The 55808-nt window shown below is 54.4% G+C and carries 55 protein-coding genes, 2 pseudogenes and 1 riboswitch (1 of these 58 running past the window's edge); of the genes and pseudogenes, 20 read left to right on the top strand and 37 right to left on the bottom strand.

What is annotated here, in order from left to right; all coding sequences use genetic code 11:
• Positions 1 to 40 precede the first annotated feature (40 nt).
• The 7 genes from PEH01S_RS18305 to PEH01S_RS18335 form a co-directional block, all read right to left on the bottom strand.
• Positions 41 to 427, bottom strand: a complete 387-nt coding sequence (locus PEH01S_RS18305; protein ID WP_025849514.1) for a hypothetical protein — start codon at positions 425 to 427, stop codon at positions 41 to 43.
• A 20-nt stretch (positions 428 to 447) separates the two neighbouring features.
• On the bottom strand, positions 448 to 663 hold the full coding sequence (locus PEH01S_RS18310) for a helix-turn-helix transcriptional regulator (RefSeq protein ID WP_025849513.1): 216 nt from the start codon (positions 661 to 663) through the stop codon (positions 448 to 450).
• Positions 664 to 1356: 693 nt separating this feature from the next.
• Positions 1357 to 1587 (bottom strand): hypothetical protein, encoded by a 231-nt coding sequence (locus tag PEH01S_RS18315; protein WP_127487269.1) that lies wholly within the window; start codon positions 1585 to 1587, stop codon positions 1357 to 1359.
• A gap of 28 nt (positions 1588 to 1615) precedes the next feature.
• Positions 1616 to 2419, bottom strand: coding sequence for a transposase (locus PEH01S_RS18320; RefSeq protein ID WP_127487271.1), 804 nt, complete (start codon positions 2417 to 2419; stop codon positions 1616 to 1618).
• 265 nt (positions 2420 to 2684) lie between these two features.
• Positions 2685 to 4697, bottom strand: coding sequence for a glycosyltransferase family 39 protein (locus tag PEH01S_RS18325; RefSeq protein WP_127487274.1), 2013 nt, complete (start codon positions 4695 to 4697; stop codon positions 2685 to 2687).
• Between the two features lie 449 nt (positions 4698 to 5146).
• Entirely contained in the window at positions 5147 to 5653 is a 507-nt protein-coding gene (locus tag PEH01S_RS18330; protein WP_246062978.1) for a hypothetical protein, read from the bottom strand.
• A complete protein-coding gene (locus PEH01S_RS18335) occupies positions 5653 to 6762 on the bottom strand; it encodes a GGDEF domain-containing protein (RefSeq protein ID WP_127487276.1) in 1110 nt (369 codons plus the stop codon). Before PEH01S_RS18335 ends, PEH01S_RS18330 begins: the two co-directional genes overlap by 1 nt.
• Before the next feature lie 362 nt (positions 6763 to 7124).
• Between PEH01S_RS18335 and tkt the strand changes: the two genes are divergently transcribed.
• Complete coding sequence (gene tkt, locus PEH01S_RS18340; protein ID WP_127487278.1) at positions 7125 to 9128, top strand: transketolase; 2004 nt, start codon at positions 7125 to 7127, stop codon at positions 9126 to 9128.
• Positions 9129 to 9227: 99 nt separating this feature from the next.
• On the top strand, positions 9228 to 9545 hold the full coding sequence (gene ppnP, locus PEH01S_RS18345) for a pyrimidine/purine nucleoside phosphorylase (RefSeq protein WP_127487280.1): 318 nt from the start codon (positions 9228 to 9230) through the stop codon (positions 9543 to 9545).
• 76 nt (positions 9546 to 9621) lie between these two features.
• On the opposite strand, the gene PEH01S_RS18350 is transcribed toward ppnP, so the two are convergent.
• The gene (locus PEH01S_RS18350; protein WP_246062980.1) at positions 9622 to 10899 is read right to left on the bottom strand and encodes an NAD(P)-binding domain-containing protein; all 1278 of its coding nucleotides are present in this window, start codon (positions 10897 to 10899) and stop codon (positions 9622 to 9624) included.
• Between the two features lie 201 nt (positions 10900 to 11100).
• Here PEH01S_RS18350 and PEH01S_RS18355 point away from each other — a divergent pair, with 201 nt between their 5' ends.
• The 3 genes from PEH01S_RS18355 (at position 11101) to PEH01S_RS18365 (ending at position 13854) form a co-directional block, all read left to right on the top strand.
• Complete coding sequence (locus tag PEH01S_RS18355; protein WP_127487282.1) at positions 11101 to 12456, top strand: glucose-6-phosphate isomerase; 1356 nt, start codon at positions 11101 to 11103, stop codon at positions 12454 to 12456.
• Between the two features lie 116 nt (positions 12457 to 12572).
• The gene (locus tag PEH01S_RS18360) at positions 12573 to 13211 is read left to right on the top strand and encodes a YigZ family protein (RefSeq protein ID WP_088834190.1); all 639 of its coding nucleotides are present in this window, start codon (positions 12573 to 12575) and stop codon (positions 13209 to 13211) included.
• A gap of 55 nt (positions 13212 to 13266) precedes the next feature.
• On the top strand, positions 13267 to 13854 hold the full coding sequence (locus PEH01S_RS18365) for a TetR/AcrR family transcriptional regulator (RefSeq protein ID WP_025849505.1): 588 nt from the start codon (positions 13267 to 13269) through the stop codon (positions 13852 to 13854).
• Between the two features lie 71 nt (positions 13855 to 13925).
• Here the strand turns inward: PEH01S_RS18365 and PEH01S_RS18370 are convergent, their stop codons facing one another.
• Positions 13926 to 14327: a secondary thiamine-phosphate synthase enzyme YjbQ gene (locus tag PEH01S_RS18370; RefSeq protein WP_025849504.1), complete on the bottom strand. Its 402-nt coding sequence runs from the start codon at positions 14325 to 14327 to the stop codon at positions 13926 to 13928.
• A 125-nt stretch (positions 14328 to 14452) separates the two neighbouring features.
• On the opposite strand from PEH01S_RS18370, the gene PEH01S_RS18375 reads away from it, so the two are divergent.
• Both PEH01S_RS18375 and PEH01S_RS18380 read left to right on the top strand, forming a co-directional pair.
• A complete protein-coding gene (locus tag PEH01S_RS18375; RefSeq protein ID WP_025849503.1) occupies positions 14453 to 14677 on the top strand; it encodes a DUF1128 domain-containing protein in 225 nt (74 codons plus the stop codon).
• A gap of 162 nt (positions 14678 to 14839) precedes the next feature.
• Entirely contained in the window at positions 14840 to 15118 is a 279-nt protein-coding gene (locus tag PEH01S_RS18380; RefSeq protein WP_025849502.1) for a hypothetical protein, read from the top strand.
• Between the two features lie 88 nt (positions 15119 to 15206).
• On the opposite strand, the gene cydS is transcribed toward PEH01S_RS18380, so the two are convergent.
• From cydS to PEH01S_RS18390, 3 genes are read right to left on the bottom strand one after another with little or no spacing between them, the layout of a single operon-like run.
• Entirely contained in the window at positions 15207 to 15311 is a 105-nt protein-coding gene (gene cydS, locus PEH01S_RS36165) for a cytochrome bd oxidase small subunit CydS (protein WP_407669445.1), read from the bottom strand.
• Positions 15312 to 15317: 6 nt separating this feature from the next.
• Entirely contained in the window at positions 15318 to 16337 is a 1020-nt protein-coding gene (locus PEH01S_RS18385; RefSeq protein WP_025849501.1) for a cytochrome d ubiquinol oxidase subunit II, read from the bottom strand.
• Positions 16334 to 17680 carry a cytochrome ubiquinol oxidase subunit I gene (locus tag PEH01S_RS18390; protein WP_174807147.1) on the bottom strand — a complete coding sequence of 449 codons (1347 nt, stop codon included), beginning with the start codon at positions 17678 to 17680 and terminating at the stop codon, positions 16334 to 16336. The genes PEH01S_RS18385 and PEH01S_RS18390 overlap by 4 nt, the downstream gene beginning before the upstream one ends.
• Before the next feature lie 374 nt (positions 17681 to 18054).
• Between PEH01S_RS18390 and PEH01S_RS18395 the strand changes: the two genes are divergently transcribed.
• Positions 18055 to 19695: a sensor domain-containing diguanylate cyclase gene (locus PEH01S_RS18395; RefSeq protein WP_246062981.1), complete on the top strand. Its 1641-nt coding sequence runs from the start codon at positions 18055 to 18057 to the stop codon at positions 19693 to 19695.
• Positions 19696 to 19766: 71 nt separating this feature from the next.
• Here PEH01S_RS18395 and PEH01S_RS18400 read toward each other — a convergent pair whose 3' ends face one another.
• From PEH01S_RS18400 to PEH01S_RS18440, 9 genes and pseudogenes are all read right to left on the bottom strand, one after another.
• Positions 19767 to 20330, bottom strand: coding sequence for a GNAT family N-acetyltransferase (locus PEH01S_RS18400; RefSeq protein ID WP_127487287.1), 564 nt, complete (start codon positions 20328 to 20330; stop codon positions 19767 to 19769).
• A gap of 33 nt (positions 20331 to 20363) precedes the next feature.
• Complete coding sequence (gene msrA, locus PEH01S_RS18405) at positions 20364 to 21335, bottom strand: peptide-methionine (S)-S-oxide reductase MsrA (RefSeq protein WP_127487289.1); 972 nt, start codon at positions 21333 to 21335, stop codon at positions 20364 to 20366.
• 559 nt (positions 21336 to 21894) lie between these two features.
• Positions 21895 to 22977 carry a tartrate dehydrogenase gene (locus PEH01S_RS18410; RefSeq protein WP_127487291.1) on the bottom strand — a complete coding sequence of 361 codons (1083 nt, stop codon included), beginning with the start codon at positions 22975 to 22977 and terminating at the stop codon, positions 21895 to 21897.
• A gap of 34 nt (positions 22978 to 23011) precedes the next feature.
• Positions 23012 to 24448, bottom strand: a complete 1437-nt coding sequence (locus PEH01S_RS18415) for an aldehyde dehydrogenase family protein (RefSeq protein ID WP_025849495.1) — start codon at positions 24446 to 24448, stop codon at positions 23012 to 23014.
• Positions 24449 to 24464: 16 nt separating this feature from the next.
• On the bottom strand, positions 24465 to 25121 hold the full coding sequence (locus tag PEH01S_RS18420; protein ID WP_127487293.1) for an ABC transporter permease: 657 nt from the start codon (positions 25119 to 25121) through the stop codon (positions 24465 to 24467).
• Positions 25122 to 25136: 15 nt separating this feature from the next.
• Positions 25137 to 26030: an osmoprotectant ABC transporter substrate-binding protein gene (locus tag PEH01S_RS18425; protein WP_127487295.1), complete on the bottom strand. Its 894-nt coding sequence runs from the start codon at positions 26028 to 26030 to the stop codon at positions 25137 to 25139.
• A 22-nt stretch (positions 26031 to 26052) separates the two neighbouring features.
• On the bottom strand, positions 26053 to 26694 hold the full coding sequence (locus tag PEH01S_RS18430) for an ABC transporter permease (RefSeq protein ID WP_025849492.1): 642 nt from the start codon (positions 26692 to 26694) through the stop codon (positions 26053 to 26055).
• Between the two features lie 70 nt (positions 26695 to 26764).
• Positions 26765 to 27517 (bottom strand): annotated as a pseudogene (locus PEH01S_RS18435) (ABC transporter ATP-binding protein); the annotation flags it as partial.
• A gap of 76 nt (positions 27518 to 27593) precedes the next feature.
• Positions 27594 to 28661, bottom strand: coding sequence for an aromatic ring-hydroxylating oxygenase subunit alpha (locus PEH01S_RS18440; RefSeq protein WP_025850173.1), 1068 nt, complete (start codon positions 28659 to 28661; stop codon positions 27594 to 27596).
• A 331-nt stretch (positions 28662 to 28992) separates the two neighbouring features.
• Between PEH01S_RS18440 and PEH01S_RS18445 the strand changes: the two genes are divergently transcribed.
• Complete coding sequence (locus PEH01S_RS18445; RefSeq protein WP_127487297.1) at positions 28993 to 30375, top strand: sigma-54 interaction domain-containing protein; 1383 nt, start codon at positions 28993 to 28995, stop codon at positions 30373 to 30375.
• Positions 30376 to 30396: 21 nt separating this feature from the next.
• Here PEH01S_RS18445 and rpoN read toward each other — a convergent pair whose 3' ends face one another.
• From rpoN to PEH01S_RS18460, 3 genes are all read right to left on the bottom strand, one after another.
• The gene (gene rpoN, locus PEH01S_RS18450; protein ID WP_127487299.1) at positions 30397 to 31698 is read right to left on the bottom strand and encodes an RNA polymerase factor sigma-54; all 1302 of its coding nucleotides are present in this window, start codon (positions 31696 to 31698) and stop codon (positions 30397 to 30399) included.
• Between the two features lie 92 nt (positions 31699 to 31790).
• Entirely contained in the window at positions 31791 to 32294 is a 504-nt protein-coding gene (locus PEH01S_RS18455; RefSeq protein ID WP_084159616.1) for a DUF2179 domain-containing protein, read from the bottom strand.
• A 215-nt stretch (positions 32295 to 32509) separates the two neighbouring features.
• Positions 32510 to 33709, bottom strand: a complete 1200-nt coding sequence (locus PEH01S_RS18460) for a DUF418 domain-containing protein (RefSeq protein WP_407669446.1) — start codon at positions 33707 to 33709, stop codon at positions 32510 to 32512.
• A 135-nt stretch (positions 33710 to 33844) separates the two neighbouring features.
• On the opposite strand from PEH01S_RS18460, the gene PEH01S_RS18465 reads away from it, so the two are divergent.
• From PEH01S_RS18465 to PEH01S_RS18475, 3 genes are read left to right on the top strand one after another with little or no spacing between them, the layout of a single operon-like run.
• A complete protein-coding gene (locus PEH01S_RS18465; protein WP_127487301.1) occupies positions 33845 to 34561 on the top strand; it encodes a response regulator transcription factor in 717 nt (238 codons plus the stop codon).
• Positions 34558 to 36309, top strand: coding sequence for a sensor histidine kinase (locus PEH01S_RS18470; protein WP_127487303.1), 1752 nt, complete (start codon positions 34558 to 34560; stop codon positions 36307 to 36309). The genes PEH01S_RS18465 and PEH01S_RS18470 overlap by 4 nt, the downstream gene beginning before the upstream one ends.
• 21 nt (positions 36310 to 36330) lie before the next feature.
• Positions 36331 to 37296, top strand: a complete 966-nt coding sequence (locus tag PEH01S_RS18475; protein ID WP_127487305.1) for a DMT family transporter — start codon at positions 36331 to 36333, stop codon at positions 37294 to 37296.
• A 62-nt stretch (positions 37297 to 37358) separates the two neighbouring features.
• Here the strand turns inward: PEH01S_RS18475 and PEH01S_RS18480 are convergent, their stop codons facing one another.
• From PEH01S_RS18480 to PEH01S_RS18490, 3 genes are all read right to left on the bottom strand, one after another.
• Positions 37359 to 39473: a methyl-accepting chemotaxis protein gene (locus PEH01S_RS18480; protein ID WP_025850181.1), complete on the bottom strand. Its 2115-nt coding sequence runs from the start codon at positions 39471 to 39473 to the stop codon at positions 37359 to 37361.
• A 23-nt stretch (positions 39474 to 39496) separates the two neighbouring features.
• A complete protein-coding gene (gene ggt / locus PEH01S_RS18485; protein ID WP_127487307.1) occupies positions 39497 to 41212 on the bottom strand; it encodes a gamma-glutamyltransferase in 1716 nt (571 codons plus the stop codon).
• 109 nt (positions 41213 to 41321) lie between these two features.
• Positions 41322 to 41416: riboswitch (cyclic di-GMP riboswitch) on the bottom strand.
• A 271-nt stretch (positions 41417 to 41687) separates the two neighbouring features.
• Entirely contained in the window at positions 41688 to 42356 is a 669-nt protein-coding gene (locus PEH01S_RS18490) for a helix-turn-helix transcriptional regulator (protein ID WP_127487309.1), read from the bottom strand.
• Between the two features lie 239 nt (positions 42357 to 42595).
• On the opposite strand from PEH01S_RS18490, the gene PEH01S_RS18495 reads away from it, so the two are divergent.
• Positions 42596 to 43213, top strand: a complete 618-nt coding sequence (locus PEH01S_RS18495; RefSeq protein WP_127487311.1) for an NUDIX hydrolase — start codon at positions 42596 to 42598, stop codon at positions 43211 to 43213.
• Positions 43214 to 43345: 132 nt separating this feature from the next.
• On the opposite strand, the pseudogene PEH01S_RS18500 reads toward PEH01S_RS18495, so the two are convergent.
• The 3 genes and pseudogenes from PEH01S_RS18500 to PEH01S_RS18510 form a co-directional block, all read right to left on the bottom strand.
• Positions 43346 to 43717 (bottom strand): annotated as a pseudogene (locus tag PEH01S_RS18500) (helix-turn-helix transcriptional regulator); the annotation flags it as partial.
• 34 nt (positions 43718 to 43751) lie between these two features.
• The gene (locus tag PEH01S_RS18505; RefSeq protein ID WP_025850185.1) at positions 43752 to 44378 is read right to left on the bottom strand and encodes an HAD family hydrolase; all 627 of its coding nucleotides are present in this window, start codon (positions 44376 to 44378) and stop codon (positions 43752 to 43754) included.
• 467 nt (positions 44379 to 44845) lie between these two features.
• On the bottom strand, positions 44846 to 45343 hold the full coding sequence (locus tag PEH01S_RS18510) for a hypothetical protein (protein ID WP_246062982.1): 498 nt from the start codon (positions 45341 to 45343) through the stop codon (positions 44846 to 44848).
• 170 nt (positions 45344 to 45513) lie between these two features.
• On the opposite strand from PEH01S_RS18510, the gene PEH01S_RS18515 reads away from it, so the two are divergent.
• Positions 45514 to 45807 (top strand): DUF3817 domain-containing protein, encoded by a 294-nt coding sequence (locus PEH01S_RS18515; protein ID WP_025850186.1) that lies wholly within the window; start codon positions 45514 to 45516, stop codon positions 45805 to 45807.
• A gap of 170 nt (positions 45808 to 45977) precedes the next feature.
• Here the strand turns inward: PEH01S_RS18515 and PEH01S_RS18520 are convergent, their stop codons facing one another.
• On the bottom strand, positions 45978 to 46583 hold the full coding sequence (locus PEH01S_RS18520; protein WP_025850187.1) for a DUF2087 domain-containing protein: 606 nt from the start codon (positions 46581 to 46583) through the stop codon (positions 45978 to 45980).
• Positions 46584 to 46774: 191 nt separating this feature from the next.
• Here PEH01S_RS18520 and pdxR point away from each other — a divergent pair, with 191 nt between their 5' ends.
• The gene (gene pdxR, locus PEH01S_RS18525; RefSeq protein WP_127487313.1) at positions 46775 to 48181 is read left to right on the top strand and encodes a MocR-like pyridoxine biosynthesis transcription factor PdxR; all 1407 of its coding nucleotides are present in this window, start codon (positions 46775 to 46777) and stop codon (positions 48179 to 48181) included.
• A 75-nt stretch (positions 48182 to 48256) separates the two neighbouring features.
• Here the strand turns inward: pdxR and PEH01S_RS18530 are convergent, their stop codons facing one another.
• Positions 48257 to 48841, bottom strand: coding sequence for a MarR family winged helix-turn-helix transcriptional regulator (locus PEH01S_RS18530; RefSeq protein WP_127487315.1), 585 nt, complete (start codon positions 48839 to 48841; stop codon positions 48257 to 48259).
• Positions 48842 to 49106: 265 nt separating this feature from the next.
• Between PEH01S_RS18530 and PEH01S_RS18535 the strand changes: the two genes are divergently transcribed.
• Positions 49107 to 50087, top strand: coding sequence for a zinc-binding dehydrogenase (locus PEH01S_RS18535; protein WP_036714209.1), 981 nt, complete (start codon positions 49107 to 49109; stop codon positions 50085 to 50087).
• A gap of 83 nt (positions 50088 to 50170) precedes the next feature.
• On the opposite strand, the gene PEH01S_RS18540 is transcribed toward PEH01S_RS18535, so the two are convergent.
• On the bottom strand, positions 50171 to 51148 hold the full coding sequence (locus tag PEH01S_RS18540; RefSeq protein WP_127487317.1) for a phosphotransferase enzyme family protein: 978 nt from the start codon (positions 51146 to 51148) through the stop codon (positions 50171 to 50173).
• Positions 51149 to 51449: 301 nt separating this feature from the next.
• On the opposite strand from PEH01S_RS18540, the gene PEH01S_RS18545 reads away from it, so the two are divergent.
• Positions 51450 to 52070, top strand: coding sequence for a CmcI family methyltransferase (locus PEH01S_RS18545; RefSeq protein WP_025850192.1), 621 nt, complete (start codon positions 51450 to 51452; stop codon positions 52068 to 52070).
• 40 nt (positions 52071 to 52110) lie between these two features.
• Here PEH01S_RS18545 and PEH01S_RS18550 read toward each other — a convergent pair whose 3' ends face one another.
• The 4 genes from PEH01S_RS18550 to PEH01S_RS18565 form a co-directional block, all read right to left on the bottom strand.
• Positions 52111 to 52527 carry an e9imm peptide gene (locus PEH01S_RS18550; RefSeq protein WP_127487319.1) on the bottom strand — a complete coding sequence of 139 codons (417 nt, stop codon included), beginning with the start codon at positions 52525 to 52527 and terminating at the stop codon, positions 52111 to 52113.
• A 21-nt stretch (positions 52528 to 52548) separates the two neighbouring features.
• Complete coding sequence (locus tag PEH01S_RS18555) at positions 52549 to 53175, bottom strand: DUF3267 domain-containing protein (protein WP_127487321.1); 627 nt, start codon at positions 53173 to 53175, stop codon at positions 52549 to 52551.
• Between the two features lie 14 nt (positions 53176 to 53189).
• On the bottom strand, positions 53190 to 53576 hold the full coding sequence (imm48, locus tag PEH01S_RS18560; protein ID WP_127487323.1) for an Imm48 family immunity protein: 387 nt from the start codon (positions 53574 to 53576) through the stop codon (positions 53190 to 53192).
• 234 nt (positions 53577 to 53810) lie between these two features.
• Complete coding sequence (locus PEH01S_RS18565) at positions 53811 to 54446, bottom strand: SMI1/KNR4 family protein (protein ID WP_246062984.1); 636 nt, start codon at positions 54444 to 54446, stop codon at positions 53811 to 53813.
• Positions 54447 to 54679: 233 nt separating this feature from the next.
• Here PEH01S_RS18565 and PEH01S_RS18570 point away from each other — a divergent pair, with 233 nt between their 5' ends.
• From PEH01S_RS18570 to PEH01S_RS18580, 3 genes are all read left to right on the top strand, one after another.
• Positions 54680 to 54871 carry a hypothetical protein gene (locus tag PEH01S_RS18570; protein WP_407669447.1) on the top strand — a complete coding sequence of 64 codons (192 nt, stop codon included), beginning with the start codon at positions 54680 to 54682 and terminating at the stop codon, positions 54869 to 54871.
• 137 nt (positions 54872 to 55008) lie between these two features.
• Positions 55009 to 55437, top strand: a complete 429-nt coding sequence (locus tag PEH01S_RS18575; protein WP_127487325.1) for a universal stress protein — start codon at positions 55009 to 55011, stop codon at positions 55435 to 55437.
• Between the two features lie 153 nt (positions 55438 to 55590).
• Positions 55591 to 55808 carry the 5' end (the start) of a HEAT repeat domain-containing protein gene (locus tag PEH01S_RS18580; protein ID WP_025847391.1) on the top strand. 571 nt of this gene lie beyond the right edge of the window, so 218 of the gene's 789 nt are visible here — the first part of the coding sequence; the start codon lies at positions 55591 to 55593; its stop codon lies beyond the right edge, outside the window.

The raw sequence follows: 55808 nt of genomic DNA on the forward strand, positions 1-55808 counted from the left end.
CCATGGCGCAATTCCGGTTTTTTTGTGCGTGTCCTCGGAGTTATTTGAACCGGCGGACGTAAAACAATTGAACAACCGGATACAGCACCAGGCAAAAGCATAGAGCGAGGAACAGCGAAAGGTTGCCGAAATCGTCCTTGCGGACAAATACGATCCGGTCGGCGATCCAAAACACGAACAAAGCCACCGTTAAAATGTGATAGCTGATTTTGGCGCTTTTCGCGGCGATAATTTTCCCCATCTCGTCCTGCTGCGCCTTGCGGTCCGTGCCCCAGGTCAGAGATTGAAGGCAGATGGCCAGAACCATGACGACCGACGTTACGCTCGACGTGCCGATCGTTCCGTTCCTATAATCCTTAATGGCCATCGCTGCAAGAAATACGAGCGTCGCCGCTAAAAAGACAGATATCCCTAAACGTACTTTCATTGTAACATTCCTCCAGTAAATTAGTCTTGTTGTGCTTCCGGATTGTCTTGATATATAAACAGCTCATCCACTCGGCAACGAAGCTGCTCCGCCAGACGGAAAGCCAAGAGCAAGCTCGGATCGTACTTGTTGTTTTCAATCGCGTTGATCGTCTGTCTGGAAACGTCGCAGCCGGAGGCCAAGTCTTCCTGAGACAGCCCTATGGCTTTTCGCATTTCTCGGATACGGTTTTTCATAGCCACACCCTTTAGCATCAAAATGTAAAACATGTTTTACAAAACCAATGTACCAGCCAGCGAAAGATATGTCAAATACTTTTGACATTTTGTTGGGAAGAAATTAAAAATAGCATACTGGTACAGAATGGTTCTACATTTAAATTACCTGAGGAGATGCCCTTAGACTGCCGAACAAAGTAAATATTACAGCCTAATCAGCCAATGGTGTAGGTACCTTGGTCTAAAAAATTCACTCTGCAATTTATCCGAATATGGAGTGAGGATTATCATTTTCTACTCATCCAGTTCATAAAAATCCGCGGGACGGCTTCATTAATCTGTATTGTCAGACTATAATACGATCTTTTTTCTCATCCGGTATGGGATGTAAATATCCATTATTGGCTATGGTAGAGAAGGAAAAAGGAACTGAATCGAGTTCCAAATCTCGAACAGTTCCTTTTGTTCTTCGTTCAACAAACAAGTTTTTGTTCCGTTGCAAAGCTTTTGCGGTAACGTAAATTTTGTTGTACTTTAAACATTGCACACTTCCACATATCCCCTATGAAAGTGATTAACTTGAGTCTTGCGAATTTCGGTACAGTGTGCCCCAAAGGGCAGACCTGTAGTGTGAACGGTGGAGTAGCGGTTTAGGCCGAGAGCTTTAAATGGCGAAAAATGTCGAGAAGAGGCTTTTTCTCCAAGGCTTGCTCATAAACATATACAACAATTGAACTCTTCTCGGATGCGACGTACGACATCGCCAAGCGTCAAATCTGCCTCATCGCTCATCCACTCCTGCCGCTGAAACTCAAGGAAGTTCTGCGTCAGGAATTGAACGGCCCAAAATCGCTGAATCCCCTTAAACGAAAGCAATTGGTATTGGTCAAAACCCAGCATTTCCTTGAAATAGCGATACCCCGTCTCGATGTTCCAGCGCACATGATAATACCGCTGAATCGTAACGAGATTAAGCGATGGGTCCGTGCACAGGAGACAAACCTGCGGTTTGCTCGATACGGTGTAATTCGTCTTTCCAGGATAGCAGCAGCCTGACGTTTTCGATTTCGCTGACCGGTCCCTCGTAAGCATAAACCCAGTACACGCCCTGACCTTCCACCGTAACGGAGTGGAGATCGGATTTGCGAGTGTACTGCTCAGCGAAATCGTTTATCTTGATCGGGATGCCGGACGGACAGATGAGCCGGTTTGTCTTGATGGTAGCGATGACATGGAATCCCTTGCGGTTGCAAGCATTCACAACCTTTTCGCTGGTATACCAACTGTCCATCAAGACGTAAACGCGCTCATCATCATTTGCCGGAAAGGCTTCGATCATTTCGACAGCCAAATCCTTCTTGCTCTTGAAGGTGATCTGGTGGGCTTCGCAATATTCGCTTTGGTAATAGGGTCGAAAATCAAAGGCATACGACCGACCGCTACTTACGACATGTGTCGTGACCAGATTATGGCACCAGACGGATTTGCCGTCTACGTGCGAATATTGAAAGCTAAGTGCCTCCATCTTCTTAGTCGTTCGGTCTTTCTTGCAACACGTGTCATCTACGATGAGGAACACGATTCTTCGAGCATCACCATCTTTGAGCTGTCTTTTCCGAATCCGGGCCATGATGGCTTGCATCCGTCTGCGCTGCATCCGATTCATACACCATGGAGCATGATTCAAGAAATTCGTGACACTGCTTAGATGACGGTGGTCTCTGGCAGCATGCTGTGTAGATATTCTTGCGTCCGACGCAGAGAATGATGCCATGGACCAGAGTAAACGGATGTCAGAGCTGTGGTTTGGAAAATTCCAATTTCAGTACCAAAATGAACTTGACGATCGGCATGTAGAGGGATACCATAAGAATGGGACATCTCCTTTATATGGAAAATTGTTGGTGTGGTAACCGACCATTTCTCCACAAAGAGACGATGTCCTTTTTTTCTTTTCCCAGTTCGACGAAGATTCTAACATATCTACTTTTGTAGCGTTAAATCGACAGCGCAGTTTTTGCAACACTCAAGTGATTAACTTATTTTACTTGATACTTCTGAATTTCTATTGAATCTAATTTAAATTTTCCTCCTCGAAAAACAGCCGGCACAATCATTAATGACTTTATGTCATCATCGATATATATTTTATGGGATCGTTGAAATGGATTTATCGGGAATTTGTAAAAATTATTTTCTGAGATCTCAGGAGTTTTCCTTCCCGTCCAATACACTGTCATTAAATCAAAAACATAACCGCCTTGGATATTAAGAGTTACCTCCGAAGCGATGTTTTTGTTTGGACCTTCCATTAGTTTATCGTTAACTCTAATTATTATAGGAGCATTTACATCATTTTTGTAAATTTTTTGTTCTTTATTCATAAGTCTTGCATTTTCAATCAATATATTGGACTCATCGTATTTATTTGCCGATATACGCTTGTCATCCTGCAATATCTGAGGTGTAATTCCCATGTACCTGCTCAAACGGTATTCTGACATTTCTCCATTTATACCATAAGCAAAAAAATAAACACTATAGATTAGTACAAGTGAAAATAAAATTGAAAATGGTATATACAATCTTCTCAGCCATAAATCCGCAAGCTTTTGCCAATTGAATAAAAACTTTTCCGTCGAATTCTCCGTTTTCTTTCGGACGATACCTTTTACTTGCCCCAAGAAAACACCAAACAGAATCAGGACAAAAGGGACGGATGGATAGACATAACGCGGCAATCCGTGAAACGGCATGTTCATTAAAGTAAATGCAATCGGAATGCATGAGATGAAGATAACCTCTTTTCGGCATTTCATAATGAGAAGAGGAATTGCAATCATACAAGGTACAATGATTATCTGTTGAATGATGAGGAACGGACGTAATCCATTGAAAGGGTGTACAAGATACTCATCCCAAATATCTCCCCACATATACTGAAAAAATCCAAAAATACGCCACTTGTAGAACACCAAAGGATTCGGTGCGGTGTTTTCTTGCAATACCATATTTAAGCTCTTATTGGCTACTGACCCCATATCGAGGAAATACGGTACAGCTCCCCATATTTTCGGATTTTCACCAGCTTCAGAGAAAAGCATGAATGTATGGAAGGTCATAAGGTTTCGAATCCACCACGGGAACATGCACAATAAAACGACTCCAACAAACATACCGATCTTTTTCATCATTTGCTTAATGTCTTTTCGTTCGTAAACAATTAAGTAGAACAGTACTAATACAACAAATGGGAATGCCAAAGCCCGGACATGAGTCGCACAACCAAGTAATGCTGCAGATATACCAATGAAATAATGGTTTTCCTTCTGTAACCCCCTCAAAAACAAGTAAACGAATCCCATTAACAAAGTTGTGAACAGGGTTTCTGTTAACATTCGGTCAACATTATAATAAAATCCTGGATAAAACAGGGAGAAAACTAATACGACGATGATATAAGGCTTTCCTACGTTTAACGTTTTTAAAATTTTGTAAATAAGCCAAAATGAAATCAAACTTAAAATAAGCTGTGAAACGATTACTGCTTTTATAGAATGCTCGAACATTGCATAGACTAAGGCAATATACATGGGATACCCTGGTGACAATACTTTGGTAGATTGGACTGTTTGAGTACCTTTAAACATATCACCCGTTCTGTCGTAGGTAAGCATTCCATATTTAAGTAGATTTTCTGCGGCGTAGTGATAAACCTGCTCATCACTTCCGGGAACAAGTTCTCTTGTTGTATTCACAGCATCAAGACGCATAATAAAGGCAAATATAAAAATTAATATAATCGAAGTTTGATATATTCCTGGGATTTTGATCAGTTTTCGAATGCTTCTCTTGTGTAAACTTTGTTTTTTCGGTCCATCCGGAGCTAAGTCATCCATACATTTTTTTTTATTCCATTTTAAATGGATGATTAACATTGCAATTATATATATCAATATCATCCCGATCGTTGGAACCATAAAGATATTATCCCAAAACAAAACAACACTAAGATAGGCGATTATACCAACTATTAAAAGAAGCTGGATCATTTCTTTTCCCCTTTGCCAATATGTCTCATATATCTTACATTTGACAAAGAAAAAAAACAACTGTAATTTAGTTTCCTGTAAGTGCTCGTAACGGTAAACAGTCAGCTCTTAATACGTTTTTATTTCCAAAAGTCAAACGTATATATCCAAACATCAAATAGTTGTTTCGAGAAGCTCCTTTTTTTTATTGGATTTAAACATAAACGACTTTTCCAACATCTGCTGTTGCCAATTTGTTGTTTGCACTCCTAAAAAGGCTTAAAGTTTTTTTTGGTATAGGGAAATAGTTCTTTGCATGTTACATATTCATCGTAGTGACATTAAGCCAATATTATAGATGCAAACATCTTTAAGTTTGGATCAAACAAGAGAGTGCTCAAAGAAACCTCAGCAATAATTTTACTCTGTCCCTGAGCATAGTTGCCATATTCGAACGGCACCGGTCCATGCTAAACCGATTTGGCGTGTAGCGCCTCGCCTCGTTTTTTAAAGCAGATTCCCCAGCAGGCCAGCAGCACGCCGTACAGCAGATGGCCGGCCAGCCACCAGGCCAGCGCTACGGGATCGTCAAGGCGGGGCGTCCGCTCGGACAGCAGCGTCAGCGGGACGAACAGCGGCGCAGGCAGCAGGCCGAGCAGAAGTCCGGTCCGTACCGGACGCCAGCCGCGCCGGATCAGCCGCACGCAGGCGACGCCGAGCGCAAGCGACACGGTCAGATGAAGCGCGAATTCGAGCCATTCGGGAAGCCGTTCGAGGCGGAGCAGCCGGGCGAACGGGAGGAAATCGACGTTGAGCAGCAGCGTATAGACGAGGCTTCCGGTCGAAGCTTGAACGAGCTTGAAAAACAAGCCGAGAGCCATTCCGGACCAAAGTCCAAGCCACACCCCTTCGAACAGCGGGGAATTCCGGCGCTGAGGAGATGCTTTCTTGTTACGCGCCTTTCCTGTCATACCCATCACACGCCCACCGGGTCGACAAATGCAGAATGCACGACCGTTTTGTTTTTGCCCGTCCGCTTGGCGGCATAGAGGGAAGCGTCCGCGCCTTTGAACAGCCCTTCCTTGCCGTGGCCCTTCGTGTAGGTATGCAGACCGATGCTAATGGTCGCAGCTTGCGAATCCAATTCGGGGTGGAGGGTGACCGACAGCTTGTGGCGGATCTGCTCGGCCAAATCGTAAGCATCCTCCAGCGTCTTGTCGGTAAAAATGACGGCAAACTCTTCGCCGCCGTAGCGGGCGACAAAATCGTTGGGAGATACCGTTTCTTTAATAATACCGGCCACGCGCATCAAAATAATATCGCCGACCCAGTGGCCGAACGTATCGTTGATTTTTTTGAAATTGTCGATATCGATGATCGCCAACTGCAGCGGCAGCTCGTTGCGCTCGTGCTGATCGATCAGCTTTTCGAGATATTCATGGAATGTCTTATGGTTGTACAGGCTCGTAAGCGCATCCAGCTTGGACAGCTTGTCCATAATAATGTTTTTGACCAGCAGCTCTTGCTTGGCTTCGGTTGCATGCTTCAGGTTGTCGAGCAGCTCGATTCCGCTGCTGGTGATGGATAGCGCGATGACGGTCGTGCCGGTGTACAGGAACAGGATGCCGATCGTATGCACGGGCTGCATAGTGAGCCGAAGCTCGGGGCTGATGAGGTACAAGGCGGCGAAGGACAGCAGCACGAGGGCGAAGGCGGCGACAATGCGTTTTTTGTTAAAGGACAGAACGGACGTTAGGATCGGAAAAATGTAAATGGCGGGCACGATGCCGATCGACGGGTTCATCAGGATAATGGAGGTTGCGTAGAAAATGCCGGTTAAGATGAGCAGCCAATCGCTCTGTAGTTTTCGGTAGCGGTAGAGGATTTCTACGGCTCCGGTGACGACCGTTAAACAAAAGGCCTGAGACAGCAAGGCTTGAAAAAAGGCGGAGGGCGAAGTACCCGCTTCCATAAGAAATATGGCATATTCGAGAATGGCTGTCAGCACGATGGTGATCCAGTACAGATTGAGCATTTTTCTGTACGTTTGTCGGGTATTGGCCAGTTCCAGCAAAAGATGGTTCATACATCTGCTCCCGTGTCACATAATACATCCACGCTTACCCATGGTTCATCCAACAAGAGTGAAACACTCCAAAAAATGTGTGATACTTTAATTTGTTTCGACGTAACTTTTGTAAATCCTTCGGCAGAACTAATTTTTTTGTGTGAAACGAGTTTTCAAAGCATGTTCACCTGTTGGATATGGCAAACTGAAACGGAGAGTGGTACAATAAGGCAAGCACTCCAAGCGAACAGGTAGTAATGCACACGTGAACATTCCTTTTGTTTACTGGGTTCACGTGAAGTCTGGCGCTTTCGCGCGAAGGCGGACCAGAGCTTTACCACACTGCTGATCAAAAGAAGATCGATAATAGGAGGATCACAATGACGGTATCTAACAAAACGATCGAACAACTTTCCGTGGACACGATCCGCACGCTTTCCATCGACGCGATTGAAAAAGCCAAGTCCGGACATCCCGGGATGCCGATGGGAGCTGCGCCGATGGGCTATGAGCTCTACGCGAAGCTGATGAAGCACAACCCGGATCAGCCGACGTGGATAAACCGCGACCGTTTCGTGCTGTCGGCGGGACACGGCTCGATGCTGCTGTACAGCCTGCTCCACCTCTGCGGCTACGACCTGCCGATGGAAGAGCTGAAGCAGTTCCGCCAATGGGGCAGCATGACGCCGGGCCATCCGGAAGTAGGCCACACGCCGGGGGTTGACGCGACGACGGGACCGCTCGGTCAAGGCCTTGGCATGGCGGTGGGGATGGCGATGGCGGAAGCGCATCTCGCAGCCGTTTACAATCGTGAACAATACCGTGTCATCGATCACTATACATATGCCATTTGCGGCGACGGCGACCTGATGGAAGGCATCTCGTCGGAGTCCGCTTCGCTGGCGGGCCATTTGAAGCTCGGCAAGCTGATCGTGCTGTACGATTCGAACGATATTTCGCTGGACGGCGAGCTGAATCTGTCGTTCTCCGAGAACGTCGCCAAGCGCTTTGAAGGCTACGGCTGGCAGGTGCTGCGCGTCGAGGACGGCAACGATCTGGAGGCGATCCACAAAGCGGTGCTGGAGGCGCAGGCGGACGACCGTCCGACACTGATCGAAGTGAAGACGGTCATCGGCTACGGCAGCCCGAACAAAGCGGGCAAAGGCGGCCATGCGGGCCCGCACGGTTCTCCGCTCGGCGTGGACGAAGTCGCGCTGACCAAGAAGGCGTACGGCTGGGACGAAGCGCAGCACTTCCATGTGCCGGACGAAGTGCGCCAGCATTTCGCCGAAGTGAAGAGCAAGGGAATTCAAGCGTACGAGGCTTGGAAGCAGTTGGTTGCCGACTACGCCAAGGCGTATCCGGAACTGGCGAAGCAGTTCGAGGCGGCTGCAAGCGACGCGCTGCCGGCCGGTTGGGACAAGGACATTCCGTCCGACGTTTCGGCGGACAAGGGTACCCGTACGGCTTCCGGTACGGTGCTGAACGCGATTGCCCAAAACGTGCCTTGGCTCGTCGGCGGCTCCGCCGACCTGGAGTCTTCGACCATGACGCATATGAAGGGCCTCGGCGTGCTGACGTCTAAAGATTACAGCGGCCGCAACATTTACTTCGGCGTGCGCGAGTTCGGCATGGGCGCGGCTACGAACGGCATGCTGCTGCACGGCGGCGTGAAGGTATTCTGCGGGACGTTCTTCGTCTTCTCCGACTACTTGCGTCCGGCGATCCGTCTGGCGTCGATCATGAACGTGCCGGCGATCTACGTGTTCACGCACGACAGCATCGGCGTCGGCGAAGACGGCCCGACGCACGAGCCGATCGAACAGCTTGCCGCGCTGCGCGTCATTCCGGGCGTGACGGTGCTTCGTCCGGCGGACGGTCCGGAAACGGCAGCCGCTTGGCGTTATGCCGTAGAGAACAAGAAAGGCCCTGTCGCCTTGATCTTCTCCCGTCAAGCGGCTCCGACGCTGGAAGGCACGGCGAACGGCGCTGTCGACCGCGGCGCGTACGTCTTGTCCGACGCGGCCGGCGGCAAGCCGCAGGCGCAAATTATCGCAACGGGGACGGAAGTGCAGCTTGCGCTGGGCGCACAAAAGCAGCTGGCGGAGGAAGGCATCGCGGTTCGCGTCATCAGTATGCCGAGCTGGGAGCTGTTCGACAAGCAGCCGCAGGAGTACAAGGATTCCGTCATCTTGCCGGAGGTGAAAGCGCGTCTGGCGGTCGAAATGGGTCATCCGTTCGGCTGGGAGCGCTACGTCGGCGAGCAAGGCGACGTGCTCGGCATCAACAAATTCGGCGCATCCGCTCCGGGTCCGGTTGTGATCCGCGAGTACGGCTTCACGGTGGACAATGTGGTAGCCCGCGTGAAGGCTTTGCTGAAATAAGAATCGGGCATTGAGCAATAGACGACGAACGGTAGCGGGCGGTGGCGGATGAACGCCCCGCCCGCCGTTTGATTCAGATGAGAAGAGGGAGAATGGTCCATGTCGCAATTTGAGAACGTAACCGCAGTGAAGAAAGCGAACATCTATTTCGACGGCAAAGTGACCAGCCGCACGGTGATTTTTGCGGACGGAACGAAAAAAACGCTCGGCATTATGCTGCCCGGCGAGTATGAGTTCGGTACGGATACGAAGGAAATTATGGAGATTCAAGCAGGGGAGCTGAAGGTACTGCTGCCTGGCGCCAGCGAATGGCTGGAAATTAAAGGAACAGGCGAATTTACGGTGCCGGCCGGCGCCAAGTTCAAGCTGGACGTCCGCACGGTGACGGACTACTGCTGCTCTTACATTAGCGAATAACGGAAAATAAACCCCGCACCACCGATCCGGTATAACGAACCAGATAGGCCGATGCGGGGTTTTTGCAAAAGCGGAATCAGGCTTGCGAAGCTTTCTCCTGCTCTTCCGATTGGACGCGGATGTATTCCTCCAGCTTGAGCCGCACGTACGGCGGCAGTCCCGACAGCATGCAGCCGTAGCGGAACAGCCCGTTGTCCGGATCGATGCGGATGATGCGCGCCGTGATCGGCGGCAGGTCCGCTTCCTTCGGGAAGTGAAGCACGATGAACATATCGCGGGCGAGCGGGAACGACGAGACGATGCGTATGCCGCCCTCCGACAGGTCAACCAGCGAGCCTTCGATCAGCTGTCCGGAGAAGGAGCCTTCCTGCTCCCATTGATAGACGGATAAGTGCAGCTTGATGTCAAGCTGAATGCGCGCGTTGCGGCGGCGTTCGGTCGTGACTTCGGGAGGCTTCTGCCGGCCGTTGACCTGCATGTGCATCCAATCCTCATAGCATTGGATGACCGCGCACAAATCGTCTTCCCCGAGGCCTTTGGCCAGACCCATCTGGAACAAGCCCGTGGCTGTGCGAAGCATCGGCGAAGGCAGTTGGAACCCGTCGGCCACGTCTCCGGCGAGCAGCAGGTCTTTGAGCATCAGCTTGGTCGAGAATTGGTTGCTGAAATCGCGGCTGACGATTTTGGAGCCTTTCAGCTCGGCTTGTCTGCTGTTCGCGGCGCCGGAAAGGACGATGCTCAGGAAGCTTTCCGGGTCGAGGCCGGCTTTGGTCACCATGGACAAGCCCTCCATCAGCCCGAGCGCATTGATGCCGACCATCGTGTTATGCGCAAGCTTCGCATAGGAGCCGGAGCCGCTGGGCCCCATGTAAACGATTTTGCTGCCCATCGCTTCGAAAACGTCGCGCTGCGCGTCCAGCGTTTCTTCCTGCCCGCCAACCATGAAGACGAGCGAGCCGCTTTCGGCTGCGGGCTTGCTGCCGGTCACCGGCGCGTCCAAAAAATCGACCAGATGCGAGGCCAGCTCGTCGTAAATTTTGCGGCTCGTCGCAGGGGAGACCGTGCTGCAATCGATCACGGTTTGTCCGGGACGCAGGCTGTGGGCCAGCCCGTTCTCGCCGAACAAGCTGTCCAGGACGACCTGATCGTTGCTCAGCATCGTGACGATGACGTCCGCTTCATTAGCGGCTTCGGCGGGACTTGCTGCCTGTACGGCGCCGAGGGCGACAAGCTCCTGCGCTTTGTCCGACGTCCGGTTGTAAACGTTCACGCGAAAACCTTTCTGGATTAAATTGGCAGCCATAGGTTTGCCCATGGTACCCAGTCCGATAAATCCGACCGTTTTCATGTTCATCCATCACCTCTTGCTTGTATTTTAACATTTTGCCATAGGGCTGTGAATTGTTCTCTTGCGTTTCGGATAGAAAGTAAAGTATTCTATCACTATAGGGATTTAATGTGTTACCGTACGACCAAAGCTTCGATGCGAAGCAAGGACAAGTCTTACCCGCATGTCACAGAGAAAAAACGATTCGGACGGGAGGATGTATTTGGAATGGGAGCTAAACTTCGTTTCGATTACAGCAAGGCTCTTGGTTTCATTCAGCAGCACGAGGTGGATTACTTGACGGGCGCCGTAGCCGCCGCGCATAACCAATTGCATGACAAAACCGGCGCCGGGAACGATTATCTCGGTTGGATCGATCTCCCGGTCAATTACGATAAAGAAGAATTCGCCCGGATCCAGCAGGCGGCCAAGCGCATTCAATCGAATTCCGACGCGCTTGTCGTGATCGGTATCGGGGGCTCCTATCTGGGAGCCAGAGCGGCGATCGAGATGCTGTCCCACAGCTTCTACAATCTGCTGCCGAAGGATAAGCGTAAGACGCCGGAAATTTATTTCGTCGGTCAGAACATCAGCTCCACTTACGTAACGCACCTGCTGCAGCTGCTCGAAGGTAAGGACATTTCCGTCAACGTCATCTCCAAATCCGGTACGACGACGGAGCCTGCCATCGCTTTCCGGATTTTCCGCGAGCTGCTTGAGAAGAAGTACGGTAAAGAAGGAGCGCGTGAACGCATTTATGCGACGACGGACCAGGCGAAGGGCGCGCTGAAAAAGCTGGCGACCGAGGAACGCTACGAAACGTTCGTCATCCCGGACGATGTGGGCGGCCGCTATTCCGTGCTGACCGCTGTCGGCCTTCTGCCGATTGCCACCGCCGGCGTGGACATCGAAGCGATGATGCAGGGCGCGGCTGACGCGCGCGAGGCTTATTCCAACCCGAACCTGAAGGAGAACGAAGCGTACCAATACGCTGCGGTTCGCAATGCGCTGTACCGTAAGGGCAAAACGACGGAAATTCTCGTGAACTACGAGCCGTCGCTGCACTACGTCTCCGAATGGTGGAAGCAGCTGTACGGCGAGAGCGAAGGCAAGGACAACAAAGGCATCTACCCGTCTTCGGTCGATTTTTCTACGGACCTGCATTCCATGGGTCAATTCATTCAGGAAGGCTCGCGCAACTTGTTCGAGACCGTTATCCAAGTCGAGCAGGTATCGGAGCAAATCACTATCGGCACCGATCCGCAAGATCTGGACGGCTTGAACTTCCTGAGCGGAAAAACGATGGATTTCGTCAACAAAAAGGCGTTTGAGGGCACCATGCTTGCGCATACGGACGGCGGAGTGCCGAATCTGATCGTCACGCTGCCCGATCTATCGCCATATACCTTCGGTTACATGGTTTACTTCTTTGAAAAAGCCTGCGGCATCAGCGGTTACCTGCTGGGCGTCAACCCGTTCGACCAACCGGGCGTGGAGGCATATAAGAAAAACATGTTCGCATTGCTCGGCAAACCGGGCTACGAGAAAGAAAAGGCTGCGCTCGAGGCCAGATTGTCGAAGTAACTCGCAGCGCGCGGAAAAAGCGGTTCATCCCCCGGGATGGCTGCTTTTTTTGCAGGCATCCCGGCGCCGGATGTTCCGGAGGCTACGGCCTGAGAAGGAGGCGCCAGGAAACGTCTATGTTAACGCGGTACAGAACGGTGAAGCGATTCGGCTCGGCGGAGATCGTCATTAAGAAATCCAGATTTATCGGGTTTGCGAAGCCGGTTGAGACCGAGGAAGAAGCCGTTGCATTCATTGAGAGCATCAAGAAGGAGCATTGGTCCGCCACGCATAACTGCTCGGCTTACATGATCGGAGAGCGCGACGAGATTCAGAAAGCGTCCGACGACGGGGAGCCGAGCGGGACGGCGGGGAAGCCGATCCTCGAAGTGATCAAAAACCAAGGCCTGAAAAACGTCGTCGTCGTCGTTACCCGTTATTTCGGGGGCATTATGCTGGGGGCAGGCGGCTTGATTCGCGCCTATACCGACGGGGCCGTTGCCGGGCTTGCCGCAGCGGAGCAAGTGTATAAGGTGCTCCATCGGGAAGTGCTGGTGGAGGTCGATTATACGTGGCTCGGCAAGGTAGAGAACGAGCTGCGGAACCGCGGCATGATGATGGGCGAGACCGTCTTCACCGATAAGGTGACGTTGAGCTGTTTGCCTTTAGTTGAGGAAGCGGATACATTTGCAGCATGGATGACGGATTTGACTCAGGGTCAAGGAACGATCATCCATGGCGAAGAACGTTACGTAGAGCATGCCGAGCTTCCGTGAAGCGGAAGCCGGCGGCTTTTAGTATAAATTACGCATAGAAATGAGGGAGGCACACTTGGCAAGAAAAGCAGTTGCACAAGAGCTAAGCCGTATGCGCATATTGGAAGAAGCGCGGCAGCTTTTCATCGAACACGGCTATCATGCTTTAACCATGCGAAGCATCGCAAAGTCGATGGGTTACAGCCACGGGGCGTTGTATTACCACTTCAGCGAAAAAGCGGAGCTGTTCTACGCGCTGGTCAACGAGGATTTCAAAATGCTGCTGGAGCGCCAAAAAGAGATGCTGAACCGGTCCCGTCTCGGGGATATCGGACAGCTGGAGAAGCTGATGCTTGAGTTCATCCGTTTCGGGCTGGACAATCCGCATCATTACGAGATCATGTTCATGATCAAAGACCCGGAGCTGCTGCGGTACTCCCGGGAAGAGCAATCGCAATGCCTCGATCTGTTCGCCGCGGTGGTGCGGTCCGTCGTCTCCCGTCAGCCGGGGAACGAGAAGAGAATGTACAGCCTGCCCTGGAGCTTGTTCATGTCCATGCACGGCTTCATCTCGTATAACATTCATTACAATCAAGCGTATCAGGATGTTCGAAAGCTGGCGGAGCAGCACGTCAAATATTTGTGCGAAGGGCTGCAAGGGTAAGACGTTACCGGATCGGTAAATTTTTTTCAGCCTGATGCTTCATTGCACTAATGCGTTATCGCTTCCTCGCTTTATCCCCGGATGAATTTTACAAGGCAAGAGCGCTCGCGGGGCCCGTCAAATTCGCAGAAATAAATGCCCTGCCAGCGGCCCAGCACCAATCGCGAGCCGGCCACAAGCACGGTTTGGGAGGAGCCCGTCGTTATCGCCTTCAGATGCGAAGCGGTGTTCCCCTCGGCATGACGGTACTTCGGATGCGTCCAAGGATAGATTTCATCGAGCCGCATCAGCACGTCGTGACGGACATCGGGATCGGCGTTCTCTTGAATGGTGATGCCGGCCGTCGTATGGGGACAATAAATGACGGCAAGTCCCTCTTCCAGTTGTTCCTGCTTCAGCAGATCGTGAATCAATCGGGTAATCTCGATCATTTCGTCGCGCTGCTTCGTATGTAGATGGAGCGTGTGAATCATGACAAAACCTCCTTCGGCTTCTTTCAGGGATGTAGGTCCGTCACCATTATATTACACCGGGCATCCCCCTACAAAACATGGTACAATGAAAGGGAGAACGAAAGGCGCACGAAAGGGTGACCCTGGTGAATTTAACGACGAACACGTTTGAAAACACGGAATTCATGATTGAAGAAATTAAGAAAAAGCTGCGCATGGCTTCCGGCGCCGCACTCAAGGCTTCCCAGCTCAATGACGAGCAGTATGAAGAGCTGCGCGACATTTATGAGATGGTCGCCGGGAAGAATCAATTCAGCATCAGCGAAATCGAAGCGATTACAACAGAGCTTGGCCGTCTGCGCCGAGGCTGACCGTAGCGATCGCACCTGCAAATGCAGGACAGGACGAAGGCACATCTTGCTTGGACGGCGGGGCATTTATACAAGCAGCCCCAATGTCCATCCCGTAGTATATAGCGTTATACCCAATCCATTAGGGCCACGGCCCGATGTACTATTCGGAGGTGTGCGCATATGCCAAAAGCGGTCCGCAAGCAGGATGTCGCGAAGCTGGTCGGCAAGCAGATTTATGCGGTCAAGAAAGACGGAACAGTCGTAGAAGGCAAGCTGGTGCGAATTAACGGAAGCCAGTTGCTGATCTCCCCCCGCAAAGGCAAACAGGTTAGAACGTCAGCGATCCTTCCGCTCGTTCTGTTCGATCTGCTCGCCATCGGAACGGCTCCCTACGCCTATGGCGGTTACGGCTACGGTCCTTACGGGTACCCGTTTTACGGCGGAGGGTTTTTCTGGTAACCAGTCCGCGAAGATATGTGGTCCATGTGAAAAATCCCGTTCTGTGCGGTTAACCGCTGCAGGACGGGATTTTTAGTTGGTGGGGGAGCTACTTAAATCCTTTGTCTTGCGCTTTGCCGCTCCAAATGAACATAAACGCAAGCGAGGCCGCCACAAGAAGAGGCGGGAGGTACATAATCATGAAATGCTCCATGGATCTTCATCCTTTCTTCTGGCCTTGTACATAGCCGGCATCGAACAGGAACAGCCGAAGCAGCAGCCACATGGACGGGATAAGCACGAACAAGCCGGCGATAAAAGCGATGACGAGCGTAAGAGCCATCGTTTCGTTCGTGAAGCCGCCATAGATGTTAATGTACGGGTATAAGACATAAGGCAGATGCGCCGCTCCGTACCCGTAGAAAGCGAAAGCAAATTGCAGCATGACCAGGACGAACGCCCAGCCGTAATTTTTGCGCTTCCAGATGAAATAGACGGCGATCAGGAAGCATAGGAACGAAGCGGCAAACATCCAGTACAGGTCGAGCATGTTCTCAAAATGCCGCGGATTCTGCGTTCGGATGCCCAGGAACACCAGAAAGCTCGACAGGATGGTCGGGCCGCTCCAGAGCAGGGCGTAGCCGCGCACGACCTCCAGCGCATTCCCGTCCCTGGCTTTGGCGGCGTAGTACGTCAGGAACATTGCGGAGATGTACAGCACGCTGACGATGGCGAGCAGCACGACGCTCCATGAATAGGGACTTGCGAGCAGCTTGGGCCACAGAAACAGCACCTCGCCTCCGCGCTCTTCGATAAAGCCGCCTTCCGAGATGGTAAGCACCGTCGAGAGCGAAGCGGGGATCAGCAGCCCCGTCGCTCCGTACAACAGCATGTACCCGCGGTTTTCTTTGCTGCCGTAGGTACTGAACGCATAATAAGAGCCGCGCAGGGCGAGCAGAACGACCGCCACGCTGCCCGGGATAAGCAGCGCCGTGCCGTAATAATAGGCCGTGTGCGGGAAGAAGCCGACAATTCCGACGACAAAGAAGATCAGGAAAACGTTCGTCACTTCCCACACCGGGGACAGGTAGCGCTGGATGATCTTATGAATTTTATTTTGCTGTCCCGTGACAACGCTGTAGTAGCTGAAAAATCCGGCGCCGAAATCGATGGAGGCGACGATGAGATAGCCGTACAGAAACGTCCACAGGACGGTGATGCCCAGCAGCTCGTAGCTCATGGACGGCGGCCTCCTTTCTCGATGCCGAGCGTAATCATTTCCTCGAAGACGTCATGCTTGCGGAACAGCTTGCCGAGCACGCGTACGACCGTGAAGCCGAGCAGCAGATACAGGAAACAGAACAAGACGAGCATCATATCGACGTGGTCGGACGTGGTGGCCGCATCGGACACTTTCATGAAGCCGCGCAGAATCCAAGGCTGCCGGCCAAGCTCCGCGAAAAACCAGCCGACCTCGATGGTCAGCATCGCGAGCGGGCCCGCGACGACAATCATGCGCAGCAGCCAGCGCGGCGCCTCCAAGGACCGGCTGAGTCTGCGCCGGAACAAGTAAAGAAGGCCGACAAGCACCAGAAACATGCCGCTGGCGATTTTTAAATTGAACAGGTAGTGGAGCATAAGCGGCGGCCATTCATCCTTCGGAAATTCGTTCAAGCCAATGACTTCGCCCGCCGGGTTGTTATGCGCCAGCACGCTGAGCATGTGCGGAATAGAAATGCCGTATTTGACCTCATTGTTCTCGTCCAAAACCCCGCCGAGAATGAGCGGCGCATGGGTCTCGGTCTCGAAATGCCATTCGGCCGCTGCGAGCTTCTCCGGCTGGTACTTGGCCAGAAACTTGCCGGACAAGTCGCCGATGGCCGCGGTGCTGAGCGCAAACACGAACGCGGCTGTCATCGTCAGCTTCAGCGCTTTTTTGTGATAGACGTGTTCTTTGCCTCGCAGCAGCTGCCAGGCGGCGATAGCGGCCAGAATCAAGGCGCTTGTCGTGTAAGACGAAGCGAGCACGTGGGATACTTTCGTCGGCGTCGCCGGGTTGAACATGGCAACCAGCGGCTGCAGGTTCTTGATGACGCCGTTCTCCAGGGTAAACCCGCGCGGCGTATTCATAAACGCATTAAGCGTCGTGATGAAGAAGGCGGAAGCGGACGACCCGATAACGATCGGAATCATCAGCAGGAGGTGGGTCGTCTTCTTCTTGAACCGGTCCCACGTATACAGATAGATGCCGAGGAAAATCGCTTCGATAAAAAAGGCGAACGTCTCCAGAAACAGCGGCAGTGCAATGGCCTGTCCGGCGATCTTCATAAAGCTCGGCCACAGCAGACTGAGCTGCAGACCGATGGCGGTGCCCGTGACGACGCCTACGGCGACCGTGATGACGAAGCCGCGCGTCCAGCGGCGGGCCAGCAGCAAGTAGTGCGGATCGTTCGTCCGGATGCCGCGCCATTCGGCAAGCGCGATCATGACCGGAACGCCGACGCCGATCGTAGCGAAGATGATGTGGAACGACAGCGTCAGCTCGGTAAGCATTCGGCTGAAAAACACCGGATCGTATTGCATAAGGGGCTCATCTCCTTCAGGCATAGCCGGTTGATTTAAGCAAACAATCTCCTGAGAAAAGCAAGCAGCATGACGAATCCGACGATGAACATAAGGATCATCAGACGTTTTTCATGCTTTTTGTAAGGCTCCACGGATCATCACCTCTCCCAAGAAACATTAAACAAAAAGATTCTTGCTTCAATCTTACCCCATTACATGTGATTTTTTTCACACAATTATGGTGGACTATTGAAGAAAGTATGGCAACTTGATGAAGGGAGGGGATGGAAATGCGGCATGGCAAGTGGGGGAGCGGAGAGCAAGCTCTGACATAGGTCGACGGCTTCGATTCTTTTTTTGTCTAGGCCGGCCGACGAAGAGGATTATGGCGAATGATGTCGAATTATGGGGAAAGTCACTTGGAAATTGAGGGGGCGAATGCCATTTCCGGGCTGTGCGGGATTGACGTTACGAAAAAGAAGAAGATCAGTCTTGCCACGCTTTTGACAGGGCTGGTTTCCCTTTCCGTTGCGCTTACTTTAACGATTCTGCTTCTCGCGTCCTATCATTCCAATAAGCAATCGTTATTCGACACGAGATTCGCCTTGAACCATTCGACTGCGGCCAAAATGAGCCAGTCCGTCGATTCCTTATTCAAATCGATGCGGGCCGGATTGAAATACACCGGCGCCTACATTTCGGTAAACCATTTATCCAACGAGCAAGAGCTGCACAAGCAGCTTGAATTGCTGCGCCTCAGCGGCAATTTTTTCAACTCCATCGCCGTCGTGGATGAAACGGGCCTCGTCCGCAGCGTAGCTCCGTCTTCCGTCGGCACGGTGGGACAGCACATTGCTACGGAAGCTACCAAAGAAGCGCTGGCCTCGAGAAAGCCCTATATCTCCAAGCCTTACATCTCGGCAACCGGACGTCTAATCGTTTTTATGAGCGAGCCGCTTTACGACAAAGACGGAGTATACCGCGGTTTTATCGGAGGCAGTCTTTATTTGCAGGAAAACAATATATTGAATATGATGTTTGGCAAGCACAATGTCGATAGCGACGGATCGTACTTTTACGTCGTAAGCTCCAACGGTCATTTATTATTTCATCCGGACAAATCCCGGATCGACGCCGATATCAGTACAAATCCCGCCGTCCAGAAGGTGCTTCGGGGCGAAAGCGGGTATGACGAGGTTACGAATTCGCAAGGAATCACCTTTCTGGCCGGTTATTCCCCTGTCCCGGAAAACGGCTGGGGAGTTATCGTGCAATCTCCTATCAGCGTCGTCTACGCGGAATTGGACCGTTATATTCGAACGATCCTCTTCTATACGCTGGCTCCGTTTGTCGTCTTGATGATCACCGCCATCTGGCTTGCCCGGCGATTGGCCAGTCCGTTCGTATCTCTTGCCAACCTGGCCGGAAAATTGGGGAGAGGCGAAAGAATCGTTCTTCCGGATATCAAGCATCACTGGAACCGGGAAGCCGACTTGTTGACACAGACGATTACGCTTGCGTTAAATGATTTGCAGAAACAGACGGACCAATTGACTCAGGCCGCCATGACCGATTCTTTAACGGGGTTAACGAACCGGAGAACATTTGAATCGATCATGACGCAATGGACGGAAAAGCAGCAGCCCTTCGCCCTTATCATGATGGATATCGACCGCTTCAAGTCCATTAACGATACCTACGGTCATCAGGCGGGCGACGAAGTTTTGAAGCATCTGGCCCGTATCCTCACTTCGTCCGTACGTTCCAATGACGTATGCTGCCGCTATGGCGGAGAAGAATTCGTCGTGCTTCTTCCGTATACCAGCGCGCCGGAAGCATTGATCACGGCAGAGCGGGTTCGTACAGCCTTTGAAACAAGGGAGAATCCCCTGGGCATCCCGCTGACGGTCTCATCGGGTATCGCTCACTACCCCTCCCACGCCGAATCCGCTGAAATGCTGTTTCAACGAGCCGACCATGCTTTGTATCAAGCCAAGGAAGCGGGGAAGAACAGAACGATAGTGGCCGATTAGAAAACGGAGCACTTCTACGATCGTAGAGGCGCTCCGTTCGTTGTTCCATTTTGGCAGCAGCTTAACAGAGTTCATCGGCCGCCATCCAGGCTCTGCAGTCTCCATTCGTCCGCAAGCAGGCTGTATACGGCCAAATCGATGTAGCGGTCATACAGCTTCTGAGCGCCGCGGGCGACGCCTTCTTGCGTGAAGCCGAGCCGCTCGGGAATGGCGCGGCTTTTCATATTCGCGGTGCCCGCCATAATCTCGACGCGGTGCAGCTTCAGCTCCCCGAACGCGTAATCGATCATCGCGCGGCAGGCGCGGGTCATGATCCCCCGGCCCTGGGCGGGGGCTGCCAGCCAATAGCCAATCGCAACCTTGCGGTTCATCCAGTTCAGCGAATGATGGTCGATCACCCCGCAGAGCTTTCCCTCCGCAAGGATGCCTGCGGTAATGCCTTCCCCTTTGGCCCACTTGTGGCGGGTCGATTCGATGAATCCGCGGCTGTCCTCCTCCGTCTGCGTCATGTCGATCCACGGCATCCATTCCCGCAAATAAGCTCGGTTGTCGTCCGTCAGCCGGAACAGCTCTCCGGCATCCCCCGGTTCGAGCAGCTTCAGTTCCAATTGCGAATCAATGCGGTATTTAAACAAGGTCCCGGCTCCTCTCCGCGGCCTTCGGCATGGTTATTTTTCCTGTTCAAATAAAGACAGATACGCTCCGTAGCCTTCCTTCTCCAGATCGGCTTTCGGGATAAACCGGAGAGCCGCGGAGTTGATGCAGTAGCGCAGTCCGCCTTTATCTTTGGGCCCGTCGGGAAAAACATGGCCCAGGTGAGAGTCGGCTTTGCGGCTGCGGACCTCCGTGCGGATCATGCCGTGGCTGTAGTCGGGCTTTTCCTGCACAAGGGCCGGTACGACGGGCTTTGTAAAGCTCGGCCAGCCGCAGCCGGAATCGAACTTGTCGCGGGAGCTGAATAGCGGCTCGCCCGAGACGATATCGACGTAGAGCCCTTCTTCCTTGTGATCCCAAAATTCGTTGCGGAACGGAGGCTCGGTGCCGTTCATTTGCGTCACTTCCCACTGCATCGGCGTCAGCTTGTCTTTCAGCTTCGCTTTGTCGGCCAGCGTATTCCAGTGGCGCTTGATGAAATCGTCGCGTCCCGACGCCTTGCGGTACGAGTTGTAGCGCAGCGGATTCGTTTTATAGAAATCCTGATGATAGTCCTCCGCAGGATAGAAGACGGAGGCCGGAAGGATCGGCGTGACAATCGGACGGTCGAAGCGGCCGCTGGCGTCGAGCTCCCGCTTGGACGCTTCCGCTTTCAGCCTCTGCTCCTCCGTATGGTAGAAGATCGCCGTTTGGTACGACTCTCCCCGGTCGTGGAACTGTCCGCCCGCGTCGGTCGGGTCGATCTGCTGCCAGAACAGCTGAAGCAAATCTTCGTAAGGGAAAACGGCCGGCTCGTACGTAATTTGCACGGCTTCCAAATGTCCGGTCGTTTCGGAGCATACTTCCTGATATGTCGGGTTTTCCTTATGGCCGCCCGTGTACCCAGATACGATCTTCACGATGCCGGGCAGCTCGTCGAACGGCTTGACCATGCACCAGAAGCAGCCGCCGGCAAACGTGGCCAGCTCGGTCGGTTGTTGACTCATCGGATTCACCTCTTCGATAAAGTTGGGGGAGATAGATTCATGTCCATTCGTATATACCATTATACTGCACGCGGGCAAAGGGGCCAAATCGGAGGGGGAGGCAGGCGGCTGCGGAACACGTCGGTGAAAAGGGGAATTAACGCGGCAGGCAGCGAGGGTCCCGGCTTCCGCGGCACATAAAAAAGGCGGTCCGTTTGGACCGCTCGCTTGAGTTGCCAAGCTTTTTTATGAGGCCGCTTTGGTGAGCATGGATTTTCGGTGAATGATTTCCGGGGCCCTCTGGTGACCATCTGCCCCATTTTGAAAATAAAGGAAGCACGATGAGCTAAGTGGGGCATTCGAAGCGTGCGATGGGGCGTAGCGGAACTGCAAGCACTTAACCGTGTCGAAAAATGTTCGTATTCCGCGGATTGATAGCATTAGCGCACCACAGATTCTCTATTACGGGCAGATGGGCTAATCCGCATCAAATAGGGCACCTGCAGTTCCGCTATTGCAGTGACCGGGACAAGCTGAGGTCGATTGTCCGCCTCGGTCCGGTTGGACCTCCTTTTGCGGATTATTTCGCCGCAATCGACGAAGCAGCCAGCGCGGAAACGACCCGGTCGCCAACCTCCGAGGTGGAGGCGGTGCCGCCCATATCGGGTGTCAGCGCCGCACGTTCGACCATCACTTGCTCAACGGCTTGCAGCACGGCTTTGCCCCAACGCTCCTGGCCGAGAAAGTCGAGCAGCTGGCTGGCCGACCAGACGGCCGCAAGCGGATTCGCGATCCCGCGTCCGGCGATGTCGGGCGCCGACCCGTGGATCGGCTCGAACATCGACGGATGCGTGCGCTCGGGGTTCACATTCGCGCCTGCGGCGAGTCCGAGCCCGCCAGCGATGGCCGCGCCGAGGTCGGTCAGAATATCGCCGAACAGGTTCGACGTGACGACGACCTCGAACCGCTGCGGCTGCTTGATCATGAACATCGCCGCGGCATCGACCAGATACGAGTACGTTTTGACGTCGGGGTATTCCCGGCCGACCTCTTCGAATACCTGGTCCCAGAACACCATGGAATAGTTCAAGGCGTTGCCTTTGCTGACGCTGGTCAGCGATTTGTTCAATCGGCGGGCGGTTTCGTAGGCGTACCGGATGATACGTTCCGTCCCTTTGCGGGAGAAGACGCCGGTCTGCAGCACGACCTCCTCCGGCTTGCCTTTGAACAGCCAGTCTCCGGCACCCGCATATTCGCCTTCGCTGTTCTCGCGGATGACGAGCATGTCGATGTCCGCTTTGGAGGCGTCTTTGAGCGGGCAGGGGGCTCCGTCCAGCAGCTGAATCGGGCGGATATTGACGTATTGATCGAATTCCTTGCGGATGCGCAGCAGCAGGCCCCACAGTGAAATATGGTCCGGAACGCCGGGATAGCCGACCGCGCCCAAATAGATGGCGTCGAACGAGCGGAGCTTCTCCATGCCGTCGTCGTCCATCATTTTGCCGTGCTTCGCGTAATATTCGCACCCCCAAGGAAAGGTGACGAAGTCGAAGCGAAAGGAGGCGTCGAGCTCCGCCGCCCGGTTCAGCACCTTGACGCCTTCGGCGATGACTTCGGGACCGATTCCGTCGCCCGGAATGACTGCAATCCGATACGTTTTCATAACAATTCTCCCATCCCTTCCTTCCCGCCCGCGGCTATTCGTCCAAATTGACGACGACGGTTACGGTTTCGAGCATTTCCTCGATGGCGTAGGCAGGACCTTCTCGCCCGATGCCGCTTTCCTTGACGCCGCCGTACGGCATTTGGTCCGCGCGGAAGCAGCAGGTATCGTTGATAATGACGCCGCCCACTTCGAGCAGGTGCGGAATTTGATAAGACAAGGACAGGTTGCTCGTATAAATGCCGGCTTGCAGCCCGTACTTGGAGTCGTTGACCAGACGGATCGCTTCCTCGATCGTATCGTATGTCGTCACCGTGACGACGGGAGCAAACACTTCTTCATCGACGACCTTCATGCCTTTGGAGGCGTTCGTGATGACCGTCGGCTGGAACAGGCTGCCTTGGCGCGTTCCCCCGGTTAAGACGTTGGCGCCTTCACGCACCGCTTCGTTGACCCATGCCTCGATGCGCTGCGCTTCTTTCTCGCTGATCATGGGCCCGACGTCCGTAGCGGGATCGAGCGGGTCGCCGACCTTGAGCTTCTCCACATGGCCGAGAAACGCCTTCATGAACGGCTGCGCCACGTCCTTATGGACGAAAATGCGCTGCACGGAGATGCAGATTTGCCCGGCATGGGCGAACGCCATCTTGGCCAGCCGCTCGGCGGCTTTCGCCACGTTGCCGTCCTCGTGGACGATGGTCGCCGAGTTGGAGCCGAGCTCCAATGTTGCTTTCCGGAGGCCGATCGTCTGCTTGATATGCTTGCCGACGCCGGGGGAGCCGGTAAACGTGTAGTACGTGATCCGCTGATCGTGCAGCAGCTGCTCGCCGACCGTGGAGCCGTCGCCAACGACGCACTGGACGTACCCGGCAGGTATGCCCGCCTGCTCCAGCAGCTCGCACAGCTTGAGCGCAACCGCTGCGGTATCGGAAGCGGGCTTGATCACGATCGGATTGCCCGCGGCCAGCGCCGGGGCGACCTTGTGCGATACCAGATTGAGCGGGAAGTTGAACGGCGTAATCGCGCATACAACGCCGACCGGCTTCTTGATCGTATAGATAAAGCGGTTGCCGACACCGGGCGTGGCTTGCGTCGGGATGATGTCGCCTTTCAGATGCTTCGCTTCCTCGGCAGCGAGCAGGAACGTGTTGGCCGAGCGGATGACCTCCACCTTGGCGTCGGTAATCGGCTTGCCGCCTTCCTGCGCGATGATCCGGGCAATGTCGTCCGCTTGCTCCCGGAGGAGAGCGGATACTTTGGAGAGCACGGTATAGCGGTATTCCGGCGTAAACGGCACCTCGCGAAAGGCGCGCTCCGCCGACTCGACGGCCAAAGATACCTCGCGCTCGCCGGCTTTGCAGACCTGCAAGAACAGCTCCCCCGTATATTTATTGTAGATGGGGTGGACCTGTTCCGTTTCCACCCATTGTCCTCCGATGAACAGCTTTTGTTTTGCGGTTGCCGTTTGCATAGCGGAACCCCCGTTCTTAATGTGATTTGGCTTTGTGCAGGTTGCAGCCCGTTTTTTTCTCAATCCACCGCAGCAGGAAATCGAGGCCGACGGCGAGCAGCGCCGCGGGGATGGAACCGGCCAGAACTTTGACGTCGTCGGTCGTCGCGATGCCGCGGTAGATCATCTCGCCGAGACCGCCCGCGCCGACGAAGGTGGCGATCGTCGCCACTCCGATGGAAATCACGGTTGCGACCCGGAATCCGGCCATCATGACCGGCATTGCCAGCGGGAATTTCACTTTGACGAGCAGTTGCAGATCGGTCATGCCCATTCCTTTGCCGGCCTCGATCAGGTGCGGGTCCACATTGCGCAGCCCTTCGTACGTATTCTGAATGATCGGCAGAAACGAATAGCAGATCAGCGCGATGATGGCGGTCGTATAGCCGAGACCGAAAAAGATCATGACGATGAGCAGCAGCGCGATCGAAGGTATGGTCTGCACCATGTTGATGAATACTTGAACCGTTTGGGCGATTTTGCGGCTGCGCGTCATGAAGACGGCAAGCGGGACGCCGATGGCGGCTGCCAGAAGCACGCCGCTCAGGCTCATATACAGATGCTCCAGCGTCAGCTTCAGGAGTTTATCCCAGTCTCTTGCCATCATCTCGAAGACGCCGACGAACGTTTGCATGAGGCTTCACGCTCCTTACGATTTCAGCAATCCTTTTTGCTTCAGGAAGTCCTTCGCGACCTGCTCCGGCTCCACTTTTTTCACGTCGGCCTGATAGTTGAGCTCCGTCATCGTTTTCGTATCGATCTGCCCCGCGAGTTTGTCCATGATCTCTTTGATCTCGGGATGCTTCTTCAGCGTATCGTTGCGGACGACGGGGGACGCTTGGTACGGCGGGAAAAACTTCTTGTCGTCCTCCAGCGTTTTCAGATTGTATTCCTTGAGCCGCGCGTCCGTCGAGTAAGCGAGCACGATGTCGACGTCTTTGTTGCTGACGGCTTTGTAGACGAGCCCGATTTCCATCGGGGACGTTTTGCCGAATTCGAGGCCGTACGCCTTCTTGAAGGCCGGGTATCCGTCAAGTGTCCGCTCCAACCAGGCGTTATCGGTGCCCAGCCGCATTTCTTTGGCGTGGGACGCGACATCGGACACTTTGTTCAGCTTCCATTGGTCGGCCAACTCCTGCCTGACGGTGAACACGTACGTATTCTCGAAGCCGTAGGAGGGAAACCACGTTTGATCGAATTTCTCCTGAATGCCCTTCTGCACCATGGCGAGGGCGGCGGCGCTGTCTGCAGGCATTTCCTTCACGCCGAGCGTGCCCGTCAGGTCCGTGCCGACGTAGCGGACGGCCGAAATTTGAATTTCGTTGCTTTTCATCGCATTGACGATTACGGGCGTGGAGCCGAGCCCCGTCACGATTTCCGCCTGCAGCTTCCGGTCCTCCATCATCAGCTTGATCATATTCGCAATGATCATCTGCTCGGAGGTCGATTGCGAGCCGATTTTGATCGTTTCTTTGGAAGAACAGCCTGCAAACAGCCCGGCCGTTAACGTCAGCGCCAGCAAAAGCCCCGTTGTCTTTTTCATGATGAATCCTCCCGTCCGAAGTTTAAGGCTTGCGCAGCCCTTTGGGGGTACACAGGTATTGGAAGCGCTTGGTGATAAAATCCGCGGCTACGGCGAGAATCGCAGCCGATACGGCGCCGGCAATGAGCATGTCCTGATTGGAGATCGTCAGCCCGGTGAACACCAGATATCCGATCCCGCCTCCGCCGATCAGCGAAGCGAGCGTCGCCCAACTGATCGTATAAATCGCAGCCGTCCGGAAGCCTCCCATAATGACGGAGATGGCGAGCGGAAGTTCGACTTGAAACAAAATTTGCAGGTCGGTCATGCCCATGCCTCTTGCGGCTTCTTTGGTCGCCGGGCTCACTTCCCGGATCCCCGTATACGTGTTCTGGAGCATCGGGAGAATTGAATACAGGAACAGCGCCATAATGGCGGGAAACGTGCCGATGCCGATCAGCGGAATCATGAAGCCGAGCAGCGCGAGACTCGGAATGGTCTGAATGACGTTGACGACGCCAATGACGTAATGGCTTGCCTTCTCCTTGCGGGTCAGCAGGATGCCGAGCGGTACGGCCACGACAAAGCCGGCGCATACCGCGATCGCGGAAATATACAGGTGCTGCCAGATGACCGCCAAAATATCGGCGTATCGCTCGGTGACAAACGCGAGAAACTCATTCATGCTTGCCGTCCCCCTTTTTTTGTCAGGACATTCCCGGCTGAAATTGGATGACGTCGTGGCTTGGCTGTGGAGGAAGATTGGTGCTTTGAATGGGCGTTTTTAACCGCTTCGGACCGATGAAATCGGTTACAAAATCGCTGGCAGGACGGTGCAAAATGTCGGCGGGCTCTCCGAGCTGCACGACCGCGCCGCCCTGCATCAGACAGATGCGGTCTGCGATCTTGAGCGCCTCGTCCATATCGTGGGTGACGAAGACGATCGTCTTGTGGATCGCTTTCTGCAGCCGGACGAATTCGTCCTGCAGCTGCTCGCGGCTGATCGGGTCGAGCGCGCTGAACGGCTCATCCATCAGAATGATCGGCGGATCGGCCGCCAAGGCCCGGATGACGCCGACCCGCTGCTGCTGGCCGCCGCTGAGCTGGGCCGGGTAGCGGTTCTTGTACACCTTCGGGTCGAGCCCGACCATGTCGAGCAGCTCGTCGACCTTTTTCTCGTAGGCGGCGGGGTCCATCTTTTTCAGCTTCGGGACGAGCGCCACATTTTGACCGATCGTCATGTGCGGGAACAGGCCGATCTGCTGGATGACGTAGCCGATGCCGCGCCGGAGCTCGACCGGATCCTGCTTGGAGATGTCCTGGCCATTAATCTCGATTGTGCCGGAGGACGGCTCGATGAGCCGGTTAATCATCTTCATGGTTGTCGTCTTGCCGCAGCCGCTTGGACCGATCATGACGAACAATTCGCCGCCGTGTATTTTAAGGTCCAGCTGTTTGATGATCTGGTGGCCGTTATACGTTTTGGAAACGTTTTTAAAAGCAATCATTCGATGTCTCCCTCCTCAAAGTTTTGCGAAGCAAAACTACTTCGTAAGCATGGGCTGAGTTTTGCGAGCTCTCCTCTTACAGCTCCAAAGCTTCCCGCACCAGCTGCGCGAAGTGATGCACGCCATGCTCCGTCGGGGAGCAGATGCCTTGGCTGAACGCGCGGGACTTGAAGCCGATCTGCTCCAGCTCGACAATCTCCACGTCTTCCTTACGCACTTGATCGGTGAAGGCGAGCAGCTCCTTTTGCTTCTCCGTCGGCTCGTCGCCTTCGAGAAACACAGTGTAGACGCCGAGCGTCGTCTCGTGGTCGACCGGGAACATCTGGATCGTAGACAGGTTGCCTGGCCCCGGATAGACCGTATACATCACGTTCGGCCAGATCCAGTAGAAGCGGCCTTCCTTCACTTCGGCGTCGTCGTAATCGCTGCGGCTTTGCTTGACCGACGAGCCTTGAATGTTGCAGTACGGACCGTTGATGATGTTGTATTTGCTCATGTCCAGCGTTGCCACGAAGCCGGGATGAGCGATCGGACAATGGTCGCACTCCAGGAAGTTGTCGATGAACGCCTTCCAGTTGCATTTGATGATCCGCTGCTTCACCTCGTGCTTCTTCAGCTTGCCGAGAAATCCGAACTGTCCGATGTCTTCGAAAAAGTCGGCGTAGGTCTCAGCCAGCGGCGCGGCGTTCTCGTCCAGATTAACGAAGATGAGCGAAGCCTGCGTCTCCACCCGCACGGACTTCAAGCAGTGGGCGCCGCTGCAGAAATCGTCCGACTCTTTGAAGTTCGGGGCCTTATGAAGCTGACCGTTCAATTGGAACGTCCAGCCGTGGTAGGAGCACTGCAAAATCTTTTTATGCCCGGCCGCTTCCTTTTCCAGCTTCGTGGCCCGGTGCGGACAGACGTTGTAGAAGGCGCGCAGCGTGCCGTCCTGATCGCGGACGACGATAATCGGCTCGCCCGCGGCCTCACAGGTGAAGTAATCGCCGGGCTTCGAGACCTGACTCGTATGCCCTACGTAATTCCAGGCCTTCGAAAATATTTTTTCTTTCTCCAGCTCCAAAATGCGGGGGTCCGTGTATAAGGAATAAGGCAGCGTAGGCAAAGCGCCCGTGTGGGAAACCGTCGTTTTTTGCAATGTCATGTCAGATAGCCCCTTTCGAATGTCCGTGATTTTGTGCCATGGCATCGGCCTTGGCGGAACTTGCATACGCTTACAAGATAGCGCTTTCAAAATGACGGTGATATAATATACCCGTACCGCCTCCAGCGATCGCCGATCCTTCATACAAGCCTTTGCCGGCGTTTCGCTTTCGCTTATAGATATAGCAAGTTCCGTGCCAACCGCAACAAAGCCCGGGAATAGGGGGAATCCAGCTGTCCCTTGCGAGAACTGCCGCAATTTTGAGTCGTTTTTGACTCGAATGAGTTATTTTTGACTCATTAAAATCGAATCGAATGGAGGAGAACGCCGAATGTCAAACCCGACGCAGCCCATCGAACCGATTCAGATCAGCCATGACACGCTGCAAAAAATATTGGACAACTCTTCGGATGAAATCTTCGTCGTCGACGGCAGCCAGCGCATCGTCTATGTGAATTATGCCTGCGAGCGGCATTACGGACTCAAGCCGGCCGAGGTGATCGGCCGCAATACGATGGAGCTGTTCGAGGAAGGGTATTGGACGCCTTCCATTATTCCGTCCGTATTCGAGCGGAAGAAGACGGTCACGATGAAACAAACGACATATCTAGGCGGCGAACTGATTACGACGGCGGTGCCCATTCTGAACCAAGCGGGCGACATCGAGCTGGTCGTCATCAACTCCAAGGAGCTGCAAAATTACAAGAGTCTGGAGATCAAGGACGCTCAGACGGGGCAGCCTGCCGACCCGGATGCGCCCGAAGCGAACTTAATCACGAACAGCGAGAAGATGGAGAGCGTCATCAAATTTTGCAAAAAGATCGCAAGCGTCGATTCGACCGTGCTGATTCAAGGTGAATCCGGTACGGGAAAAAGCGTCCTTGCGAAATATATTCATAAAATGAGCCGGCGCAAAAAAGGTCCGCTCCTCACGATCAACTGCGCGGCGATTCCGGAGGAGCTGCTCGAATCGGAGCTGTTCGGCTATGCGCAGGGCGCATTCACCGGCGCGAGCAAGACAGGCAAAGTCGGCCTGATTGAATCGGCGGACAACGGCACGCTGTTTCTCGACGAGGTCGGGGAAATCTCGCCCAAAATCCAGGCGAAGCTGCTGCAGGTGATCCAAGACCATGAGTTCATTCCGGTCGGCGGCCGGGAAACGAAAAAGGTGGACATCCGCATCATCGCGGCCACGAACCGGAACCTGTACGATATGGTGCAAAACCGGCAGTTCCGGGAAGATCTGTACTATCGGCTCAATGTGATCGATATCAAAATTCCGCCGCTGCGCGAACGTACGAAGGACATTATTCCGCTGACGTATTATTTTCTTCACAAATTCAACAAGCAGTACGGTGTCAATCAGCTGATTTCGCAAGCGACGCTGGACATTTTCTCCGCCTACTCCTGGCCGGGCAACCTAAGGCAGCTTGAAAATTTGATCGAGAAGCTGGTCGTCACGACCGATTCCGTCATTGAAGCGTCGGAATTGCCGGAGCACATGCTCCAGCATACGAAGGCCAGAACGCCGTCCGCTTCGCTGCCCGCGGCGCTGGACGATGCGCTGGCGGAGGTCGAAAAACAGCTCGTCCTTGCCGCGTACCAGAGGCTGGGCACCACGCGCAGAGTGGCCGAGCATTTGCAGATCAGCCAGACGAAGGCCGCCCGCCTGATCCGCAAGTACGGCGGCTCCTCAGGCGAGCCGCCGTACTAATGCGATGCCATGAGGCCCAGATCACGCCTGCGTCCGCAGCCGGGAGGACAAGAGATGCATCTCCTCCCGGTATTTCATCACCGTCCGCCGCGAAATCCGGATCCCCTCCTGCACAAGCAGATCGGTAATCTTCTGGTCGGACAGCGGGTTGCGTTTATCCTCCTGCTCGATCAGCAGCTTGATCTTCGCCTTGACGCTTGCGGCCGATGCCGCGTCGCCTTCCTCTGTCTGCAGCCTCGCCGAGAAAAAATAGCTCAGCTCAAACAGTCCCTGCGGCGTCTGCACAACCTTGTGCTGTACGGCGCGGCTTACCGTCGATTCGTGAAGCTCCAGCTTTTCCGCTACCGCCTTCAGATTCATCGGCTTCAGCCGGTCGATGCCTTCCGTGAAGAACGCCGCTTGCTCCGAGACGATGCACTCAATGACGCGGTAGAGTGTCCGTTTCCGCTGCTCCACGCTGCGGATGAGCCATTGCGCTGCCTGCTCGTGCTGGCGCAAGTAGCTTTTCGTATCTTTACAGAAGCTGTCGGCAAGCATCTGCCGGTAGGACGCGTTCAGCGATAGACGCGGCAGATGGGCCTCGCTCATCCGGATCACGAGCTGCCCCCGTACGCATTCGATGTAAGCGTCGGGTTCGATATAGGCGGCCTGCGTACTGCCGTACAGCAGGCCCGGACGGGGATGCAGGCTGCGGATATAAGCGAGCGCCTGCATGACGTCGTCCAGCGGAATGCCGAGCTTATCCGCGATGGTCTTATGCCGTCCGGCGCCGAGATCGGCCAGATGACGGCTGACGAGCGGCTCCGCCCAAGGATGAGCGCCGGGATCCCGGCGAATTTGCAGCAGCAGACACTCCTGCAAATTTCGTGCGCCGATGCCTGCCGGGGCAGCATCCTGCAGCCTATAAAGCGCTTCCATAACATCGGCGGCGGAAACGCCGAATACTTCGCCTGCTTCTTCCGGCGAGATCGTGACATAACCGTTTTCGTTCAAATTGCCTGCCAAATAACATGCGATCCGGTGCGACGGCTCGGGCAGCCCGATCAGGCGCAGCTCGCTGAGCAGCATTTGCTCCAGCGTCGGAGCCTGCCCGCCGATGTTGTTCAGCGCATGGTCCGGCCGCGCCGTATCGGCTCCGGCGGTCCGGCTTCGCGACGGGGGGAGCCACTCGATGTCGAGGACCGGATTTTCCACCGCTTGCTCCTGCAAATATTCCGATAATTCCGTGGCAGACAGCTGCAACAGTTGAATGGATTGTCTAAGCTGCGGTGTCAAATGAACCTTCAACGTCTGCACTTGGGTCAGAGAGGGACGCAATGACATTCGGATCACCCGCTTCGTAAATAATCGTATGTGTGATCTATTATACAGCACCTGCGGGTGAAAGTTTTACCGTAATTTTTTCCCTTCCTGTATTATTCGAGTTTTTTGGCCCAATACCCGCCGGAAAATTGCATCGGCTCATACGAGAACAGGAACGCCTTCGGATCGAGCTCCAGGATCGTCCGCCGCAAGGCGCCGTATTCTTTACGCTTGGCGACGATCAGATACAGGCTGCGCATGCCCTGCGCGCCTTCGCCCGCCCAGACGGTGACGCCGTAGCCCTTGGCCCGCAGCGGCGGCGCCAAATCGCGGCCATATTCCGATACGACCTGCAGCGCGATGTAACCGAGCGCGATCTTTTGCTCGATATACATTCCGAGCAGAATGCCAGCGCCGAAGCTGACGCTGTACACGATCAGCCCGAGCGAAGACTCCGTGTAATTCAGCACCAGCGAGAGCCCGGAAATGTAGATGAAAATTTCGAGCGTGCTGATGGCGGAAGCCAGATATTTTTTTCCCTTGATCATCAGGACGACACGGAAGGAGTTGAGTGCGACATAAGCAATCTGGACGACGGCCATCAGCACATAAATCATGAGAATCCCTTCTTTCGCATAGTTGTTCAACGGATACAAAGCAAAAACGGTGCCAATGAATCCGGAACGGGAAACTGGCCGATCTGGCCAAATGGAGGGGCGGCGGGAGAGGGCCGTACGATTAGTTTATCCATGATCGAGGAGAGGATGCTTATAACAAAAAGACGGGCCGAACCCCATGCGGCGGGGTGGCCCATCTTTTCCCAGGCTCAGATCTAAGCGGACACGGTCGGCTGCTGTATGCGCGGCTTCGGCTTCCCGGTGAAAGAGAAATACGTCCACATGCGCAGCAGTCGTTCCGCCGGTCCGAAGGAAAACCGTTTCACATACCAAGCGCTCGCGAAGAGCTGCGTCAAATAAATGGCGACCGCCAGCCCGCAGCCGACCGCGACGCCGAGCTTGCCGAACAGTCCGAGACCGTATCCGTAAAAAATCGTCGTGCAAATCACCGTCTGCATCAAATAGTTCGTCATCGAGAGCTTGCCGACCGCTTCGAACCGCCGCAGCCAAGGCGAGTTCTTCGCAGCCGAGTAGAGCAGGGCAAAGGCGAAAATGTAACCGATCGCCAGGATGCTGCCTCCAAGCAACTCGCCAATTCCCATCCAGCCGAGCTTCGGGAACAGAGACTTCAGCGATTTCAGCAGCAGTCCCGCCGGCAGGAAAATCAGCGTCCCCCTCAAATAAGCGCTCCGCTCGCTCACCGGATCAACAAACCATTGTTTCCTGGCGGCATACATCCCGAACAGAAACATCGGCCCGGTAAACAACGGCGCGAGCAGCAGCATGAAAAAGATCATGAAGCCATCCATCCCGAACGGGTCCGCCGTCTGCCGGTGATGCTTGATTTGCTCATACGTGCCGGTTCCGTAGATATGGTTCGTGTCCTTCACGTATTGCTCCATGCGCGCCTGGTCCTGCTTCGCAGCCGGGTCTTCCGAAGCCTCGGGCACAAGCCCCAGCAGGCCGAACAGGCACAGCAGAATCGTTCCCCAGATCAGCAGCGTCTTCGCTTTCCGGTTCATAAACATCAGCAGAACAAAGCCCGTCATTCCGTAAAACGCGAGAATGTCGCCTTCCCATAAAAAGGTGGAGTGCAGCAAGCCGAGGACGAGCAGCATCAGAAACCGGCGGACCAGATGTCTCCCGGCCTTCAGCCCCTTCGCTTCCATGCTCTCCTTCATCTTGATCATCCCGAACCCGAACAGAAACGTAAAGATCGGCATGAAGCTGCCCTCGACGATAATTTTGACGAGTTTATGCACGACGGAATCCGCCGGGGACAACGCGAAGAACTGCAGCTCGTCCTTCCCCCAGATTCCGTACTGGAAGATAAGCATATTGGCCATTAAAATGCCAAGCAAGCTGAACCCCCGCAGACCGTCGATGACGTGCAATCTGTTTTTCCCTTCCAGCAACGATATCACCTCGAATCGAGTATAGCACCGCCGGTTAAATTCCGGCGAAAGCCGTCCTTAACGTTGGCTTAACGGCTGAACGGAAATTTAGCCGGAATTAAGGTGCCTCTGGTACAATAAGGATGGAGGGATACGATGCTGAATCCAAAAATTTTAATTATAGACGACGAAACATCCATTATTCAATTGATCCAAATGGTCCTGCAAAAAGAAGGCTTCCGCCATATCTACACGGCGGGAACGGCGCAGGAGGGGCTGCGTCTGCTGGAGAGGCACGGTGCGGACATTATTTTGCTGGACGTCATGCTGCCGGATCAGACCGGGTTCGAATTGTGTCCGAAAATCCGGCAGATGTCCGATGCGCATATTATTTTTCTGACGGCCCGGACGTCGGATCTGGACGTGCTGACCGGGTTCGCAACCGGCGGAGACGATTATGTGACCAAACCGTTTAATCCGCTCGAAATTGCGGCCCGGATTAAAGCCAGGCTGCGCCGGAACAAGTCTGCGTCTTCTCCGAGGGGAACGGAGGATTCCCGAAGCCGCTACGACTTCGGGCGGTTCGTGCTCGACGAGCAGGCAGGGGAGCTGACGGTGAACGGGCAGACGGTTTCCTGTCCTGCGCAGGCTTATCAGCTGCTGCTGTATCTGTGCAAGCATCCGAATATCGTATTCTCCAAAGCGCAGCTGTACGAAGCGGTATGGGGCATCGACGGCATGGGCGATGACAATACGGTGATGGTCCATATCCGCAAAATCCGCGAGCGCATCGAGTCCGACCCGGGCGACCCGAAGCATCTGGTTACCGTTCGCGGACTCGGCTATAAGCTGCTCAAGGAGCAGGACCGATGAGCAAGGTGAGGAGGAGGCTTGCCGCACACTTTACCTTGCAGTTTTTTTTCTTGTGGATGTTTGTGCTGGTCACCTTGGTCACCGTCCTGCTGCTGGTCATCCGATACTTGACCAACCAGGATTTGAAGAAGACGTTTCCTATCGGGGCTCTGGACACCATCATTACGGAAACGATCGAGAACGAGGGAAGCGTTACGGTTCCTTCGCACTGGACCGATCAGCTTACGGAGCGGGGCTACTGGCTGCAGGTCGTAGACGCGGACGGAAAGGTCGTCCGCGCCATCAATGCCCCGAACCGGCTCCCGGCGTCATACGGGACCGCCGAGCTGCTGCAAATCGAGGAGAACGGGCGCTTCGATTCGTTCCGCGTCGGAACGAAGTTTAGCGGCGAGGGGAGCACGCCGCTTCTGTATATGCTTGGGACGGAGGACCGGGGGCCCGCGAAGCTGGAAGCGTGGATTCGCGCCTACGGAGAAGCGGGGCGGGTCCGGCAGGATGCGCTCCAGGAGCTGACGCGGCAGCTGGCGTCCGAAAACGCTTATGTGCAGATTATTGACGCTTCCGGCGCCATCGTGCAAGCGGTTGGCGATTCGGCGCGCACGGAGCCTTACCGGCCGCTTGAACTGATCGCGATGCGGGCGGAACCCGGCCTTTACCCGTCCGATATGTCGTTCTATTACGATTCCGCCTCCGGGTATACTTGGGTTTTACATAAGACCAAGGAGGGTCCGCCTTTTGCCAGTCAGCCGATTCTGCACGAAGTGATTCTGACGCTCGTCATCACGGGAGGCGTGGTGCTGCTGCTGACCTTCGTCTTCTCGGTGTGGCACGGCTACCGGTACGGACAGCCGCTGCTGCTGTTCGTCGATTGGTTCGAGCGGATGGGACAGGGACGTTATCAGGAAGCGCTTACGGAAAAAGACCGGAAGAAGGTGTTCCGCAAGAACGGCCGCATCCGTCTGCGCTACCGGCTGTACAAAGAAGTGATCGCAGGCTTCTACGAGATGGCGGCGAGACTGGACGCTTCGGAGCGGGAACGCAGCCGTCTGGAGAAGACGAGGGAAGAGTGGATGACCGGCATTTCCCACGATCTTCGGACGCCGCTTTCCACGATTCAAGGGTACGGGCACCTGCTGGAAAGCGGCACGTTCGAATGGACGGAGCCGGAGCTTCGCGAGATGGGCAGGACGATTCGGGAAAAGAGCGATTACATGGTCGGCCTGCTCCAAGATTTTTCCCTGACCTTTCAGTTAAAAAATAACGCGGTCCGCTTTCCGCTCGAGGATGTCGAGCTCAACGAATTCGTTCGCCGCATCGTTCTACGGTATGTGAACGACGCGACGATCCGGCACGTATCCTTTTCCTTTGAATGCGAGGAGCGGGCATTGGCGGTGCGAGCGAATCCGAAGTGGTTTCAGCGCATGCTGGATAACCTGATCTCCAATGCGGTCAAACACAATCCGCCCGGGACGCTGATAACCGTTCGTACCGGAAGCGAAGGGGCGGACGCTTGGATCGCAGTGGAAGATAACGGCGCCGGCATGGACGAAGAGACCGTGCGCAATCTGTTCGACAGGTATTACCGCGGGACGAATACGGAGGAGAAGACGGACGGCGCAGGGCTCGGCATGAGCATTGCCAAGGCGATTGCGACGGCCCATCAAGGCCGGATCGAAGTGAAATCCCGGGTGGGTAAGGGAACGGCCGTCCTGGTACGATTTCCGCTTGCGGAACGCCCGGAGGCTTGATACGAAAAGGAGGAGAAAGCTATGAAACCCGCAGGCTTGCGGCTTGCTTACGTCTGTGCCGTATTGAATGCCGTTATTATCGGATTTTCGTTTCTGTTCACGAAGCAGGCGCTGGAATCGGCCGATCCGTTGGATACGCTCATGTTCCGCTTTCTGCTGTCTGCGGTCGTCATGTCCGTTCCGGCAGCCATCGGCTGGATCAAGCTCGATTACAGCAACAAGCGGATTAAGGACGTCCTGCTGCTGGCGGTATTTTACCCTGTCGCCTTCTTCGCCTTTCAGGCGTTCGGTTTGGTACATGCCGGCTCTGCCGAAGGCGGCATTCTATATGCCTTCACGCCGGTCATTACGATGCTGCTGGCCTCCTGGTTTTTGAAAGAGCGGACCAATGCGAAGCAGAAGCTGTCGATTTTTCTGTCCGTATTCGGGGTGATCTTCGTCTTCGTCATGAACGGCAGATCGATCGATGTGAGCAACATGAACGGCTTGCTGCTGTTGTTCCTCTCCTGCGTCGCCTTCGCCGGATACAGCGTTCTCGCCCGCTCGTTGTCGAAGCGGTTCAGCCCTTGGGAGTTGAGCTTCGTCACGACATGGCTCGGCTTCGGCTCGTTCCTGCTGATTTCGCTCGGTAAGCACGGGATGGACGGAACGCTCGGCAGGCTGTTCGAGCCGCTTGGCAGCGGCCGTTTTATCGTCGCGATTGTGTATTTGGGCGTGCTGTCCTCGCTGGTGACTTCGCTCTTGTCCAATTACGTGCTCTCCAAGATGGAAGCGTCCAAAATGAGCGTCTTCTCGAATCTCGGGACGGTCGTCTCGATTGCGGCGGGGGCGCTGGTGCTCGGCGAAACGGTAACGGTCTATCATCTCGTCGGCTCGGTGATGATCATTGCCGGGGTGATCGGGGCGAACCGTTTCGGCACGAAGCGTCAGGTTTCGGATCGGCATGCGGCTTCCGGCAAGACCGGGGAGGACCCGTCCCGGGCCTGACGGACGGCTTTAACGGCGACGGCCCTCGTCTCCATAAGAGAAACGAGGGCCGCGATTATTTTCTATAGCTTAAATTCTTTCACGATGCTTTGCAGATCCTCGGCCATTTTGGCAAGGGCTTCCGAAGAGGAAGTCACTTCTTCAATGGAAGCCAGCTGCTCCTGCGTGGAAGCCGAGATATTCTGGGTTCCGTCCGCGGACTGTCGGGCCACCTCGGAAATCTGGCTTACCAACTCGACCGCTTCTCCGGTGCTGGACTGCATTTGCCGTGCATATTCCGTCACATTTTGAATTTGCATGGTCACTTGGTTGATGGATTCCCGGATCAGGTCGAACGATTTCCCCGCTTCGTTAACGACTTCGATACCGAGACTCACTTCTTTGGTTCCCTGCTCCATGGAAGCGACGGCGTTCTGCGTCTCGTTTTGGATCGTAGAGATCAATTCCCCGATCTGCGCTGCGGATTGGGACGACTGCTCGGCCAGCTGCCGGATTTCGTTCGCCACCACGGCGAAGCCCCGTCCATGCTCTCCGGCGCGCGCCGCCTCAATAGCGGCGTTCAACGACAGCAAATTGGTCTGTGTCGCGATTCCGGAGATGACCTTGGCGATATTTTCAATTTCGGTCGACCTTGCTCCCAAGCTCGAAATATTGGCGGCAATGTCGTTGACCGTCGTATTGATCGATTGCATCTGCTTGGTGACGGTTTGAATGGCTTGGTTTCCTTCCGTGGCCGTCTGCAAGGTGTGCAGGGAAGAATCCGTCACCTGTTGGGCATTCGCCGCCACCTGCTGAACGCCGTTCGCCACTTCCGTGATGGCGTTGACGCTGGCTTCGACGCCTTGCATCTGCCGCTCCGTTCCGTCGGCCATCTGCTCAATGGTTAACGCAATAAGCTGCGTAGCCTTGCTTGTTTCTCCGGCATTCACCGACAGTTGCTCCGCCGAAGCGGCGACCTCTTCCGCGGTCAGTGTCACCTGGGAAACAAAGGTGTGCAGACTTTCTACCATGGTATTGACCGACTGGGCCAATTGTCCGACTTCATCCTGCGTGCGGATTGGCAAAGGCTCGACCTGTAAATTCCCGTCGGCCACCCGTTTGGTAACGGCCGCCATCTCCGCAATCGGTCTCGAAATTTGTCGACCCAGGAAATAAGCCGCAACAATGACCAGGGCAACCACAATCAGCAGGATGACCAGGACGTTCTGCTCGATCTTCGCGGCTTCCGCCGTGATCGTTTCCACCGGCAAATGAAGATATAAGCCATACCCCGTCTGCGGGATCGGGGAATAGGCGACCATGTAGGTTTTTCCGCCGTCGGTGTAGGTGGTCGAGCCCGCTTGCTTGTTTCCGGCTTTCAGGATATCGGCCAGCAGCGGCGGGACGCCGGAGTCGGCTACGGTTTTGCCGACGAGCTCCTTCACGGGGTGCAGCTGAATAATTCCGTTGGAGTCCACAACAATCGGATAGCCCTCTCCGTCGTTGATCATCAGCGGCTTTACGTATTTATCCATAAACGCCTCGAAGTTAACGAGCCCGGTAAGCACGCCGATCACCGCATCGTTCGCGTCTTTAACGGGCGTGGCTACAATAATGGAGCGCTTGCCGGTCGTTTTGGCCAGCAGCACCTCGGTGTACGTGGATTTTCCCTGCAAGCCGTTTTTAAAAAACGGTCTTTCCCCTAAGTTGACCCCGACGCTGGCTTCGACCGTGTCGGCCGTCACGATGCCGTTAGGAGAAATAAACGTGTTGCCGTCGAACACTTTGGTGCTTTCCGTAAAGTTTTTGATGAATTTGTTTTTCGCCGCCGCATCGTTCGAGCGGATATCGGTGGTGGAGGCCAATATTTTCACTTCGGACATGCGCTCGGATATGTATTGGTCGATCAGCGTCGCGGTGCTGACCACCAGCTTTTCGTACGATTCGGACTGCTTCTTGATCAATTCGGCGGAGCTCGTCTTGGAAATATAATAGGAAATCGATAGGACCGGCACCAGCGATACGATCAAAAACCAGGCGATCATTTTATTTTTCAGCTTTTTGCTGAACCATCCGGTCAGACGGCCGAAGGCCCCGGCTTGCCATTGAGGTTTAGCTTGTTCCTCCATCATTTCATCCTCGCTTACTTCGTTAATTTTGAGCAGGCTCGCTGCAAAGAAAAAACGGACTGCTGACATGGAGCCGGCAGCCCGTTAGGGGATTAGTATCCGAGTGCCGCCCCTTCACCGCGCGGGTCGGCTCCGCCAAATTTCACGTTCGTCTCCGGATCAATCAGAATGACACCCGATTGTCCGACCGCATCAGTGTAATCGTCTATCATTTTGACAGGATGTCCTCGACGGATCAGCTCATCCTGAACATTTTTCGGAATGCGTCCTTCCAGCTTCAGGTCGTTGGAGGAAGAGCCCCAGTTGCGTCCGTGCAGCCAGCGTGGCGCTTCGATCGCATCCTGTACGGGCATGCCGAAATCGACGATGCGGGTAACAAGAGCGGCTTGCGTCTGCGGCTGTCCTTCTCCGCCCTGGGTTCCGTAAATCATGTACGGCTTATCGTTTTTGAACAGCATCGCCGGATTGATCGTATGGAACGAGCGCTTTTTCGGTTCCAGGTGGTTGATTTCCTTAGGATCCAAGGAGAAGTAGCTGCCCCGGTTTTGCAGAAGCACGCCGGTGTCCTTCGCCACGATCCCCGAACCGTAATCGAAATAATGGCTTTGAATCAACGATACGGCGTTGCCTTCTTTATCGATGAAGCCCATCCAGGTCGTATCGCCCTTCGGATCCATCGGCACGACGTCGGCTGCCGCCTTGGTCATATCGATCCGCTTCGCCATTTCTTTGCCGTGCTCGGGAGAGAGCAGATAATCCACCGGAATATCGGCGAATTTCGGATCGGTCAGCCACTTGTTGCGGTCGGCGAACGCCTGCTTCGTCGCTTCCACGATCAGATGGTAGTAGTCCGGCGTCCCTTCGCCCAAGCTTTTGACATCGAAGTTGTTCAAAATATTGAGGATCGACAGGGAAGCGATCCCTTGCGAGTTCGGCGGAACGTTGTAGGCCTTATACCCGCGGTAGTCCGTCGAAATCGGTTTTTGCCATTCGGCTTTGTAGCTCGAAAAGTCGTTCAGCGTCAGCAGTCCGCCGTTCGCTTGCACGTCCTTGACGATTTTCTCGGCGACTTCGCCTTTATAGAATCCGTCGGCGCCTTTTTTGGCGATGATCTTCAACGTTTTGGCCAAATCCGGCTGCTTCATCAGCTCGCCCACTTTATACGGCTGCCCGTCGGGCTTCAGGTAGGTTTTAGCCCAGCCTTCGAAGCGCTGCAAGTGCTTCAGCTCGTCATCCTTCGTATCCAGATTGACTTTGGTCCAATACTCTTGGTTCGGCGTAACGGGGAAGCCTTCTTCCGCATATTTGATCGCCGGCTTGAGCAAAGAACGCCACGATTTGCTGTTGCCGATCTCTTCGTCGGCATAATTGTAAGCTTCCCACCAGCCGGAAACCGTGCCCGGCACCGTATTGGCGGACAAGTAGCCTCTGGAAGGAATCTTGCTGTAGCCCAAGTTTTTATAGTAATCGATGGTCGCTTTCTCGCTCGAAGGACCGCTTGCATTTAACGCCTTGAGCTCTTTCTTTTTGGCGTTGTAAATGAGCCAGAAGCTGTCTCCGCCGATGCTCGTGTAATGCGGATAAATGACGGCCAGCGTAGCTGCTGCGGTGATGGCTGCGTCCACGGCGTTGCCGCCGTCCTCCAGTACCTTCAATGCCGCTGCCGAGGCCAGATAATGCTGAGTCGTGACCATTCCGCTGGGTGCCATCGTCGTCGGACGGTTGGCGGCGCCGGCGCTCGAAACGGTAGAGAGGCATAATGCCGCTACGGTTCCCAAAATAGCCATTTTCTTCTTGTTTGCTCGCATTCGTTTTCCTCCTCTTCGTTGCCTAGCAGATTTTGTTCGCCTGTCAAAGAGAGCGGAAAGCAAAAAAGGAGACAGTTCGATACCGTCACCTTCATTCTCATCCTTGATGACAGGTAGCTGGCTGGCATAGCCGCTATAGGAATAGCAGCCTTAGCCCCTCTAGTTTTGCGTCCTATTCTTTCGAATAGTTTGCCTTTTTCATGTTAAAAGGATCGTATGGAAAATTCAGCCTATGGCCTTGTAGGAAATATACACCATTTTTCCTAGTCCGGCAATTGTTTTTTTTGTAAAATTCCTCACAATCAGACATATAATTTGAAAAATCGACATATTTGTCGAAAAACGTCGCATGAAAACCATTCCCGAAAACAACGGCAACAAGCGAAGCCCGCGGAGATCCAAACGATCCGCAAAAGCTTCGCTCTATTGTGGGGCGCTGCGCCTGCAGGCGCAGTACGCTTCTATGTCTATGGACTTACAAAAACTTTTGCGCCGCGCTGCGCTCCTGGTTCACCCGGATTTCATCCAAGTAGTTGTAAAGGGTGAATTTGGAAATGTCTAGAAATTGACATACCTTGTCGCCGGCTTTTTTCACCAGAAACGCGCCCCGGGCATCCAAAAACTGCAACGCTTTGATCTTATCCTCTTTGGCCATATGGGACACCGGCTTGCCGATGGACTTCTGGCATTCCTGCAGCAAATAATCGACCAGATCGTTTACGTCGTTCACGAACACTTCCTTGACCTCCTGATCGAGGCTGTGCATGGTGAGCGACCGGATCGTATTTTCCGCCACGAGCAAATCCGAAATATCGAAGTTGATGCACAAAGCTCCGATCGTTTCGCCCTTGCTGTTCTTAATATACGTGGACGACGAACGCAAAATTTTGCCGTCCTTCGTCTGCGTGATATAGTTGTACCGGTCTCCGTCGGTCACGGTGCCGCGCAGCACTTCGAGCCCGAGGTTGCTGCCGCAGTCGCCGACCTTCCTTCCGGTAATATGGCCGTTCTCGATGGCGACGATCGTGCTTTCGTATCCCTGAGTCAAGTCGTGCAGCACGACCTCGCATTTATCCCCGAACTGTGCAGCGATGCAGCGAAGCAGGGGAAGGAGGAAGCCGATCTCCTCTTTAACCGATTCCAATCCGTCTCACTTCTTTCCTTCAGTGTGCAAACCCCATGAGTTGCAAAAAAATAGTTTGAGCACCAAAAAAGTTTTCTGTATCTTTAGTATCATCGCAATCGGAAATCTTGTCAACCGAATTCGGCGGCCGGACAAATCCAGGGGGGCGGCGAATGGCTGGAAATCATTGTAGGCCGGGACGGCGGGAAGGTATAATGAGGGAGAATGATCCTTTCACAGCGTACGAGGGAGGCTGTCCTATGAATCACCGATGGTTGGAATGGGCCAAGCAGATTCAAGCAATCGCGCAGACCGGATTGGCCTACACGAAGGATGTATACGACCGGGAGCGGTTCGAGGAATTAAGGCAAATGAGCGTCGATATTCTGGCTCATTACACAGAGACGGACTCCGGGAAAATCAAGCTGACGTTCGCCAGCGATACCGGCTATGCCACGCCGAAGGTGGACATTCGCGGCGTCGTGTTCCGGGACGGGAAGCTTCTGCTGGTCCGCGAAAAGCACGACGGCGCCTGGGCGCTCCCGGGGGGATGGGCGGATATCGGCTTGTCGCCGTCGGAGATTGCGGTCAAGGAAATCAAGGAAGAGTCGGGCTTCGACGCGGCGCCCGTCCGGCTGCTTGCCGTGCTGGACAAGAAATTTCACGGTCATCCGCCGGAGCCGTATCATGTTTATAAGCTGTTTATCCAATGCGAGATTACCGGGGGGAGCGCCAAGACCGGGGTGGAAACGTCGGCCGTCGGTTTTTTCGGCGAAGACGAGCTGCCGGTCTTATCGGTAGAGCGCAACACCGAGGCGCAGCTGCGGACGATGTTCGAGTTTCTGCGCGATCCGGATAAACCGGTCATTTTGGATTGAAGAGGGGCGCAAGCCTCTCTTTTCTAGTTCAAGCGGTGAACAATTTCGTAGGCGTTGCCGCAAGGGTCCTCGAAATAGACCGCATAATAGGTCGGGCTGATCGGGAACAGCTTCGGCCCGGCGGTGACGAAGTCCCGACTCGCGCCGCTCCAGCGCATGGAGCTGCTCCTCGTTCGTGTACCTTTTGAGCTTGGCAACGGCCCGCTCCAGCGCTTCGCCGTATGGATAACCCGCCTGTTGGGCGAAGGCTGCCGAATGGACGAGCGCCGTCTGCTCCTCCAAGTCAAAAAACAACGGCGCTTCGTTGAACGATTCGAGCAAGCTGTAGCCGCCGTGATGCCCGGCGTCGGCCACGATGGGAACTCCGCTGGCGCATAAAGCGTCGATGCACCGGTAGACGGTGCGCACATGAATCTCCAGCTCGTCCGCGAGCTGTTGGGCGGTCAGGCGCTTCCCCTTTTTAAGCAGCCACAGGATGGATAACATGTTGTCCGCTTTGGACATGGCTTGGCGCTCCTTTTCTAAGCGGCGGAAGGACTCATGGAAGCGCGGCTTCCATGATGGCCAGAATATCCTTCGGGTGCCGCAGACGGTAATTGGCCGCAATTCCCGCATCGTGCGCTCCCCACAGCGCCAGTCCCGAAGCGACGCCCGCTCCGGCTGCGCACTGCATATCGTAGATGCTGTCTCCGATGTACATCGTATCCTGCGGCTCCGCCTCAAGCCGCTTCAAGGCGGTCAGAATCGGCTCGGGGTGCGGCTTATGCCGGGACGTATCATCGGCGCAGACGACGACATCGAAGTAAGGGTGCAGATCGAACCGGGCAAAATCTTTGATATATTCCGTGCGGGTCTTGGAGGTGACGATACCGGTCTTCAGCCCCAGCTCTTTGACCCGGCGCAGCATCGGCTCGATGCCTTCGAATACGCGGATTTGGTAGTCGAACCGCTCCATCAGCCGGTTCCAGCGTTTCGCGGCTTCCTCAATATCTTGAATCCCGAAGCGGGGGAGCGAGCGGACGCTCGGGATCCCGAGCACAAAGGCAAGGTCCTCAGGCTCGTAAGGGATATTCCTCTCCCGCAGCAGGTCCGACAGCGAACTGAGAATCGCCTGCTCCGTATCGAGCAGCGTGCCATCTACATCGAATAATAGACAAGGGTACATGAGGAATCAATTCTTTCTTCACGAATAATGCAAGATAACTTAATTATACTTATGGTAACTTACATGAACAAGTGATAATCAATGAAAATAAGTGATAATGCCTGGATTAAATAATGAATATTGCATAATCTGGCGAAAGAGTGGGTAGCCACAAGGGAGTGTGCGGTCTGATCTTGCCGTCTGGTAAAAGTATTTGCCAAACAATCGCCGGAGGAGCTTTGTCGGATGCTTTTTTTCGTTTCTGTACCCGATGCTGGAGAAAACACGTTGGAGGTTGAGCCCTATGGCGCAGCGGTGTCCGCAGGAGAGGCCGAAGCGGTGAAGCCGGTGTCTCCGGTGCCCAGCGCCGGCGCTGCAGACCTGCGGAAAGGTAGTTGGACGATGCGTCGACGGGGGGGTAGAACCGGACGGTTGGGGAATTCGTTCAGGAGGCCGGAAGCGCGGCAACTCTCGCTGCGGCGCCAGACTTATGATTTATTTTCAACATAGGTTAGAAAAGCTTGCATTCCTTTAAGCCAAAAAGCCAAAAAAGGGGTCGTAACTGGTAGCACTATTAAGGCATATTGAGGTGCCAGTTTAAAATAATCGTGCATGATATCATTCGCTGTAATCTCTGGGGACGGGGTCATCACACGCTCAAAGCCATACTCTGAAATCAGCATCAGCGCAGCACCAACTGACCCCATGAATAGGGGGATTATAAAACCTAGAAAAGCACATATAATCCAATATACCCATAGGCGAACGTTCCTGAATGCCTGGAAGTACCCTGAAATACCAGAGATAACGGAGACAGGAAAAAGGGATGTCGCAAAAAACCATAACCATCCCTCAAACGACGCTCCCCCATATGACATGCCGCCAGCTGCGAAATCCCCGAGAAAAGAAATGATAAAACTCAAAAAAAACATAGTGACCAAACCGTAAATAAGACCTGCGAACGTAGAGCGCATTTTAATATTCATGCTTCATCCCTCCCCGGCATCCATGAGCAAGCAGGTGTTTGAAAAAAGTCACAATTGCCCAATGCTTGCCGGATTCCGGCAGTTTATAATAAAAGATGAATCTTTGGGTTCGTCCAAAGCGGGCCGAAAGACAGCGGTTACATCTTATTTCGTATTTTGGAGGTCATGCCATGTTGAATCATCCCATCGGCCGCTTGCGCATCGTCGCTTTTATTGAAGGGATGTCCTATCTCGTTCTGCTGGCTATCGCCATGCCGCTCAAATATTTCTTGGACATGCCGCAAGCCGTCAAAATTGTCGGATCGCTCCACGGCCTGTTGTTCGTGCTGTATGTGCTGGCCGTCATCCACGTCACCTTCGCTCACCGCTGGACCGTGCTGAAAGTGCTGTTCGCCATGCTTGCCGCCTTCATTCCGTTCGGCAATTTCGTGCTGGATTCGCGCCTGCTCAAAAACAGCCGCTAGGCGAACCGGAAAAGGCAGCCGCATGGAGAAGCTTGCAGGCCTGCCTTTCGCTGCCGGCCATAACGTTTGCTCGAAAAGACTCCGGTAAGGAGTTTTTCTCATTTCTGGTTCTGCCATCGTTCGAGCTTGTGAATGTGCTCCAGCGGAACTCCTCCTTCAAATTCCTCTGCTTAGGTCAGTTTGTCCCATTTGGCCCACATTTTGCGCGGATTTAGTTCATACTCTTCGTTGTCCCGGAACATGAACCGGTGCATAATAAATTCCCTGCGGATCGTTGCGAAGTCCTCGTGATACTGCCGGATGAAGTCGTTGATTTCCTGCTCCGTATACTTGCGTCCCTTCTCCAATCCGGAGACGATATGCTCCAGTACGATCAGCTTCTTCTTCAACTGGGCGGGCACGTGCTTTAATTTGCCTTCGGAGGTGAAGAAGTTTTTGAGAACGGATTGTTGCAGACGTTCGGCTTTGTCTTCGGGCATGGAAGCCCCTCCTGTCTCGTTGGAATGAGCGTAGATCAGCTCTACCGAAGCGGCGGCGTTCGCCTTGATGAAATGATGGTTCAGCGAAAAGTAGATGGTATTTTTCACCCGGCGCTCATAAAGCAAGCCGGCTTCCCGCAGCTTGGCGGCGTGGTGGGTAATGGTCGCGGGAGATACGCCTAATTTGTCGGCCAGCACCTGTCCGTTCAGCTCCCCGTCCGCCAGCAGAATAAGGAGGCGGATTCTTGTCGGGTCGGCGAGCGCTTTATGATAGTTGACGATTTTATCCAGCTGCATGGGTTGATGATCACCGTCCATATTTTTTAATGGACAACTAATTTAATATTTATCTAATTAGATAATATTCAAATTAGTATCCTCTGTCAATGAAATCCATTAATTTCACTGTAGCATGGCCGATTGGTTTATAATAGTGCCAATAAAGCTGAAGCTGAATGGAGCCACTTTGGCAAGAAGGGGAGAGGTCTATGCTGTGGATTCCGATTGACCGGTCGCTCGACATGCCGCTGATCGGGCAGGTGTACGGGCAAATCCGCGACCGCATATTGAAGGGGGAGCTTCCGTCCGGAGAGAAGCTGCCGTCTACGCGGGAGCTTTCCGGAGAGTTGAAGGTATCGCGCAATGTCGTTCTGGAGGCTTACGATCAGCTCCTCGCGGAAGGCTTTCTGATCTCGCGGAGGGGCGCGGGGACGTTCGTGGCGGAAGGCGCCTATCTCGAACGGCGCAGGCAAGCGCCGGAAGCGATGGCGGCGAGCGGCGCGGATGACAGCCGGCTCCGGGACGAGGGTCTCGTCAATTTCCGTTCGGGCATTCCGGCCTTGGACCGGTTTCCGCGCAGAATATGGGCGCAGCTGTCTTCGGCCGTCTGGAACGAAGCGTCGTCTGCGGTGCTGGGCTACGATGTCCCCGAAGGGCGTCCCGAGCTGCGGCATGTGTTGGCGCGGTATTTGTTGAAAAGCAGAGGAGTACGCTGTCACCCGGATCAGCTCGTCATCACCTCCGGGGCGACGCAAGCGCTATCTTTGGTGTCCAAGCTGCTGCTGTCGCCGGGGGACGAAGTGATCATGGAAGATCCGATCACCTGCGATATCCAAGCGATGTTTCAAGCTCAAGGCGCCTCCATCCGCTTCGTGCCGGTGGACGAGCACGGGCTGCAGACGGCTTTGCTGCCGCAGGCAAGCATGCCCAAATTCGTCTTCGTTACGCCTTCGCATCAATATCCGCTGGGAGGAGCGCTGCCGATTCAGCGGCGCATTCAGTTGATTCACTACGCGCGTATGCACGATTGCTACCTGGTCGAGGACGATTACGACAGCGAATTCCGCTACGAAGGACCGCCGGTCAGCTCCTTGCAGGGGCTGGAGCCGGACCGCGTCCTCTACATCGGCTCGTTCAGCAAAATTTTATCTCCGGCGCTGCGCATGGGTTACCTGATTCTTCCGATGCCTCTCGTCGAATCGTGCCGCCGGTTAAAGTGGCATTCGGATCTGCACAAGCCTTCGATGGATCAGCTCATTCTCGCGCGTTTTATGGACGAAGGTTACTTGGAACGGCATATTGCGAAGATGAAGAAGCTGTACAAGAGCCGCAGAGATTGTCTGATCGAATGTCTTCGGTCCGCTTTTCCGGGCCAGGTGAACATCATCGGCGATTCGACCGGACTGCATCTCGTCGCGGAGTTTCCCGGGCGCCGGTTCGACGAAGGGGCGGTTCGGGAGATCGAGCGGGCGGGAGTTAAGGTGTATCTGGTGGAAGCGCACGCCCACGACAAAGAAGCGCACCGAAGCCGGCTCATCTTGGGGTACGGTCATCTTCCCAAGGAGGATATTCGGGAGGGGATCACCTGGCTAAGCCGGGCTTTGCTCGGCATGTAGCTTCGTAACGATGTTCCTGTGAGCTTGCAGGGGGCGCCGTCGGCCGGACGCTTCCCCTCGCTTATGCGCGCAAGCTTACACGGAAGGCGGCTCCGCTTCCCTCGCTTCGTCCTCCGGTCCGGGCCCCGCCTGCGGGTTGACCCAGGAGGTTTGTACGGAATCCTGCAAAATGCGGGCGAGAACGCGCAGCTCCGCGTCGTCGTACTTTTGCAGGAAGCGGACGACGCCTTGCTCTATTTGCCGGTGCAGCGCTTCGTGAAGCCGGAACAGCTCACGGCCGAGCGAAGTGGTGCGGAAGAGGACTTCTTTTTTGTTGTTGGGAAGGAACTGCTTCTGAATCAATCCTTTGGCAGTGAGTCTCCGGGTAATTTTGGAAACGCTGCCCTTCGGGATGCCGAATTGTCTGGAGACGGTAATGCCGTTCACGGGCTCCAGCCGTCCGATGGCGTCCAGCACATGCAGCTCGGTCACCGTCGTATCTTTCAAAAGCCCGACAATTGCCGCATTGTCGCAGTTCCGGACCATCCACTGCCGTTCCTCGTCATCCTCGGCCTCTATCCGCCGCTGGACTTGCCCGAACAATTCCATGATCTGCCGGATGAGCGGCTCTTTGGAATCTTGCTCCCCGGCGCGTCGGCCGCTGTTGGAAGTATGTTCCATGGAGAAATCTCCTTCATTTTCGGTCTTTTTATGCTATCAGTATATCAAGAACGGGGCCATTTCAAAAACGGAAATGAAACCGGATCATCATTCGCAAAAAAAAAAGTTTCCGGGAAACAATGTTGACAAGCAGGGTAATCGCCGCTAATATTGTTTCCAGGAAACAATGTGATTGACACATTAGCCTGGGAGGAGAGATTCAAGAATGCACAATGATCAGCTGCACGGAAACAGTCCCGAGGAGCCGGGCTCCGGGAAAGCCGGCATGACGCGGCGGGTCGCTCGCGCGCTGCGTGCCGGGGGGCCGGAGGTCATCGAGGTCGTCGAAGAGGAGCTGGCCCCTTTAAAATCCGGCGAGGCGCTCGTACGGGTAGAGGCCGTCGGCCTGAATCACGTGGAGTCCTTAGTGCGGTCCGGTACGTATCCCATCCGGTTTCCGTTTCCCTACGGCGTCGGTGTGGAGGGCGCCGGCGTCGTTCTGGCCGTCGGCCCGGAGGTCGCGATCCCCGTCGGCACGCGGGTATGCTGGACCGGCGTGCCCGGGTCGTGCGCGACTGCCGTCATCGCGCAAGCGGCCATGCTGGTGCCTCTGCCGGACCCGCTGACGTTCGAGGACGGCGCCAGCCTGGCTCACGCAGGGCTGACCGCCGCCGGTCTTGCCCGCCACTGGCCGCTGAGCGAAGGCTCGGCCGCTGTCGTATGGGGCGCGGCCGGCGCCGTAGGCCGCCTGCTTGTCGCGACGCTGGCCGAGCGCGGCGTCAAGGTAATCGGCATCGCCAGCGGCGAGCGGATAGAAGCGGTGCGGGCGGCCGGGGCCGCTCACACCGTCGACCGTTCCGCCGAAGACGTGCAAGCCGCCGTCCGCGCCTACACCGGCGGTCGCGGGGCTGCCGCCGTCTTCGATCCCGTCGGGGCGGAGACGTACAAGCTCAGCTTAAGCCTGCTGGCGCGCCGCGGCTGCCTGATCAACTATGGACAGCTCTCCGGCGATCTGCCGTCCGTCGACATGAAAGAGCTTATGACGGCGGGCTCCGTCTTCGTGACCAAGTATGGTCCCGGCGGGGTTGAGGGCCCGGGCGACGTGGCCGGACTCATCTCGGATGCGTTGAAGCTCGCCGCGAAGCGCCCTTTGACCAGCGGCGTTGCCGGGCGCTTTACGCTGGATCAGGCTGCCGACGCCTACCGGGCGCTGGATTCCGGCGCGAACGGCAAAGTGCTTGTTATTCCGGGCGGCAGCGCTCTCTGAGCAAGGGCGGGCCATCCTCTAACAAGCGAGGCCGGAATTCTCCTACGGGAAATTCCGGCCTCGCTTTAAGCTTCACGTCTCATTTACCACGGCTTCGCAAAGCCCTGCCGCATTTCGTCGCAGTACTGCCGCAGCTCGGTCTTCAGCCCGTCAAACCAGTCAGGAGCTTCCTCCAGCCCGCTGTTTTCCAGCGAAGCGAGCAGCCTGGTGAAGCTGTATAGTTCGGCGAATCTCCGAAACCGGGGGAAGGCCTTCACCATAGCCTCATCCAAAGGTCTGACGGAGCGGTACCCGCGCACAAAAGCCTGTAGCTCGGCCTCGCTTTCCGGGCTCCCGTCCTCCAACTGATCCGCAAGCGCCGCCGCAATATCCATGGCGAACCAATGGTACATGGAATCATCGAAATCGATGACGCTCAGCTGCTTTGTTTTTTCCTGCCAGAAAACGTTATCCGTCTGAAAATCGTAATGAACCAGCCCGTAAGTTTCTTTCGAAGCCGGCATCGCTTCCAGCCAAGCCTTCACTCTCGCAAGCTCGGCCATCGCTTCGTTCTCGTGAGGATGCCTGCGCAGGACGCTCTCCGCGAACAGGAGCGCCTCCCGCCAGCTCTGTCGCCTTCCGCCCGCCGGTTCGTACGTCTGGGACAAGGCGTGCAGAGCGGCCAGCGATCGTCCCCACGCCTCGCAAGGAAGCTCGTCAACCTCATACAGCGGCACGCCGTCGGCTTTGCCGAACACGGCACCGTGATACCGCCCTTGCGGGAGTTGTACGGATTCAATGAGCCTGCCGTTGACGGACGGAAGCGGAATGACGCAGGGGAACCCGTGCTGACGCAAGTACTGCATAAACTCCAGCTCCGCTTCGATGTGCCCGAGCGGTGTTTCCTGTTCGAACGCGAATCTTAGAAAATACGTTTTCCGTTTACGTTTAAACGCGTACACAAAGGTCGAGCTTGCTCTCCAAAATTGCAACGTCCCTTGGTCGTGCTCCCAGTGTGCGATCAGCCCCAGAGCGACCGCGTCGGCCTCCAGGCCCTGCACCATGTTACGTAAATTCATCATTGTGGATCTGCCTCCCGCCATACCATGCGGGAGAACAAGGCCCGATCAAGCGGCAAGTCCTCCCGCCGGCATGTAAATTTGAAGTTCACTCTTCAAATTCGTGTCACTCCTTTCCTGAAGCTAAGGTATGAACCGGCTTATAAGCCATGGATAGATTACCATAAACTGCTAACCGGATGATGTGGCTTTTTGATTATAATCAAATTTGCCGCAAAACCGCTTGGGAAGGCTGGTGTACGAACCATTTTGCAGGCTGCGCACATACAATGGCTAAACCGGAGAGGAAGGGGAGAGGACAGGCATGCGTCATATCATTGACCAGTTCCATCAACATTACTACGACAGCCTGGTATGGCAGAATACGAAATGGCTCGGGGTGCAGATCCTGAAAATGCCGCTCGATTTGATGATCTATCAGGAAATTATTTATGAGGTTCAGCCGGATCTTATTATCGAAAGCGGAACATTTAACGGCGGCAGCACGTTGTTCTTCGCCTCGATGCTTGACCTGATCGGGAAGGGGAGGGTCGTTTCGATCGATGTCGCGCCGCAAGCCGATCTGCCGGTTCATCCCCGGATTACGTACATTCGGGGCTCTTCGACGGACGGCGAGGTCATCCGGCAGGTGAACGCCATGAGAAATCCCGGCGACGTCGTTCTTGTCAATCTGGACTCGGATCATTCCGCACCGCATGTTCTTAGCGAACTGAGAGTCTACAGCCATTTTGTGACGGCGGGAAGCTATCTCATCGTCGAAGATACGAATGTTCATGGGCACCCGGTGCTTCCGAACCATGGTCCCGGCCCGATGGAAGCGCTGGATACGTTTCTTCAAGAAAATGACCGGTTTGCTGTCGACGAAAGCCGGCATAAATTTTTTGTAACCTTCAACCCGAGAGGCTATTTGCGCAAAATAAAATAAGGCGCCGTCCATCGTCCTCGGAATAATCCGGCCGGATTCCCTACAGGAGGATCGGTTTATAGGCCAACGCCTTGTCTACAATCTCCTCGGCCGACAAGTCTTCGTGGCTCCAAAAAATATAATCGCTGATGCTCGGGTCTGCTACCGAACTCGTTATCATATCGAGCCAAATGTCCATTTCCCACTCTTCTCCCGAGCACTGCATCACTTGTTCCACGAGCCCGATCAGCTCTTCCCTGCTCAATTCCCCCAGAAGGACCGTTCGGTGATGGAACAGTCTTTTGGCGATATACTCGGCGCCTTGGTCGGTACACCACAGCAGCGCCTCGACGTCCGGATAGGTGACACCGGCCTTAAGCAGCTTCAGCTTTTCTTCGTAAGGCTCCCCGGAATAACGGGCATCCTGTATTTCCTGCACCAAATCGAAAATGTTCTCGTAAGACAAGGTTTGATCCATTTCGTTCACTTCCTAAGCGATTTAGATATAAGAAGATTTTTGCCTTGCAGTCGCTTTCCAATACGTCTTCGAGCCGTTGCATACAATGACCGCTTGGGAAGGAACTTGAATCCAGATCAGCATCCAATTCAAGATGTCCAAAGAAGACGACAAGGAGTTCAAGACGATCAAAAAGAGCATAAAAGGGGAGAGTGCCCCCAGCAGACCCAGCAAGGCCGGAAGTATGAGCGATATGACAACAAAGGGCAATAGCGTAATGACGATATATCTCGTTTTGGATACTTGTTCTTCCGTGTACACATATCCCCCGAACAAGGTAATGCCGACATACGTGCTCTTCGACGCAATAAAGTTCGGGATCAAGATTAAATGCAGCAGCTCGTGAACCAAGAGCAGCGATACAACTCCCAATATACTCTTCAAGTCGATCGTGATCAATATCGATTCGGGCATATAATTTCGGAGAGGCTCGGCCGAAAACATACTTACGATCCCGACGGTCACGATGAGATTGATGATCATGAAAGGAACGGACAGGACCAGAGCGCGCAGAGGAGATTTGGGCTCCTTCAGCAAGGCCCAGCCGTTTCGGATGAGCTCCGCATGCTTTTGCTTGTCGGTTTCCGGAAATCGTTTCCGCATCTTCATCGATTTCACTCATTTCACTCGCTAAACGAATTTAAAATATCAAGCAGATTTTGACGCAAATCTTCCATTTCTTCATTCACGTACTCGTAGTGCCCGTTGATGCCCCGGTGAATGATGGCGTTCATCGTCGGATGATGGTCCCGGTCCGTCGCTTGGATGAGATCGTGGGCGAAAGCGGCGGCCTGATGCTCGCTGTATTGAAACGCGCCCATCAGCATCGCGATCGTCAGCGCATGCGTTTGCGGCTGATCCAGGTCGTCCCGGACCGCAACCGCCATCACGGCACCGAAGCTGAAGGCGGCGATCAGCTGCCGTTCGAGCTCGGTCGTTTCGGTAAAAGGAATCTCGATCAGATCGAACAGTCTGTCCGCGAATTCCGTAATTTCAGTGAGTTGTTCCATGAAGCGACATCCTTTCTTGCCGGCTAATTTTTCGAGGTAGGTCCAGCGATAGCATTCCATCCTCCGGTATATACGTCATAAGGCGCAAAAAGGAAGCAAGGACGGCAAAAAGATTCGTGCCGGACGATACCGCAGCGGAGAAGAACGAATGATCCGAATCGTATCGCCGCCGCTACAGTTTATGGACCGAATGGGGGCGCGAAGCCGCCCCGGCTTTCCTGAGCGCCGTAGAGTCTACTCCTCCGTCATGGCCTCCTGGCTGCACAAAACCGTCATCATTTCCTTGAATGACCCGAAGATCGGTCTGACGTAGGGCAGGAGATGGTCCCTGTTTTTCGACGCTTCTTCACCTAGCTCATGCAAATGATCATGCAAGAACCACACAACGGGACAGTCCCCGTCTTCTTGTCTCCGCCTCGTATCGAAGCATACCGGACCTTGGCTGTCTTCGCACTCGGCAAAAGGCACATAGCCTGCCGATAGCAGCGGCTCCCAGGCATGCAGCAAAAATTCCAAGGGCTGAAGCCTTTCTTCCGAAGAGAGCGAAGGCATCTCTATAAATTGACAATCGCCTATGTATTCTCCGTCTACTTCCGCATTATCGAATTGCAGAGAGACGTAATGATAGCTCATCAAGAACGCTTTAAAAAGCGGCGGAAATTCGATCGAAAATTCGCTCTCAACCGCCCGGATTTCCTCTTCACCGATCGTCGAATCCAGGGGCTTCCATTTCACCCAGCCTTCCTCGTCGACTTCCCCGTCTCTCATCTCCTGCGGCACTTTTTCTTCCACATGCATAAAGGCAATCTCCACAGCTCTGGAAAAATACGGTCCCAACTGTTCTTTGATCCAAGAAACTTTTTCTATCATCGTTTGCTTGAGCTCCTTTTCCAACTGCGTAAGATCACAACGGTTCCATTCCGGCAGCGCTGTATTACACTAGTTTACAAAATTGGCAAGGCTTCTGCCAGACCAGCCCGTACTTTTGTTCGTAGAAGCACATAGAATATACCATGTCCGACAAGAAAGGATGGTGTGCCATGTCAGCCATTCACGAACATTACCGTACCTGTAAGACATATATTAACAAACGGGTACGAATCATGACAATCAACGGAGCCTCGTACGAAGGGCGGATCGTCAAAGTAGACCGGAACCGCGTTTACCTGCAGACGGCTTCTAGCAGCCGCAGTGAGGCTACCGTTTCGTTTCTTCCGTTTATCCTTCCGCTCGTTTTGTTTGACCTGCTGGCCATTGTACTCCTCGACCGGCCTTTTCGGGGACGTTTCTGCTAGCCGGTTCGATCCTTCGTCCCGGGGGATTTTGGCTTGTCCTCGGCCCGGTTCCGGCAGAGTGTGATTTAGATCATATCCTCGGCCCCGTATAGACGTTACCATAAAAGTGTAAACGATCTACGGGGAGGTTTCCAATCATGCCATTCCAAAAAGTGCTGGTTGCTTTTGACGGTTCCGAGCTGTCCGTGAAGGCTCTTCAGAAAGCGATCTCCATTACCAAGGAAGATTCTGCGGAATTAATCGTCATCCATGTATATCAAACTCCGGCCCTTGCTTATGGCGGCGCCTTCGTCTCCATTCCGGCCAATCTCGATCTGGACTACGAAGAGCTGGCCCGTTCCGTACTGAAAGAAGCGGAAGGCTTGACTGCCGGCGTGTCCCGGGTGAAGCACGTGCTGCAGCAAGGCCAGCCGGCCGTTACGATTCTGGAGTATGCGGAAGAAAACGGCGTCGACCTTATTGTGATGGGAAGCCGGGGACTAAGCGGTCTTCGCGAGTTTGTCCTTGGCAGTGTCAGCCATAATGTCGTTCAGCATTCGAAAGTTCCCGTGCTCGTAATTAAGTAAGGGCAGCGGGTAAGCAAAGCACCTTAGCGGGTGCTTTTTTTATTTCCCACGGCGGCTCGCTTCCAGTGATGCTATTTTAAAGGCATAATATGATATAATTTGGGAATCAGTCTGGAGCTCAAAACGACTATATTTCTAAAAGACAGGTGACCTATGCCCGTATTTGTACATTTGACGCCGGAGCAATCGATCGCGAATATCGTTCGCAACGGCATTAAGCCGAGCGAAGTCCATGCGGCCGGGGTCGGAGACGGCGTCTTCTGCATGCCGGTGATTCACGATTTTTACGCGTCGCATCAATGGCTCCGGGAGCTGAGAAGGTTTAACAAGAAGAATATGACCGCCGTTTATTTTAAGCTGGGCGATGAGGA

Source organism: Paenibacillus ehimensis NBRC 15659 (genome assembly GCF_004000785.1).
Lineage (GTDB): Bacteria > Bacillota > Bacilli > Paenibacillales > NBRC-103111 > Paenibacillus_G > Paenibacillus_G ehimensis.

Bases quoted from the DNA above. Each gene is read 5' to 3' on its own strand.
- PEH01S_RS18305 (WP_025849514.1), bottom strand. From the start codon at position 427: ATGAAAGTACGTTTAGGGATATCTGTCTTTTTAGCGGCGACGCTCGTA.
- PEH01S_RS18310 (WP_025849513.1), bottom strand. From the start codon at position 663: ATGAAAAACCGTATCCGAGAAATGCGAAAAGCCATAGGGCTGTCTCAG.
- PEH01S_RS18320 (WP_127487271.1), bottom strand. From the start codon at position 2,419: ATGGCATCATTCTCTGCGTCGGACGCAAGAATATCTACACAGCATGCT.
- PEH01S_RS18325 (WP_127487274.1), bottom strand. From the start codon at position 4,697: ATGATCCAGCTTCTTTTAATAGTTGGTATAATCGCCTATCTTAGTGTT.
- PEH01S_RS18330 (WP_246062978.1), bottom strand. From the start codon at position 5,653: ATGGGTATGACAGGAAAGGCGCGTAACAAGAAAGCATCTCCTCAGCGC.
- PEH01S_RS18335 (WP_127487276.1), bottom strand. From the start codon at position 6,762: ATGAACCATCTTTTGCTGGAACTGGCCAATACCCGACAAACGTACAGA.
- tkt (WP_127487278.1), top strand. From the start codon at position 7,125: ATGACGGTATCTAACAAAACGATCGAACAACTTTCCGTGGACACGATC.
- ppnP (WP_127487280.1), top strand. From the start codon at position 9,228: ATGTCGCAATTTGAGAACGTAACCGCAGTGAAGAAAGCGAACATCTAT.
- PEH01S_RS18350 (WP_246062980.1), bottom strand. From the start codon at position 10,899: ATGAACATGAAAACGGTCGGATTTATCGGACTGGGTACCATGGGCAAA.
- PEH01S_RS18355 (WP_127487282.1), top strand. From the start codon at position 11,101: ATGGGAGCTAAACTTCGTTTCGATTACAGCAAGGCTCTTGGTTTCATT.
- PEH01S_RS18360 (WP_088834190.1), top strand. From the start codon at position 12,573: ATGTTAACGCGGTACAGAACGGTGAAGCGATTCGGCTCGGCGGAGATC.
- PEH01S_RS18370 (WP_025849504.1), bottom strand. From the start codon at position 14,327: ATGATTCACACGCTCCATCTACATACGAAGCAGCGCGACGAAATGATC.
- PEH01S_RS18380 (WP_025849502.1), top strand. From the start codon at position 14,840: ATGCCAAAAGCGGTCCGCAAGCAGGATGTCGCGAAGCTGGTCGGCAAG.
- cydS (WP_407669445.1), bottom strand. From the start codon at position 15,311: ATGGAGCATTTCATGATTATGTACCTCCCGCCTCTTCTTGTGGCGGCC.
- PEH01S_RS18385 (WP_025849501.1), bottom strand. From the start codon at position 16,337: ATGAGCTACGAGCTGCTGGGCATCACCGTCCTGTGGACGTTTCTGTAC.
- PEH01S_RS18390 (WP_174807147.1), bottom strand. From the start codon at position 17,680: ATGCAATACGATCCGGTGTTTTTCAGCCGAATGCTTACCGAGCTGACG.
- PEH01S_RS18395 (WP_246062981.1), top strand. From the start codon at position 18,055: ATGATGTCGAATTATGGGGAAAGTCACTTGGAAATTGAGGGGGCGAAT.
- msrA (WP_127487289.1), bottom strand. From the start codon at position 21,335: ATGAGTCAACAACCGACCGAGCTGGCCACGTTTGCCGGCGGCTGCTTC.
- PEH01S_RS18410 (WP_127487291.1), bottom strand. From the start codon at position 22,977: ATGAAAACGTATCGGATTGCAGTCATTCCGGGCGACGGAATCGGTCCC.
- PEH01S_RS18415 (WP_025849495.1), bottom strand. From the start codon at position 24,448: ATGCAAACGGCAACCGCAAAACAAAAGCTGTTCATCGGAGGACAATGG.
- PEH01S_RS18420 (WP_127487293.1), bottom strand. From the start codon at position 25,121: ATGCAAACGTTCGTCGGCGTCTTCGAGATGATGGCAAGAGACTGGGAT.
- PEH01S_RS18425 (WP_127487295.1), bottom strand. From the start codon at position 26,030: ATGAAAAAGACAACGGGGCTTTTGCTGGCGCTGACGTTAACGGCCGGG.
- PEH01S_RS18430 (WP_025849492.1), bottom strand. From the start codon at position 26,694: ATGAATGAGTTTCTCGCGTTTGTCACCGAGCGATACGCCGATATTTTG.
- PEH01S_RS18440 (WP_025850173.1), bottom strand. From the start codon at position 28,661: ATGACATTGCAAAAAACGACGGTTTCCCACACGGGCGCTTTGCCTACG.
- PEH01S_RS18445 (WP_127487297.1), top strand. From the start codon at position 28,993: ATGTCAAACCCGACGCAGCCCATCGAACCGATTCAGATCAGCCATGAC.
- rpoN (WP_127487299.1), bottom strand. From the start codon at position 31,698: ATGTCATTGCGTCCCTCTCTGACCCAAGTGCAGACGTTGAAGGTTCAT.
- PEH01S_RS18455 (WP_084159616.1), bottom strand. From the start codon at position 32,294: ATGATTTATGTGCTGATGGCCGTCGTCCAGATTGCTTATGTCGCACTC.
- PEH01S_RS18465 (WP_127487301.1), top strand. From the start codon at position 33,845: ATGCTGAATCCAAAAATTTTAATTATAGACGACGAAACATCCATTATT.
- PEH01S_RS18470 (WP_127487303.1), top strand. From the start codon at position 34,558: ATGAGCAAGGTGAGGAGGAGGCTTGCCGCACACTTTACCTTGCAGTTT.
- PEH01S_RS18475 (WP_127487305.1), top strand. From the start codon at position 36,331: ATGAAACCCGCAGGCTTGCGGCTTGCTTACGTCTGTGCCGTATTGAAT.
- PEH01S_RS18480 (WP_025850181.1), bottom strand. From the start codon at position 39,473: ATGTCAGCAGTCCGTTTTTTCTTTGCAGCGAGCCTGCTCAAAATTAAC.
- ggt (WP_127487307.1), bottom strand. From the start codon at position 41,212: ATGCGAGCAAACAAGAAGAAAATGGCTATTTTGGGAACCGTAGCGGCA.
- PEH01S_RS18495 (WP_127487311.1), top strand. From the start codon at position 42,596: ATGAATCACCGATGGTTGGAATGGGCCAAGCAGATTCAAGCAATCGCG.
- PEH01S_RS18505 (WP_025850185.1), bottom strand. From the start codon at position 44,378: ATGTACCCTTGTCTATTATTCGATGTAGATGGCACGCTGCTCGATACG.
- PEH01S_RS18510 (WP_246062982.1), bottom strand. From the start codon at position 45,343: ATGAATATTAAAATGCGCTCTACGTTCGCAGGTCTTATTTACGGTTTG.
- PEH01S_RS18515 (WP_025850186.1), top strand. From the start codon at position 45,514: ATGTTGAATCATCCCATCGGCCGCTTGCGCATCGTCGCTTTTATTGAA.
- PEH01S_RS18520 (WP_025850187.1), bottom strand. From the start codon at position 46,583: ATGCAGCTGGATAAAATCGTCAACTATCATAAAGCGCTCGCCGACCCG.
- pdxR (WP_127487313.1), top strand. From the start codon at position 46,775: ATGCTGTGGATTCCGATTGACCGGTCGCTCGACATGCCGCTGATCGGG.
- PEH01S_RS18530 (WP_127487315.1), bottom strand. From the start codon at position 48,841: ATGGAACATACTTCCAACAGCGGCCGACGCGCCGGGGAGCAAGATTCC.
- PEH01S_RS18535 (WP_036714209.1), top strand. From the start codon at position 49,107: ATGACGCGGCGGGTCGCTCGCGCGCTGCGTGCCGGGGGGCCGGAGGTC.
- PEH01S_RS18540 (WP_127487317.1), bottom strand. From the start codon at position 51,148: ATGATGAATTTACGTAACATGGTGCAGGGCCTGGAGGCCGACGCGGTC.
- PEH01S_RS18545 (WP_025850192.1), top strand. From the start codon at position 51,450: ATGCGTCATATCATTGACCAGTTCCATCAACATTACTACGACAGCCTG.
- PEH01S_RS18550 (WP_127487319.1), bottom strand. From the start codon at position 52,527: ATGGATCAAACCTTGTCTTACGAGAACATTTTCGATTTGGTGCAGGAA.
- PEH01S_RS18555 (WP_127487321.1), bottom strand. From the start codon at position 53,175: ATGAAGATGCGGAAACGATTTCCGGAAACCGACAAGCAAAAGCATGCG.
- imm48 (WP_127487323.1), bottom strand. From the start codon at position 53,576: ATGGAACAACTCACTGAAATTACGGAATTCGCGGACAGACTGTTCGAT.
- PEH01S_RS18565 (WP_246062984.1), bottom strand. From the start codon at position 54,446: ATGATAGAAAAAGTTTCTTGGATCAAAGAACAGTTGGGACCGTATTTT.
- PEH01S_RS18570 (WP_407669447.1), top strand. From the start codon at position 54,680: ATGACAATCAACGGAGCCTCGTACGAAGGGCGGATCGTCAAAGTAGAC.
- PEH01S_RS18575 (WP_127487325.1), top strand. From the start codon at position 55,009: ATGCCATTCCAAAAAGTGCTGGTTGCTTTTGACGGTTCCGAGCTGTCC.